The organism is Methylomarinum sp. Ch1-1 (genome assembly GCF_030717995.2).
Taxonomy (GTDB): Bacteria; Pseudomonadota; Gammaproteobacteria; order Methylococcales; family Methylomonadaceae; genus Methylomarinum; species Methylomarinum roseum.
Genome location: NZ_CP157743.1, coordinates 1,670,202 through 1,727,872, shown reverse-complemented (window position 1 = coordinate 1,727,872; position 57,671 = coordinate 1,670,202). Strand labels below are relative to the sequence as shown.

The window sequence follows — 57,671 nt, the reverse complement described above, 5'->3', positions numbered from 1 at the left end:
GCCTTTGGCCGGCCCTCGCAGAAACTCATCGACTTTAGCGGTGGTACGGTTATAAACCGCGACTTTAAAGCCGTGGTCGTTCATGTTCAGCACCAGATTTTGTCCCATCACGGCAAGACCGATCAATCCAATATTTGCTTTCATAATGCGCCCTTGTTTGTAGGTGAACTTTACAATCACTCGCTTCAGCGAGCGGATACGAACAACGAACTGAAGGTCCGGACACGTTCTCATGCGTTTTCATCGGTCTCCAGTTTTAAAATGATGCTGTTCAAATGACTCCAGTCATCTTTGCCAGCTCATCGGCAAAGGCTGAGATTCGACATTCAACCCTTTCCCGACCAATCCGCCAGGCCGCCGAACAAAAGAAGCCGTCCGTCTATTCAGCTAAACCATTACATGTGACTTCTAAGCTGTCAATACACTTGTGCGCCTATGGAAAAATATTATCCGACACAACGCTTTTATGCACCAAAACAGTGTCACCGCGCTCCGTCATGTTGCCTCGCCGTGACGTTAGAACGACCCAGTGAGTTCTAACAAATAAAATGTGGATATTATCCGCCCTACGAACCAAGGGCATCCAAATTAATCACAATACCTTGGGAACGCCGCCCTCGGCGCGAGAAGCTTCATTCGACCCATGGGTTTCATCCCATGGAGACCAGGCGGCGAGAGCTCTAAATGGGATAAATTTATTGGTGGATCCGCTGCGCTTGATCCACCCGAACTTCATGCAACTCATGGCATTATGCGATTCCGGCGTCGATTAACCCTGGCAGAAATCGATATGATTTTGTTGACTGTGAACAGAACATCTATTCCCGCCACAAACTGAACCTTCATCACGTTGTAACAGTCTCTTTTTCAAACCTTTCGGGTAAATCCTAAACTTGTTATCCAGTTCACTTTTTACCTCTTTTTACCGGCGCTACAGTAAGTTTACCTTAAGATTTCGCCCATAGACTCAAATGAACAAAATCATGTCAGCTCAAGGAAAGTTTGTGGTCAAAACTTTTAAAATATTGTTATTCACTATCGCCGCGGCGCTACTGTTGATGTCAGCCGTGCGCTATCTACCATGGCATGGCGGCGTGAAAACGCCGACCCCGGCGCCCTCGAAAGTCGTCATCCTAGACGACGATGAAAAAGCTTGGCTTAAAGCCCATGAACCTGTTCGTATTGCCTTCGACGGCCACTTTCCCCCTTACAGCTTTATCGATCAAGGCGGTCACATCAAAGGCATCGCCTATGACACGATTAAATTGATCAGCGAAAAACTCGACATTGACTTCGAGATCGATCAAAGAACGCTTTGGAGCGATATTTATCCGGCCGCTCTCGATAAGGAAGTCGATGTCATCGCAACGATGGTGAACAGACCGGAGCGTAAATTCCAATTTGAGTTCACCAAGCCCTATGTATTCAAGTCTCTGGTGATCGTGACCCATAAGAACAATCAGCAGATAAAAGACCGCAGCGGCCTGGCCGGCAAGACGGTCGCGCTGGTCGAGAATTATCAATATTCGCTGCGCGTACTCGAAGAGTTTCCCAGCATCACTCCATACTATGTCGACAGTATGCGAGACGCCTTGGTCGCGATCGAAACACGTCAGGCCGACGCCGCCATCATCTTCTTCGCCACCAGCTACTATCTGCAAAATAAGCACCAATTCAGTCAAATCAAATTCACGTCCTTCTATGACCACAACAGCGCAAACGAAAGCATCGCTGTCCGCAGCGACTGGCCGATCTTGGCCGGGATTTTACAAAAAGGCTTGGACGCGATAAGTCCGGCGGAAAAACAAGCCATTAACGACAAATGGTATGCGCCGACGAAACTACCGGTTGACTATGAAACCATCGCTAAGGTCGTTATTTCGTTACTGTTGATCTCCTTGGCTTTGCTGATTTGGATCGGCCAAATGAAACGCAAGAATCGACGCATTACGTTAACTCGCAATAAATTGCAGCAAGCCAATGAAGAGCTGAACTCATTGAAACAAGATCTTGAAAACCAGGTTTCACAGCGTACGCACCAATTGCAGCATAGCGAACAAAAATACCGCAGTTTGGTGGAAAACCTGCAGGACGAATACTTTTTTTATCGACAAAACCCGGATGGCGTATTCACTTATTTGAGTCCATCGGTAACGACGATATTGGGCTACAGCATCGAACAATTTTCCAGCCATTACAGCCAATTTTTAACCGACCATCCCGATAACGCCAAGATTGGCGATTATACCGCCCGTTGCCTGAACGGCGAAAAAGTGCCTATTTATCAAATCGAACTCTACGACAATGAAGGACATAAACGCTGCCTGGAGGTTCTGGCCAACCCCCTGCTCGATGACAACGAGCAATGCATCGGGGTGGAAGGTATTGCCCATGACATCACCCTGCTGAAACAAACCTGCGCACGTCTGAATTGGCTGTCATATTACGACGACTTGACGGGGCTGGCCAATCGCCGCTTATTCACCGACCGGGCCGAACAAATGATCGCTCTCTGCCAACGTAATCAAGAGCCGATGGCCTTGTTATTTCTCGACGTGGACCGGTTTAAATTTGTCAACGACAGCCTCGGCCATGCTGCCGGTGACGAGGTCCTGAAAGAAACCGCCGCCCGACTCAAATCGGTCGTGCGTGAATCGGATATCGCGGCAAGAATGGGAGGCGATGAATTCACGTTGATTCTGCCCGGGGCCGATGCCGAAGCCGCTAAAATCGTCGCCAAAAAACTGCAGAAAAAATTTTCAAAACCCTATGAACTGAACGAACAGCAATTTCGATTGGGTTCCAGCATAGGCATCGCCATTTTCCCCCAGCATGGCAATGACATCGACACCCTACTGCAACAAGCCGATGATGCGATGTATTTTGCCAAGAAAGGCAAAAAGGGCTTCGCATTCTGTTCGAGTGATCAGCAACATAACAACAATCGCCGCTTGATCCTTGAGCGGGACCTAAGCAAGGCATTGGCGCAACAATGTTACGACGACACCTTTGAGTTAAAAGTCGTTTACCAGTCCAAGCATTGCGCGCGCAGTCATCAATTAATCGGTTATGAAGCCTTAATGCGTTGGCAACATCCGGAGTTAGGCGAGATCTCGCCTGTCGAGTTTATTCCGCTGGCCGAGGAAAGCGGATTGATCTGCGAATTGAGCCGCTGGATGATTCGTCAGGTCTGCCATCAGGCGGTCTGTTGGTCCCAGACAGGCATCGACTTTGGCAAGATCGCCATCAACATTTCCGCGCTGGAATTGATCAATCTGGAACTGGCCAAGAACATCATCGAGCAAATTAGCGCTCACCATGCCCGTTGTGATTGGATAGAATTGGAAATCAACGAAAGCGCACTGTTGAAAACCCCGGATATCGCCATCAAGACCATGGAGCAACTGACTAATGCCGGCGTTTTCATCGCCATCGATGACTTCGGCACCGGTTATTCTTCATTAGTCCATATGAAAAATCTGCCGGCCAACTATATCAAGATCGACCAATCCTTTATTCACAACATCCTGCATAGCACGACAGACCAGGCTGTGGTCCATGCAGTGATCGCCATGTCCCATGCGTTGCACAAGAAAGTGATCGCCGAAGGCGTCGAAACCGAGCAGCAATTGCAATTTCTGACCGACCATGGCTGCGACGCCGTCCAGGGCTATTGGTTCTCGAAGCCGGTTGCCGCTCAGGAGTTGAACACCAGACCCGCTATGGCCGAAACGGCTTAAGATTTGCCGCCCTCCCTTCATCGGCGGCTTTCCAGATAATGAATGCTGAATAAATTGTCCCGGTCGACCCAGACCTTGACCGCAGCAAACCCGGAGCGTAAGGCTAGCTGATGAAATCCGGCGATGCTGTACTTATAGGAATTTTCGGTATGTATCGTCTCGCCAGCTCTAAAATGAAAACGCTGACCGGCGACCTGAATAAACTGTGAGCAGATGCTCGACAAATGCATTTCGATGCGGTTCATGTCCCGATTATAAAAGGCCTGATGTTCGAAGCGTTCCAATCGGAAATCCGCATTCAATTCGCGATTGAGCCGCGTCAATAAATTCTTGTTGAATGCGGCCGTCACCTGTTGACGGTCGTTATAAGCCGCTTCCAGCAATTTGACATTCTTAATCAGATCCACGCCTATCAATAAGCCGCCGTCAACGCCGACCAGCTCGGCAATGCGTTTCAACAAGGCGTGGGCTTCATTATCGTGTAAATTGCCGATGCTCGAGCCAGGAAAATAAGCGATTCTGCGGTTTCCCTGCAGTGATCGGGGCAATTGCCAGGAATTCGAATAATCGATACAAACGGCATGAATTTCGAGCCAGTCATAGTCGTTGGCCAGACTGGAGGCAGCGCCAAACAGATGTTCTTTTGAAATATCCATCGGCACATAAATGGACGGCCTGACGGCATCGAGCAATAAGCGGATCTTGCTGCTGCTTCCGCTACCCAGCTCGAATAAGGTCGCGCCGCTGCCGATACATTCCGCGATTTCACTGCCGTATTGTTTCAACAATCCAATTTCCGTCCGGGTCAGGTAATATTCCGGCAACCGGCAAATCCGATCGAACAGCTTTGAACCATGGGCATCATAAAAATATTTCGGCGCGATGACTTTTTGTTCTGTTTGCAAGCCGCTGAGCACATCGTCTTTGATATCGCCTAGCGCAGGCTGAAAATCGTGAAAATGAAGTCGATTGGAAATCGTCATGCATCCGCCGCCAAACGTAACCCCATAAACTGCCAACGGTTATGGGGGTAAAAGAAATTGCGGTAGGATTTGCGGATATGACTTTCCGGCGTCGCACAAGACCCTCCCCGCAACACCATTTGATTGCACATGAATTTGCCATTGTATTCGCCGACCGCGCCCTCAGGTATACGATAGCCGGGATAAGCACTATAAGGACTTTGCGTCCATTCCCAAACATCGCCGAACATTTGCATCAGCCCCTGACCGGAGAGCGCCGGACGCGGATGAAACAATCCGGATTCCAGGAAATTCCCCCTTGCAATCGAGCCTTGATTTGCCGCATGTTCCCATTCCGATTCGGTGGGTAAACGCTTGCCTGCCCAGTTCGCATAGGCGTCGGCTTCGTAATAACTGATATGGCAAACCGGCTCGTCGAATTCCAGCGTCTGCAAGCCACTCAAGGTCATGACCCGCCATTCCCCATCCAACTCCTGCCAATATAATGGCGCATTCCACGACTCTTTTTGCAGGATCGCCCAGCCATCCGACAGCCACAGCAATGGATTTTGATAACCGCCATCGCGAACAAAATCAAGATATTCGGCATTGGTGATTAGACGATTGGCCAGAAAAAAATCATTCAGCAGCACTTTATGGCGGGGCGATTCGTTATCGAAATGAAAAACGTCCCCATCATAGCCTTGATTCACTTCGCCACCCGTAATTTTGATCCATTCCAAATCGACATTCAGCGCCTGCTTATCGCAATGCCGTTGTTCGCAGTAGCAGGGAAATAGTGGATTTTGCGCAAAAATATGCTTGATATCGGTCATCAGCAACTCTTGGTGCTGTTGTTCGTGATTAAGACCGAGTATCAGCAATTGCTGAATCCTTTCGCAATCCGGCTGTCGATCCAAGCCGGCGATCAATTCCTCGACAAAACGGTCGACGTGTTTTCTGTAACGGTAAACCTCGACTACCGAAGGCCTGCTCAGCAAGCCACGCCTGGGCCTCGGAAACGGCGTGCCGACACCTTGATAATAAGAATTGAAGAGATCGTGGAACTGCCGATTAAACCGGCGATAACCGGGGTGAAAAGGAATCAGAATAAATGTTTCGAAAAACCAACTGACATGAGCCAAATGCCATTTGGGCGGACTGACGTCCGGCATCGTCTGAACCACATAGTCCTCGGCAATCAGCGGCTCGCAAAGTAATTCACTCTGCCGGCGAACCCGCCTAAATAAGCCTCCAAGGTCGTTTAAGCTGAAAGTCGAGTTAGGACTGTTACTCATGGTTTACCGTGATATCAAATAACCGCATTGAAACATTGACCTGCCTCTATCCGTTACTCGGTCACTTCGACGCCCCGCCAAAACGCGATGCGATTTTTTATGTTCAGAGCTTTTGCCTTAGGTTCTGGATAATACCAAGCCGCATCCCGGTTCACGTCATTGCCGACGACGACATCGTAATAGCTAGCCTCGCCTTTCCAAGGGCACACGGTATGGCTGTTGCTTGCACGCAAAAATTGATGATTAACCGAGGCTGCAGGAAAATAACAATTACCCTCGACCTCGATAATATCATCACTTTCTGCAATAAGAGAATTCTTCCAGATCGCTTTCATTGCCTATATGCCATGCTTTAAATCCGAGCTTAGTTTAACCTTACCATAAACACTGAGTTGGCCATATATAATATTTTCAATTCATGGTTAGAGGCTCATCGTTATACACATCTTGTCTCGACATCGCGTTGAGCCTCATGCGCAATGACGTCGGAGTAAAAAAGCTTGAGCTTTTTTAAGCAAAAGCTCAAGCTTTTGCACTCCCAGGAGCATTCCGGCACAGAGCGCAGGCATGCTTGTGAGGACATCCATAAACATTCAATCCCATCAATCTCCAACGGAACGCTCACTCTTTACGCCGATCGGAATACATCTTATCAATCAATCCTGTGACAATATAGAAAGCGCATTGGTTTTTTTGACTTATGTATAACGATGAGGGTTAGAGGACATAGCTCTTTTCACCGAAATCATTCCCTTATTGTTATTAATGATTAATAAGTCTCAGAAATTTTATTATTTATCTCGATAATGAATGAACCGGCAAACTAAGAGCGCATAAATATTAATCTCGGGGTAAGTATTCACACACCCTAGCTGAAAATACAAAATAATTGACAAACCGACACAAGAACATTGTACAAATCCATTAAGAAGCCTTAGTATTTATCCCATGCAACTCAGTAACCAGGACCTAAGCCAAATCGATGAAGACGAGCTTCTCAATTTACCGGAAGAGGAATTACGTTACCTATCGATTAAGTTACTTAACGACCTAAAAGAAGCGCGTGAGCGCTTAAGCCAAAATTCGCGCAACAGCTCTCGTCCACCTAGCAGCGAAGCGCCTTGGGATAAAGCAGCTACAGATAATACAAACGATCAAGAACAAACGGAGATCGATAAGTCTGCTGAAACGGAAGACACCGTCCCCCCCCCGTCGCCTTCTAAAAAAGATCAGCAACAGTCCGCTGATCCTAACAATGAACATCAAGAACCCCGCAAACCCGGCAAACAACCAGGCGCACAAGGCTTTGGCCGAACACAAAAGCTAGCCATTACCCACTATCAAGATCATTACCCTGAAATATGTGCCTGCTGCCATCAAACATTAGAGCCGCGTCATGCTATCGCCTATGCCGCGTATGAAACAATCAATGTCGAATGGGGCGATGTTGAGTATCCAGGCATTCTAGTCACCCATACCAAGCACACTCTCTATGAAGTAGTGTGCGCCAATGGACATATCACGCGCAAAGAAGTCAGTCGTAGCAGTCATGCTCAATTGCCGGGTATTAGCCGAACTGAATGGCGTTTAGTGGGGCCTGGACTGGCAGCAATGATTGTTTGTCTTGCCTACCGTATGCGCCTATCGCGTGAGCGTATTCAGGAATTTTTATATGACTGGTTAGGTATTAAATTAAGTGTTGGCACCATCAATAATACCCTGCATGAAAGTGGCGCAGCGGCTATGCCGCTTGAAGATGAGTTTGCACAAGAAATCATTAACAGCGAATTGCTGCATGTAGACGAAACCTCCTGGATGGAGCACACGACTTTTCTTTGGTTATGGGTGTTCAGTACGAATCGCGTCACAGCCTATTGGATTGCTACGCGTAGCGCTGAATTATTGGAAAATCTTTTAGGCGACGACTTTAATGGTTGGTTAATGAGCGATGGCTACACGGTTTATCGCAAATATCTGAGTCGGTTACGTTGCTGGGCTCATCTTCTGCGTAAAGCGAAAGGGCTCAATGAAAGCTTAAACAGAGACGCCCAGCTTTTTGGTCAACAAACGCACGATTTACTGGCTGTGTTGATAGGTGCGGTACGCAAAGCGCGAATAACACCACCTGATACGCCACTTTCTGAAACTTATCGCCTGCAATTACTGCTCTATCAGCAGATGTGTATACAAATGAAAACCCATGAACATAAGAAAACAGCAGCATTAGCCACGGAAATGCTAAATGACTGGGCAGCTATTTTTCAAGTTCTGGATCAACCGCATCAGCCCTTAACGAATAATGAAGCGGAGCGAGCGTTGCGCCACTGGGTTATTTTACGCGGCATTTGCTATGGCACGCGCTCGGAAAATGGGACGCGTGTGTTCGCTATTTTAATCAGCGTCATTGAAACCTGCCGCAAAAGAAATCAGTCACCGTGGATTTATTTGGCACAAGTGATCGCAAGTCAGCGGTCAGGCTTGCCGGTACCGGCCTTGCCAATTGTTAGGGTGTCTGAATAATTACATCTCGGGAGCCCCCATTAACATGGCGATGGAACAGATAAACTTTTATTTAAAAAAATTCTGCAGTGATACGCCAGACGTCATCGGAAGCGCCGTGATTGATATCGAAGGCGTAATCACCGCCTCAGTTTTAACCCATAAAGTTGACGAAGACTTAATTGGCGGCATGAGTTCGACGATGCTGGGTGTTGGAGAAAGAATCTCTTCGGAGTTAATGGACTCAGAGTTAGACCAGGTCTATGTGCGTTCTCCCAACGGCTATGTCATGCTCAATGCAATCGGTCATCAGGCTTTATTGTTAGTACTGGCGACTAAACAGGCTAAACTCGGACTCCTCTTTCTGGAAATACAAAGAACCGCCGAGCAATTACAAGATGTCTATGACTCCCTGAGCTCGTTAAACAATGATTTGCCCTCGGCACGACCGTGAACTTTTAAACTCAATAATTCAAGCCACCGCGATATGGCTCGCTAAAAAAACAGGTAATTAACCATGACCACTGAAGAACGGCTTATCAAAGAATATAAGAACATCGATGTGGGAAACGCCCTGAATGTGGTCCGCCCGACATTGGGCGATAACGCCGGCGTGGCCTTGTACCGCTTGTTACGACTGGTCGCGCTGGAAGACATCATCGGTAGAGGCGCGTCCGGGGCGGCTTACCTGGCCGGAAAAAAACTCGGCATATCATTGGGACTGACGGAACTAGAAGATTTTTTGCAATTGTGCAAAGACCTCAATATCGGCATTATTGAAGTGCCTGTCGCCACAGAAACGCAAATACATGTCGATGTCTACGAATGCGTCACCTGTAGCGGCTTGGAAACCGTTGGTCGCCCTATTTGCCATTTTGAGGGCGGATTAATTGCCGGCGCAGTCCAAACCATCAGTGGCCGCAAAGCTCGCGCAAGAGAAATCACCTGCATCGGCGGACTCGGCGATGAAACATGCGGCTTTGATATCGCGCTGGAATAATCCTCCCTGAGTCAGATTTGATCTGACAATACCTATTTTTAAGGGTGTCTGTCAGATTAGATTTGGGCTAGCCTTTTTTCCAACCCATTCGTTAAAAATCACTTTCAAATAACGACGCTGTCATTCATTTCATGAAGCGGGAACTTATCGTGCTATTGATGTACTAATCGATTTGTATAGTAAGCACAGATAGCGCCTCGATCGTCTCCTCTGACCACATTGATATCAACGCCTTTCCTGAGCCACATTCTCCAATTTCCATGTCCTATATCCACATGCGGGTATAGCTTTTTTTTATTCCATTTATTTATTAATTTTAAATAATATGCCGATTTGGCAATTTATTTTTTCTGCGAAAGCAGAAATCCGATATTAGTTTTATAAAGTTACCTATATGTCTCTACAGTTTTCAAGTCCTGAAAAATCAGCGAAACAAAATCCCCCCCATACCCAACGTCAAGATTTGATCCAACGCCTATCGCAATATGCACAGGCCAATACCAACAAGGCTTTCTGGCAAATCGCCAATACCTTTATCCCTTATATAATACTTTGGGGCTTGATGATTTATTTCATGCTGCAGGGTTTTTCTTATTGGCTGACCCTGTTATTAGCGATACCTGCTGCCGGCCTCTTGGTGCGCATCTTCATTTTTTTCCACGATTGCACCCACAGCGCGTTCTTTCCCACGCTCAGGGCGAATCGGATATTCGGCTATATCGCGGGTATCATGACGTTCACCCCGTTTGAAGATTGGCAACGCACTCATGTGATCCATCATTCGGCGGCCGGAAACCTGGATCGCCGCGGTATCGGTGATATCTGGACCATGACGGTGGATGAATATCAGGCGGCTTCGAAAGGAAAGCGCTTGGCCTATCGACTTTTCCGCAATCCTTTGGTGTTATTTGGCCTGATTCCGATCGCGCTGTTCCTGGTTGTCCAGCGATTTACAAGCGCCGGCGCCGGGAAACGCGAACGCTTCAGCGTCGTCGTTACAAATCTAGCGATAGTGGCCGTCATTGCTTTGATGAGTTTCACGATAGGGCTTCAAACCTATTTGATGATTCAACTGCCAATCATTTTCATAGCCGCCGGCACCGGCATGTGGCTGTTTTATGTTCAACATCAGTACGAAGATGTCTACTGGAGCCGTCAACCGACCTGGGATATGACTCAGGCCGGGCTGGATGGAAGCTCTTATTACCAAATGCCAAAAATATTGCAATGGATCGTCGGCAACATCGGCCTGCACCATATTCATCACCTCAGAGCGAATATACCCAACTACAACCTGCAACGCTGTTATGACGACATCCCGACCTTGCAGACAGTGCAGCCTCTGACTATCAGAAAAAGCCTGAACTCGCTATGGCTGAATCTATGGCACGAAGAAGGACAAAAGTTGGTCAGCTTTGGCTGGCTTAAAATGCCCCAAACCCAATAAATGGCCGTATCATGTTATTGAAGGTGTGGGGTTTGCCTTTCCAGGCCCATACCAATTTAATATCTAAATGTTGGCCAAGTTGATGTGTGAGCGTTTCAATCGGCGGTATCCATGCCGCCGACATCCTCGCCAAATACCCCCAAGCCCTCTATCCTAATTGGGAATTTCTGGGTTTTTAGCCTGATGGCTATGGATTATCAAGCCCGCCCTGTTCAGAACCAAACTACTGCAAATTAAATGGCATGACCTCATGCCAAAGCGCCTGAATCGACAACCTTGCTAACCAGGTAAAACGTCTTATCGTCGCCCATAGACAATTCCTCACGTGAGCCGCACACCCACTATTTTCCCATACGGTGATAGAGCTCAAAAAAATCATCTTGATTTTAGCGTAACCTGAACGCCAATTATTTCGTCTCCTTTGCTATCGACACTATGCTATGAGTTACCTAAATGTTTATTTTAACGATGAACTCAGGTCCAAACACGAACTCAATCCTTTGATTACGAGAATTGGCCGCAATAAGGGCAATGACGTGATCATCGACAATCCAGGGGTTTCCGGCAACCATGCCGAAATCATCAAAAACGGCGACAAATACACCGTTTATGACCTCAATAGCACAAATGGCGTTTATGTCAACGGCGAGCGTATAGCGGATAAAGAATTAAGGTTCGGCGACGAAATAGGGATTTTCAAACATAAATTAAAATTCCTCGCCGTTGATTTGCCAGACGCGGTGAAAACGAGCGCGACAAACGCCTCGGCCGAAACTGGAAACAACTCAAATTCGGCTACCGTCGAGGTCGACATTTCGAAACTGAACGGTCTATTGAAAAAAAGCATGGAAAGACAGGCTGCTCTTGAAATTTCCAGCGGAAAATTCAGCGGCCGTCAATTCAAATTAACAAGCCCCCGCTTTACTCTCGGAAAATCGGCGGAGTGCGATTTCCAAGTCGGCGGTTGGTTTGCGCCGAAAATTGCCGCAAGCATTGTCCGACAAAGCAATGGTTATTACCTGGTTCCAGAGAAAAGAGGCAAACCCCGGCTTAATGGCAAACCGGTTAAGATCAGGAGCAAACTTAAAGATGACAGCATTATTGAAATCGGGGGAACGATATTCCATTTCAGCTACCATCTCCAAGACATGGATAGGACTTAGAAGGGATTGATTTCTTTTACGCAACAGAGCATAGCGAACATTGACTATCCAAGTCCCCGGCTACACAATCCAACGACAGCTAGGCGAAGGCGGCATGGCGGCCGTTTACTTGGCGATACAAAACTCTCTCGACCGGCTGGTCGCGTTAAAAATCTTAAAAAGATTTGACACCGAGGAGCAAGTCCAACGTTTTTTCAATGAAGGCAAAATCATCGCGTCATTGAATCAACGTAATATCATCACCATTCACGACCTGGGCGAGATCGATCGGCAATGCTTCCTGGCTATGGAGTATCTCGAAGGCGGTGATCTGAAGCAACGCATCGAAACCGGATTGACGCCTGACGCGGCCCTCAAACAGATTAAGCTGATCGCCCGTTGTCTTGACTTCGTCCATCAAAAAGGCATCATTCACCGGGATATCAAACCCGAAAATATTCTCTTCAGAACAGACGACTCGCTCGTGTTAACCGATTTTGGCGTCGCCAAACTATTACAAACCGATACCTCGTTAACGATGGACGGCTCGACTATCGGCAGCCCTCATTACATCAGTCCAGAACAGGCTCAACAAAGACCTCTGGACCCGAGAACCGATATCTATAGCCTGGGCATTATGTTTTACGAAATGCTAACCGGTCAAAAACCGTTCCAAGGCGATACCCCGATCGAAACCATCATCGCCCATTTAACGACCGAAGCCGCGCCTCTTCCCGACCACCTTACCCGTTATCAGCAGTTAGTGGATTTAATGATCGCCACCGATGCCGATAACCGCTTTGCCTCGACGGCCGATTTAATCGACTATATAGAAAGTTTCCAAAACACCGGCAGCAAGCATGCGATAACGCATAAATTCAATAAAATCGTTGCCGCGAAAAAAACAGCCGCCAACACATCGCTCCATAAACTCTCTAGCGCCCCGCAAAGCCAACGCCGCCTGCACGCGTTCATAGGCTTAGGGCTGGCCATCACTCTCGCCGGGGCGACCGCTCTTTATTATTTTCACCCTAAAGAGCCTACCGAACCAGCCGATAATGTTTTGGCTGCCGACGTCGCAGAGAATGCCGTTGCATACGAATCTGAACACAACGAGATTCAACACCTATTGGACGAGGCGGACGCCATATTGACGCAAGCCAATTTATCCCTGCCGGCTCTGCGACAAGCTCTCGCTATTTACAATCAAGCGCTGACCATCGCGCCTGATGATGCCAGGACATTGACAGGGATCAGGCGCGTTGCCGTATTGGACAGAAATATTCGCGATGAAATCGACCTCAATCTTAGCGAGGCCGACAAGGCTATAAGAGCCTTCAGGTTGACAACACCGGCAAACGATAACGCCATGTTTTATTACCACCGAGCCCTGACCCTAGCTCCCGCTCACCCCGAAGCACAGCAAGGTAAATTCAAGATTGCAGACGCCTACGCAGACCTGGTCGAATCCAATTTATCGGATTTTAGATACGCCAAAGCGAAAGCAAATCTCGACAAAGGGCTTGCCATAGACCCGACATCGGCAAGATTGCTGGCGCTAAAAAATAAAACCAATGCATTTACCGATGCTCCCAAGCGCCTATTCGGCAAAGTCACGTCGATCTTTGACTAACCTCAGTTCGGGATGAAAGAATCATATATTGCAAAAGGTTAAGACAGTATCAGGTAGCTCAGGAGGAAGTGTGCGCGGCATGGAGGCCGCGCTCAAGCCTACGCCGCACAAGGACGTGTAAGTGCAGCGGTAAGCAGGAGCTGTTAGCTGCCATGGACGTATTCACCCAGCACCTAAATTCCATAGGCTAATGGCTGCGATAAATCATCTTCGTTTATTTAGGTGCTGGGTGAACGGCGTCTTCTGGAAGAGCTGCCTGATACAGGCTGGTTTGTTAACCCGAACTCAGGTTTGATTAAACAATGGATGGCAACCTATCAACGAGAGGAATCACCGATGCCCTGGAAATTTGGACAAGCACTGAATATAGGTAAACGTAGTCAACAGCAAGACCGTGTGGGTATATTTCACAATGGCGACAAACATTTGATGGTGGTCGCCGACGGCATGGGAGGCATTCCCAAAGGAGATCTAGCCGCGCAAATCGTCGTGGACACCGCTGAACAGGCCTTCAATAACAACAAAACGGATATTCCCGAATCATTACTGGAAGACATCTGTGTTCAGGCCCATGAAAAAATTAATCAGCTGGAAACAGATGGCGGATCGGCGCCCGGGACGACTTGCGCTCTCTTATACCTCGACAAACGGCACGCCCACTGGGCGCATATCGGCGACTCGCGCCTGTATCATTACCGACAAAACCGCCTGATCAACCGAACTTTGGATCATTCCTTACGACAATTGATGATTGAGCAAGGCGTGCTTGAACGAACGAGCGAAGAGGCTGATGCGGTACAAAATCAACTCTATAAACGTTTGGGCGGTTGCAAAGACCCGCAACCCGATATTCATGCAAGCATGTTGGAAAACGGCGACCTGTTTCTGCTCTGCAGCGATGGTTTCTGGCAATCGATAGAAACACAACGCATCCCGGCTATTCTTGACAACCATCCTCTCGAAGACGACGGTCCCGAACGACTGGTCGGCATCGCATTAGAGAATGGCGGCCAGCATTGCGATAATATCAGTGTCGCATTGGCTCAATGGCAAAAAACACCGCCCCGTTTTCTACCGGGAATTTCCACCTTCTTTACAGGAAAACGTTAGTACAACCCAATCGGTATCTCCCAGCGTTCAGCCATCCGGCAACATAGGCATCGCCTTAATGGCTATGCTCCCGGGAACTGCGGGGCTTCGAAACTCTCCAAGACCTTGATGTAGTTGACGCGTTCGAAAGCGCCCGGGTTGGCCGCGTTAAGCCGGCTCATCACCCCCTTGACTTCATCCAGCGATTGGTAATCGCGCGCTTCCAACCATTGTTCCAGACCCTCGAACAGCACCTGTAGATGATTCGGTCCGTGTTTCATCAGCGCCGAGGCGACCATCACGACATCGGCTCCGGCCAGCAGATACTTGATCACTTCGGTGGCGCTGTGCACGCCGCGACTGCCCGCCAACGAGGTATTGATGCGTCCATACAAGACCGCAATCCATAACAGCGGCAAGCGGATTTCCTCCGCTGTGCTGAGGCTTGCCCGCGGGTCGACTTGCAGGCGTTCCAAATCGAAATCCGGTTGATAGAAGCGGTTGAACAATACCAGACCGTCGGCGCCGGCCTCGGCCAGGCGTTTGGCCATGTTGCCGATCGCGCTGAAGAACGGACTCAATTTAATCGCCACCGGAATCGACACCGAGGCCTTGACCGCCTGCAGAATATCGAAATAGCGTTGTTCAACCTCGGCCGGCGATAATTCAAGGTCGGTCGGGATGAAATAGACATTCAGTTCCAAGGCATGGGCGCCGGCGTCCTGTATCTGTTTCGCGTAATCGATCCAGCCTTCGTTGGTGACACCATTGAGGCTGCCGATGATCGGGATCTCGGTCGCCGCGACGGCCTTGCTGATCAGATTCAGATAATGCTCCGGTCCTTTCGGGGAACGGTCGACATGGGGAAAGTAGTTCAACGATTCGGCGAAGCTTTCGGTGCCGGACTCCAGCAAAAAATCGAAGGCCTCGTTTTCCCGCCGGATCTGTTCCTCGAACAGCGAAAACATCACGATCGCCGATGCCCCCGAATCCTCCAGTAACCTGATGCCGTCCAGCGTTTCCGACAACGGCGTCGACGAAGCGATGATCGGGTGCTTCAAGTCCAGCCCCAGGTAGCGGGTTGATAAATCCATCGCGGCTCTCCTCTATTCGGTGACGGCGGCGTCGGGATGAAAATGACTGCCCGGGCGGGTCGCCATCTGCTCATAATCATCCCATTTTTGATTGACGACCTGTTGCGCCAGTTGCAACAGGTATTCGGCTTCGTCCGGATTGGTACGCTGCAGCATCTTGTAGCGCAATTCATTATAAGCGTAGTCTTTGAAAGAGACCCGCGGCCGCGGCGAATCCAGCACGAAGGGATTCTTGTCGGACTGACGCAGCATCGGGTTATAGCGAACCAACGGCCAATAACCACTGGCCGTCGCCAGCGCCTGCTGTTTCAGGCCGTTCTGCATCGGAATGCCGTGCGCGATGCAGTGACTGTAGGCCAGGATCAGCGACGGTCCCGGATAGGCTTCCGCCTCGCGCATCGCCAGCAGGGTCTGCTGCGGATTAGCCCCCATCGCGATCCGGGCTACATAGACATTGCCGTACGAGATCGCTTGCAGGGCGAGATCCTTCTTCGCCACGGTCTTGCCGCCGGCGGCGAACTTGGCCACCGCGCCCAGCGGCGTCGACTTGGACATCTGCCCGCCGGTGTTGGAATAGACCTCGGTGTCCATGACCAGCACATTGACATCGCGGCCGCTGGCCAGGATATGGTCGAGACCGCCGGAACCGATATCGTAGGCCCAGCCGTCGCCGCCGATGATCCAGATGCTGCGCCGAACCAGATGATCGACGACGGACAACAGGTCGCGGGCCGGTTCCGAATCGGTCTGCAACAACAAGGCTTTCAACTCGGCGACCCGTTCCCGCTGCCTGCGGATTTGCGATTCCGTCTGCTGCGGCGCGGCTAATATCTCGTTGATGAAATCGATGCCGAAGTCTGCGAGGAAACCGCGCGCCAACTGCCGCGCCAGCGCCCGGTGCTTGTCGGCGGTCAGCCTAAAGCCGAGGCCGAATTCGGCGTTATCCTCGAACAAGGAGTTAGACCAGGCAGGTCCCCGCCCTTCGGCGTTTTTGGCCCACGGCGTCGTCGGCAGGTTGCCGCCATAAATCGACGAGCAGCCGGTGGCGTTGGCGACGATCAGGCGATCGCCGAACAACTGCGAAACCAGTTTGACGTAAGGCGTTTCGCCGCAGCCGGCGCAGGCGCCGGAAAATTCGAACAACGGCTCCAGAAACTGGGCGCCGCGCACCGAAGAAAAATCCACCCGCGCCCGATCGTTGACCGGCAATGTCTCGAAAAAACGGATGTTTTCCTTTTCCCGCTCCAGCAACGGCGCCTTAGGCTGCATATTGATGGCCTTGACGCCGCTCTCTTTCAGGCTCAGCGCCGGACAGACATTGACGCAAAGATTACAGCCGGTGCAGTCCTCGAGATAGATTTGCAGCGTATAACGGGTTTCCGGAAAACCGCGCGCGCTGATTTGGGCGGATTTGAAACCGTCCGGCGCCGATTCCAATTGGTTTTGATGATAAAACTTGGCCCTAATCACCGAATGCGGGCAGACGAAGCTGCAATTGCCGCATTGTATACACAATTCCGGCTTCCATTCCGGGACGTAGGTGGACACATTGCGTTTTTCCCAGGCGGTGGTGCCGGAAGGATAAGTGCCGTCCGGCGGCAGCTGGCTGACCGGCAGGCTGTCACCCAAGCCGGCCATCATCTTAGCGGTCACCTGCTGGACGAAGGCCGGCGCCTCCGCCGGCACGATCGGCGGCATCGCTAGCGTCCCATTCGCCTGCAGCGGCACTTTAACTTGATGCAAATGGGCCAGAGCCTGATCGACCGCGGCATAGTTCTTCTGCACGATTTCCGCGCCTTTCTTACCGTAGGTTTTCTGAATCGCTTCCTTGATCTTGGCGATGGCCTGCTCTTTCGGCAGTACGCCGGACAGGGCGAAGAAACAGGTTTGCAAGATCGTGTTGACGCGGCTGCCCATACCGGTATCGCGGGCCACAGTGGAGGCATCGATGACATAAAAAGACAGGCGTTTGGCGATGATCTGTTCTTGCACGTGACGGGGCAGCCTGTCCCAGACTTCGATGGGACCATAAGGGCTGTTCAGCAGGAACACCGCTTCCGGGGCGGCTGACGCCAGGATGTCGGTCTTGAACAGGAAATTGAACTGATGGCAGCCGATGAACTTGGCGGTCTGCACCAAATACGGCGCATGGATCGGTTCGGGACCGAAACGCAGATGCGAAACGGTTTGCGAACCGGATTTTTTCGAATCGTAAACGAAATAGCCTTGGGCGTAACAATCGGGCAAATCGCCAATGATCTTGATCGTGTTCTTATTCGCCCCGACCGTGCCGTCGGCGCCCAAGCCATAAAATAACGCCGAGATGACATTATCGGCTTCGATGTTGAAGGCGGGATCGTAATCCAGACTACTGTGTGAAACGTCATCGTGTATGCCGATCGTGAAGCGACTTTTCGGTTGCGCCTTACTCAATTCGTCGAAGACACCTTTGACCATCGCCGGGGTAAATTCCTTCGAAGACAGGCCATAACGCCCGCCTATCGCCTTCGGCAGCGTCTTCAGTTGACCGTTGCTATAGGCTTCGGACAGCGTCATCACGACATCGTGCAGCAGCGGCTCGCCGGTCGAACCGGGCGATTTACAGCGATCCAGCACGGCAATGCCGCAGACGCCGGCGGGCAGCGCTTCGACAAAGGCATCCTGGGCGAAAGGCAGATAAAGACGCACATGCACGACACCGACCTTTTCGCCTCTCCGCACTAAAGCCGCCACCGTCTGTTTCACTGTTTCGGCGGCCGAGCCCATGATCACGATCACCCTGTCAGCCTGTTCGGCTCCTTCATATTCGAACAGCCGGTAACTTCGGCCGGTGATATCGGCGAAGCGCGCCATCGCCTTCTGCACGATAGCCGGCGTTTGCGCATAGAATGGATTGACGGTCTCCCGGGCTTGGAAATAAACGTCGGGGTTTTGCGCCGTGCCGCGAATGAACGGCCGGTCCGGGTTCAAGGCGCGCTCTCGATGCGCCCTAACCCTGTCGTTGTCGATCATCGCCTTGATTTGTGCGTCGGACAGCACTTCGATCTTATTCACCTCGTGCGAGGTGCGGAAGCCGTCGAAGAAATGCAGGAACGGCACTCGCGCTTCCAGCGTCGCGGCCTGGGCAATCAAGGCCATATCGTGGGCTTCCTGCACCGAACTGGAAGCGAGCAAAGCGAAGCCGGTGTCGCGCACCGCCATCACATCTGAATGATCGCCAAAAATCGACAGGCCCTGCGCCGCCAACGAACGGGCCGCGACATGGAAAACCGTCGACGTCAGTTCACCGGCGATTTTGTACATATTCGGGATCATCAGCAACAAACCCTGAGACGCGGTAAAAGTCGTCGTCAGCGCGCCGCTTTGCAACGCACCGTGCACCGCGCCGGCAGCGCCGCCCTCGCTCTGCATCTCGGCGATCAACGGCACGTTGTCCCAGATATTGGTTTTTCCTTCGGCCGCCCATTGGTCGGCCCATTCCGCCATCGCCGACGACGGCGTAATCGGATAGATCGCGCAAACTTCATTGATCCGGTAGGCCACATAGGCCACCGCTTCGTTACCGTCTAGGGTGGTCATCTGATTTTCGCTCATCGTTTAAACTTCCTTTTCCGGCACCATGTCTATGGCGTGACAGGGACATTGTTCATAACAGACGGCGCAACCGGTGCATAACTCGTAATCATAACGGTAACGCTTACCCGGTCCTAGTTTGATGATGGCGTTTTCGGGACAGGCGCCGTAACAGCCGTCGCATTCAAAGCAATTGCCGCAGGAGAAGCAGCGTTGCGCCTCGAAAGTCGCATCGGCCGGACTCAGGCCGGCGACGATTTCATCGAAACTTTCGCTGCGCAGTGGCAAGGGTAAGTGGCCTTGAGCTTTTTGTTCGGCGTCGGTGTGATACCAAATGTGCAACTGCCGATAGTCGATCAAATCGTGTTTCGGCGGCGGACAATAGCGTTCGCCTCTCAGCCAGGCGTCGATGTGACGGGCGGCTTTCTTGCCGTGGCCGACCGCGACGGTGACGGTGCGTTCGCTAGGCACCATGTCGCCGCCGGCGAAGATGCCGGCCACGCCGGTCTGCATGCCGGAATCGACGATCACGGTGCCGTCGCTTTTGAATTCGATGCCCGGCACGTCTCGCAAAAAGGAGGTATCGGTGTCCTGGCCGACCGCCATGATCAGCGCATCGGCCTCCAGTGTTTCATAGCGACCGGTCGGCTGCGGCCGGCCATGTTGATCCAGCTCCATCACCTCGACTTTCAACGAGCCTTCATCGATTTCCTTGATGGTGCGCAACCAGTTGATCTTGACCCCTTCCTCGATCGCCTCGTCGGCTTCGAAGCTATGGGCCGGCATGTGTTCACGGTCTCGCCGGTAAATGATCAAGGCTTCTTCGGCGCCCAAGCGTTTGGCGGTGCGGGCCGCGTCCATCGCGGTATTTCCGCCGCCGTATATCGCCACCCGGCGGCCCAATTTAGGGGCGTTCCCGGACGAGGCCTGGCGCAAAAAGGCCACGGCGTCCAGCATTTTCGAGGCGTCTCTGGCCGGGATGTCGATACGCTTACTCAAGTGGGCGCCTACCGCGACGAACACCGCATCGAAGCGTCCCTCTTGCTTGTCGGCCAGCAGATTGTCGACCTTGCGGTTCAATACGATATCGACGCCCAGCGCTTCGATGCGTTCGATTTCCCGTTCCAGTTCCCGGCGCGGCAGACGATAGGCCGGAATACCGAAATGCATCATACCGCCGGCAACCGGGCCCGCTTCATGAATCACGACTTTATGACCGAGGCGGGCCAGATGATAGGCGGCCGACAAGCCGCTGGGGCCGGCGCCGATGATCAACACGCGCTTACCGCTTTCGGGCGCGTCTGGTTCGATCCTCCAGTCCTCGCTCAAGGCCAGGTCGCCGAGAAAACGCTCGACCGCATGAATGCTGACTGCACCATCGAGCTGTTCTCGATTGCATTGGGATTCGCAGGGGTGATAACAAACCCGACCATGCACGGCCGGCAACGGGTTGTCTTTCATCAAAACCTGCCAAGCCTGTTGATAGCGACCCGCCTGCACCAAATCCAGCCAAGCCTGAATATTTTCCCCGGCCGGACAAGCGTTATTGCAAGGTGGCAGGAAATCTTGATAGACGGGGCGTTGACTACGAACCGGCCCCGTTCCTCGATCGTGCCGTTGTAAATCCGCCGGGCGGGTAATATCAGCAGTTTTCTTGCTCATCATGAATCCTTTGGCATTTGCATGATTTGGAAGCGGCTCTTTACGAAGCGCCGAATCGATTCATCCTGAATTTATCTGGGCCGGTAAAAAATGCAATGTGAAATATCCGACTTGGCTATCGGTTTATGTGCTGTCCTGGATCAACTATATAAACTATCCCTTCCACTGTAAAGCAGTACCACAGATCTTCAGCATCGAGCGCTTCAGTCTTCGACGCAAAGCCCCCTTCGCGCTTAAGAATCATTGACTCATGAGTGCACAGCTGGCCGCTTATTCCCAGGCCGGCTGTAACGCTCCACAACGCCGCCTTGTTAAACTGACGTTCGATAATCGCAACGGTCAATGCCGCCACTATCATCGCGGTCAGGATGATGCCCTGCTCTAACGCAAATGCTCCGCCTATCCTGCTATCGACCTGCTGAAAACGTGTCAGCAAAGTCTCTGAAAAAACAGGCGTCTGCCCGTCGCCGTAGTCAATTATCTGGCCTGGTGTAATCAGGGCTACCTCATTAAATGAATGAGTGGCAAAACAGAAAATTAGCAACAAATACCAGCAATTCCCATATTTGAGTATTTTTGCGAGGTTTAGGGCATGGGGTGTGTCTGTCGAGGAGCGCCGTTCACCCAGCACCTAAATTATCCTGGTATGTAAAATATAGTCCAGTAGCCATGGAATTTAGGTGCTGGGTAAACCCATCCATGGGGGCTTGACGGCAGCATCCTTGCTGCCGACATCCTCGCCAAACACACCCCATGCCCTTTTTGAACGCCAAAGTGGGAATTGCTGAACAAATACGCCTAAAGTAAGTTAAGTTAAACGTTTAGGGTGTGTTAAATAACCCGCCCCGCGCGCATTGAGAATGCTTTTAGCCGATCCGCTGCGCGTGATCCATCTCACGGATGTGGGTAGGGTGTGCTGAACAGCGTGAAGCGCACCATTTTTGATGCGCTTCACACAGTTCAGCACATCCGAAGGCAAGACGGTGCTTTGCGTAGGAGCGCCGCCCTCGGCGTGAAAAGCAAGGAGTCCGCATCGCTATGTGAAATACAGGTCAACGAGGTCCTGAATGATTCAACCGTGAATAGAGTAAGTTAACGTTCGGGGCGGGTTAAATAACTCGCCCCTCCCAGAAGGTATTTTTTAATGAGGGAGCCCTGGCGCCATTGTCTAAGTACATGGTCGATATTATTCTGTCGGCAATTGTGTATGTTGCTTCGGATTTAGCCGCGCTGTGCGTATAAATTCGCCCCTACCTCAGAATTTCCCTTATATGGCGTTCAAAAAGGATTGATCATGCGAACGCGTTCATCGGCAAAATACAAAGCCCCGTCCTGTTCGACAATACGCAATGATTGCAGTTTTTTTCCTGCGCGAGGTGGAATCATACATTCGCCGGTAGTCGGTTCAAACACATAGCCATGCATGGAGCAACTGAGCAATTGACCGTTGGCATCGAACACGGTGTCGGCCTCGCAATCCAATCTTCGTTGCCTATGCCTGCAATTATTCAGGTAGGCGTATGCTTGACCGTCATAATAGAAAATGACGGCGGTCGATTTATTCTCGCGGTATTCGATATGGCAGATCAAATAATCAAGATTGAGCAGCTTTTCAGTGCTGCAAATAAACTGGAGATTCGCATTATCCATAGGTGTAACAAATAGCGTTATTTAATCCGAGCGCGGGGCGGAAATCAAGTTAATATCGATTAAAAACAAATTGAGAAAAGTCGCTTTTTAACGGTTCGATTTCACTATTATTTAGCCAATGATTTCACTTTCCCGATAAAATCAATGCACTATGAATCGAAATATGCAGGAAAAAATCGAACTGGAGCATCAGGCAGCGCGTCTGTTCATGAGGCTATATGAGCAGAAATTCGGCATTCCGATGCGGCATATATGGCATAACGAGCCGAAAAAACCGGATGTGTCATGCTATCTAGACGATCAACGACTAGACCTTGAAATTGCTCATCTTTACGGTAGCGAGGCAGAAGCCAAGCTGATTTTAGGGCGCGAGGCCAATATTCGCACGTTGGAAGCGCTGCATCGCCTGATTGAGGTGCCAGTCGATCAGCGGCTGTTGAACGCGTTGAATGCAATCTTGGCCAGTAAGGCTGAAAAATCTTATCACAGCGACCGCGTTTGGCTGGTATTGCGTAACGCCAATCCGCTGTGGAGCCGGCAGGATTTTGCAACCAATCTTCATCAAGTCACGCTTCCGGTAGCGCATCCGTTTGAACAGATTTGGGTTATCGGCGACATGAAAGGCCTATCCGGGATTTTACGACTTTTTCCTTAAGGAAGTGCTGAAGCAAGCATTAATCGTTGCTTATGGGAATATCCATTATCTTTGACTGATTAGGAGTTTTAATCTGGCGATTCATATTGAAACAGGCAGCATGGCTACGCCTCAACAAGAAGCCTATCACAGCCGAGTCATTCATCATCTCGGTTTGGTTTCGGGGATGATCGATGAACTGGGTTTGGTCGAACGGATTGATGCCCTGATGCCGAAAAAAGAGCAACAGATCGTATCGTATGGCCAGGCGGTTAAAGCCATAATTTTAAATGGTTTGGGCTTTACTCAGAGAGCGCTGTATCTGACCCCGCATTTTTTCCGGGACAAACCGGTTGAACATTTAATTGGCGAAGGCATCACGGCGGCCCAACTGAATGACGATTTGCTGGGGCGGACGTTGGACGCCATCCATGCGTATGGCTGCAGTTCTTTGTACGGTCAACTGGCGGTTCACAGTGTCCAAAAGCTGGGTTTGCTCTGTCAAACCGGCCATCTGGATTCGACCGGCTTTCATGTCGACGGCGTCTATAACGGCGAGTTGCCGGCCGATGAAGACAGCCAATTGATTCACATTACCCAAGGTTATAGCCGTGATCATCGACCGGATTTGAATCAGGTGGTTTTGCAATTGCCGGTCGAAAGACAAGCCGGGATTCCGTTGCTCATGGAGCCGTTGAGCGGCAATAATGCCGATAAAACCAGCTTTAAACAGATGCTTGAGCGGCATATGGCCCAGTTGCAACAAGACGTTGGCCTGCGCGCTTGGAAAACCGATTAGTTCAGCTTTTTCTCAACTAACGCCACGGTATTACCGGTACCGCAGCAACGCTATTTTTCGGCGAACCTTCGACGACTCGGTCGCTGTAAACCAAATAAACCAAGGTATGGCGTTTTTGGTCATAAAAACGCACCACCTGCATCGATTTAAAAACCAGCGACGTTCTTTTCTTGAAGACATGCTCCCCTTCACGCTCGCCGCTTTTTATTTCCGGGTCCAGGTCGATGGGCCCGGTTTGATGGCAAGAGATCGAGGCATCCGAGGTATCTTCGGCCATACCGACCGCGCCGGAGAGCCCGCCGGTTTTAGCCCGACTCAAGTAGCAAGTGACGCCTGGCACTCCGGGATCGTCAAAAGCCTCGACCACAATCTTATCGTCGGGACCAATCAGCTTAAAATGGGTGTCGACATGGCCTACGGTTTCCGCGCCAGCCGCTGCGCAGACCAGCGATAACCCAGCTATAGAGATAATTTGTTTGACGTTGCGCATTTAAACTTCCGAGCGATATTATTGGCAATAGCCCATTGTCAATGATTTAGCTGATGGGATCAATCCCATACCGAGCGGTAAAGCCAACGACTAATCCGCTCAACCGACTCTGTCTAGAAAGCTAGATTCCGGCCAACAACATCGCGCCAGTCAAAGTACAACTCAGTGCGAAACCGGCTCTTGCCACCCGCCGTACAGCCGGCCCGGAAAGACCGGCCGCAATGCCGACGCCGTGCAATAATGCCGTTGCCAACAAAAAGCCCAACGCATAACTGAATGCATTTGACTCGACGCCGATCTCGGCGGCATGCAGATAACCGTGTCCCAGCGCGAACAAGCCGACCAAAGCACTCGCAAAAGGCGTGGATAGGCGGCGATTAATAAATAAAATCAAACCCAGCGCCAATAGCGAAAACGCCACCCAGGCTTCCGCACCCTGATGCTCGATACCGGCAAAACTCAGGCCGACTCCTGCGGCCATCGCCGTCAAAAAAGCGACCGGCAATTGCCATAAACTGCGCCCGCCCATCAGGGCTGCCCACAAGCCGACCGCAGACATCGCCAACAGATGGTCGATGCCTAACCAGGGATGGATGAAACCATCGGCAAAGCCGTGCATCGAACCGGCTCCGCTATGGGCGTGAGCCGAAAACGACAACGCAAACAGAAACAGGAAATAAAAATAGCGGCTGATTTTTTGCTTATTCATGATGACCTCGAAAGTCTATGCCATTAAAAATCGTTTCGTCACGTCCTCGAACATAATTCCATGATTGCCTGGACGGACAAGAGACTGGGCCGGAGAACGGCTCAAATTCTTTTCCCTACAACATCTCGCTCAACCAATAAAATCCGAAGCCCGGAACTACCAGGGTATTATTAAAAATATCGGGATATTGACCGCTGTATAAATCAATGATCTGACCAAAGCTAGGACTATTCCAGTTTCCGATCGCCTCCAAATTGAGCGATTGCGGCTTGCTGTCGAAATTGGCGATCACCAAGACGTTTTCGCTTTGTTGGTTCAGATTATAACGCTCGAATACAAACAAATGTGGATTGTCGACGTCTATCAGCTCGCGATTATTGAAATCGGCGAAGGTGTCGATTTCCTTGCGAACCGCAATCATCCTCTTCAGGGCGCTGAAGATCTGATACTCCACCGTTCCACTGGTATTTCTGAGCTCCGCCTTTTCCCAATCTACCGTCGGACGATGCACCCAACGCGTATCCCCCTGCTTATGCGGATCATCCAAATAGGACGGATCATTCAAGGTGCCTATTTCATCGCCATAATACAGCAGCGGTATGCCGCCAAATGAGAGTATCATGCTGTGCAACAGCAAGATGATGTTGATGGCGTTTTCAACCGCTACGTCATCGCCTATTTCCAAGGCGTATTGCAACCCGACCAACGAGGCGAGGGAACCGGAAATACGCGCATCGCCGGTTTTTTCATTATGCCCGAACGGCAGTCCGCGGGCGTGTGAGTCATCGAACTGTCCGGTATAGTAGTCGATCAAGAATTTGCGGTGATTGAAGGGCTCATAGCCCGCCAATACGATATCCCTATCATCGAAACCCAAACCGATATCATCATGACAACGAACGTAGTTGAGCCAAGTCGCGCGTTCCAATTTGACGGGCAGGCTCTTGATGCCCTGCTTCAGCAACTTGGAGTTCTTAGTCGCGACCGCATCCCATAATAACGCCATGAAGGTGGCGTTGTAGGCTATTTCGCACTCCTTGGCGATGACCGCATCCTCGCCGAAATACTTGATCACTTCGACCGGCGCCACGATCGCCTCGGCAATGAATAGAACGCCCGGCGCCGTCACCTGACAACAATCCTTCATTAATTGCAGAATGAGATGAGCCTCGCGTTCATTTTGACAGGTGCTGCCGATTTTCTTCCACAGGAACGCAACGGCATCGAGACGCAAAATATCGGCGCCTTGATTGGCCCAATATAGCAGAATATCCAGCATTTCGATGAAGACCGCAGGATTGCTATAGTTCAAATCCCACTGGTAATCATTGAACACCGTCATCACCCAGCGCCCCATTTCCTCATCCCAGGTAAAGTTTCCCGGCGAGGTTTCAGGAAAAATTTCCGGCATGCTTTGCTCAAACATATCCGGTACGTTACGATTTTTAAACGTATAGTAATAATTTTGGTAAACCGAATCTCCGGCCCGCGCCCGCTGCGCCCATTCGTGTTCGTCGGATGTGTGATTCACGACCACATCCAGCACCAGTAAAATTTCTCGTTCCTGCATGTCCTTAGAAAGATCCCTCAAGTCCTGCAGCGAACCGACGCGTTCGTCGATCTGACGAAAATCACTGATCGCATAACCGCCATCGCTACGTCCTTCCGGACAGCGCAGTATCGGCATGATATGAACCAGGTTCACCCCCAGTTCCTGGAAGTAGCCCAGGTGCTCACGCATGCCTTTCAGATCGCCGGCAAAGCCGTTGCTATAAAGCGCCATGCCAACCCATTGCTGATGCAGGAACCAGTTGTGATCCTTTTCCCTGTCGATATCGAGCTGTCGGAGTTTTTCCGGCCGGTTGATATATTTGCGCGCCATCGTTTCCACCAGACGCTGGGCCTGTTCCTCAAAATCGGGCCGATCGCCATATAAACGATAAAATAAGGAGTGGATGGCATAAAAATTCGCCCCCAAGCGGGTATAAAAATAACGTAAGTCCTGCTTGGAAATCTCGGTCTCTAACTTATTGAGAACATCATTCAGCAGTGAATGGGAAACCTGTTCGTACATCTAGCTTTTCCAATTTTGTAAAATTTATAAACGGCAATCAATCATCCCTGCCGTAACAAAAACAATGGCATTCATTGACTATCGTTAACGTAAACGCCATGTTGAGCTAAAATCAATCGTAACTGCTCGCCCCACTTATCGAACGCGGCAGGGCATGTAGGGTGGATAAGCCTGAAGAGCGCATCCACCCTACGAATGGGGGTGAGTAGTTACGATCAATTAAGGATATCATTGACAGGGAAACGCCCAATATCGACTGTTTATAGGCGCATTAGTCAATAAAATGCCGATAGAAATCAGGATCGGTGGTGATCGCGCCGCGCAGCCCGATTACTTCACTGGCAAACTGTTGCGCCATCGTCAAGCTATCGGCCACCGACCAATCAGACATCAGTCCATGAATATAGATCGCGGTAAAGGCATCGCCGGCGCCGACCGTATCGACGATGTGTTTAACCGACTTCGGTTTGACGCTATCAAACCCGCCGCCCTCGCTCAAGACCAAAGCGCCTTCCCCGCCCCGCGTCACGATCAGCTGTTGCAACTGGAACTGGGATTGCATTTTGCTCATTTCCTCTCTGATATCGGCGGAGCAAAAGCCTAATTGCTGCAATTCATCTTCATTCAATTTGACCCATTGCGCCCGTTCCAGACACCGATAAACCTCGTCTTTGCTCCACCAGGGAGAACGCAAATTCACATCTAAAAAGATCGATAACTCCGGCTGTTTGGCAAGCCTCTGAAATGCCGCGCGGGAAACAGGATTTCGCAAGCCTAACGTGCCATGATAGAGAATTCCGTTGGATGGCAGGCCGGCAACGCCCTCGGCATCGATGAAGTCATAGGCGCAATCCGGAATGATCGTATAATGTGGCTCGTCCTCGATGACCTCGATCTCCACGCGTCCGGTCGAGTGCACTGGGTCTAGCTGAACAGTCGACGCATCCATGCCCCAGTCATTCATCGCACTGAGGATTTTCCCGCCGAGCTCATCGTCTCCGACTCGGGAAATAAAATGCGGTTGCTCGCCTAAGGCCTGCAAATGCCAAGCGACATTGAACGGCGCGCCGCCTAAAACCTGCTCTCCGCCGGGAAAACAGTCAAACAACACTTCGCCGAACACCAATACTTGCGCTTTATCCGTCATCATCAACCTCGTCTTGTTGCAGTTTGTCACGAAAGTCAGGAGCGAAATGCCAAACGCCTTCCAATACCCCGGCCGCATAATTGCCATTCATGTGCAAGCCTCTAGCGGCAGCGATGTAAAGCGCATCACCATGACCGTTACGCCGCGCCAATTGTTGGGCCGCCTGTTTTATTTCATCAGTGGCATTGGCCACCAATACTGACCGAATGGCGCTACCCAAGACGGGTAAATCATTGCCACTGTCGCCAGCAAAAACCACGTCAGTCGGATGATAACCCAACTGTTGTTGTAGGAACTCGATCGCATGCAATTTGGTCGCATTACGCGGCAACACATCCAGCAACCCGATGCCCTTAGGCTCATCGATGCTCCACACCAAGCTGGCATCGATGTTTTCCTTCTCCAAACGATCCTTGATCGCGGCGATCACGCCGTCTTTGTCCACATGCAGTGGCAAATAATAACTGAGCTTATGGGTATTTTGTTTACTGGGCTCCTGTAGATGGAGATTGGAAATATCGCCAAGCAACTGCTTGATCTGTTGATGCGATTTCCCATGCCAATCTTTATCGATTTCCATTTCCCAGGCGCTCAATTCACGCCATTGATCGTCAATGACCCGATAAATTTTGCTGCCGACATCGGTAATGACAAAGTCGGGGTCAGGCAAGGCATAGTTTTTGATGGCCTGCTTGACCAACGCCTGATGACGCCCCGTCACGTAAACCAATTTAACTCCCGGTTGCCGACAAAAAGCCGCAAAGCGTTTGCGCGCATTGGGGTGTTCCGATTGTACGCCATTGGGAATCACCGTTCTATCCATGTCGGTGCACAGCAATAATCTTCGTTCACTCATGAGATTGCTCGATCTCCTTCGGATCTTGGCATTGATTAAAAAAATCGTAATAGTCCAGCGCTTCCAATATACCGGCGGCAAAAGGCTGGCTGGCGAAATAGATACGCTCCACATCGACCAATTGAGAGAGTTCTTCGTGATGACGATTGGCCGCAACAGCGGCGAGGGTATTGCCGCGCATCATGTCTTCATCGGCGCCGGAACCTCCGGCCACAAAAATACGCTCCAACGGAATTTGTAGCCTATCGGCGACATAACGCAACGCCAAGCCCTTGGAGGCGCGCATCGGCATGATATCCAGATATTGACCGAAAGCCAGTTGCACATGCACCGATTGCTCTTCCTTATGCAGCACGCTCTTAACTTCTTCGATATCGGCGACTTCCGGATCGATATAATAGCTGAGTTTATAGCGACTCTGCTCCGATTTAGGCTGTCTCTTCAGACCAGGAAATGTTTCTATTAACTGCCTCACCTTATGCGGTGTCCAGTGATAATCGATGTGCTTGGCCCAGGCGACATCGGCCGTTAATTTAGGCGCATAGTAAATCTCGGTGCCGCCGCTGGTGATTAAGATATCCGGCTCCGGGATGCTGTGTCTTTTCATCAGTTTCAAGGCCGAATCTAGGCGGCGACCGGTTGCGATGACGAATTTGGAACTCTTGCGATGCTGACGCAGAACATCGATCAATTGCTGCAATGATTGATCATCACCGATTAGGTTTTGATCCAGATCGCTGACGATGACGCGGTCTGCATACAGTCCTGGGCGACGCCAAACAGGATCGCGCTGCAAACGCTCCGAGGATTTTGCGATCGGCAGGATCAAGCGCAAATAGCGTTTGGCGTGAGCATCCCATGAATAGTGCTCGCGCACCCCTTGCAAACCTTGATCCACATTGCGCTGCCATAATGCCTTATCGAGCAGCAATTTTTCCAAGGCTTCGCTAATGCTATCGGCTTCCAACGGATCGATTAAAAAGCCGTTATGACAATTGCCGACAATATCCTGCGGCCCGCCGTCTTCGGTGGCGACGAGGGGTAAACCGGAAGCCGCCGCCTCGATCAAGGTCAGGCCGAAGGGTTCGGTCAGCGCTGGATTGACGAAAACGCCGCCTGAAGCGGCCGCGATTCGGTAAATAAACGGCACCTGATCCCGATTATGGTGCTTAGGCATCGACACCTTACCGTAGAGCTCATAACGATCGATGGCGACCAACAGCTCATGAAAAACCTCCTGGGCGCCCTCTTCCAAATCGTCGATATCGTCACGATTGCCGGCGACGATAAGCAAATTGGCCAGCTCCTGCAGCCTGGCCGACTGGCCAAAGGCTTCGACTAACATCGTGATATTTTTGCGTTTATCCGGCCTAGACAAGGCCATGATGACCGGTTTGTCCGGCGCCTTTAAATGCCGGGTGATTTCTGCGAACAGCGGCGAATTCAATTCATCCCCGCTAGGCGGCATGAACTTAGTCAGATCGGTCCCCGGCGGCACGACACACATCTGTTTCGGCTGATAGAAGTCATAAAGCTCATATTGCTCCTCGACTTCCTGATGAGTGCTGGTAATCACCCGCTCGGCCGTCGCCAGCACCAGTTCTTCCGCCTCGATGCGTCGCGCCATGTTATAGCGTTCTTCGATGTCGGCATTGGAAAGCCCGCTGGCCAACAATCGCAAACGCTTGACCCGTCCCAGAGAATGCCCGGTATGGATCAGGGGTATCCCCAACAGATTGGCTAAATGCGCGCCAACCCAGCCGGCATCGGCATAATGGCTATGGATGATATCGGGGAATTCGCCATTCAGCCTGAAAAAACAATCGACGTTATCGGCAAAACCATCCAGGTGATCCCATAGCTGCTCCTTGTAGATATATTCATCGGGACCGGCATTAATGCGAACAATACGTAAGCTTTCCGAAAGCATTTCAACGGGCTCGGCATAATCATCGGCAACCGATTCATCTATCACGCGCCGGGTGATCAAGTCCACCCGCGCCACTTCCGGCTGCAGCGACAATGCCTGAGCCAATTCGAGCACATACAAGGTTTGTCCGCCCGTATCGGCATCACGACCCAACTCAAGATTCTTACCGCGAATCAAACCATGAATACTGAGTAAGGCGATATAGAGTTTGCCTGTTTCTTTGCCCATAACCAAGTTTTCCTTTAAATAATTGACGAGTCAGCGAGGGAGTCCACAATCAGACTAGCAAGGCTTAGCAAAAAATTCCACGCCTAATCACCTATGTTCAAAGGTAACGGCAAAATGGTCAACCGCAAAGAGCGCCGTCGCACTCCTTAGCGGCAACAGATAGCGCTCAATGATCAAGGCAAATGCTTGGCGTCTCCGAGCCAAAATCATTTATTCACATCATGCTTATCAACAGTCAAGCATCGGCAGATCCGGATTAACGACACCAGCTTTGCCTTTTGCCTCCCTGGTAAGGCCGGGCGAGACCTTTGGCGATCAAACTGAACGCCAAGCTGTTTCCAGCAATATAGACGTCGGCCAAAATCCGGAAATATTTGCCTCGTTGCATGTTTCTCAATTCTATCATTTTACCGGCGCGCAATAACGCAACCGTGTGCTGTTTAGCTTTGCGGGCGGCAATTTTTTCCGCCTTGCATTTCCCTCTAATTTCCGGCGCATCGACGCCGTTGACGCGTATGGGAACATGATTGCCGATAATTTCCGGCCAACCGTCAATATCGACGCGAAAGGTATCGGCGTCGTAAATACTGGTCACCTGTTTCACCCTGGCATCGCCATAGGTTGAGGCCTGAACGGAGAAACTCATTAATAATAGCGCGACAATGTTTAAATGCATGGTGTTTTTAAAAGAATTTTTTCGTTCAATATCGTTATGATCCAGTCCGGGCCTTTAAAAACGGCGGGCATAAAAAAAGGGCTTAGGTAAAAATACCTAAGCCCTTATTTGATTTGGCTCCCCCGGACGGGCTCGAACCGCCGACCTAGTGATTAACAGTCACCCGCTCTACCAACTGAGCTACAGGGGATTAAAACTTTTTGTTCAATGGCGCGCCCGGAGAGATTCGAACTCCCGACCGCTCGGTTCGTAGCCGAGTACTCTATCCAGCTGAGCTACGGGCGCCTATTGAGCCGACTATTATCCATTTTATCTTTTTTAATGTCAAGACTTTTCCTTAAAATTTTGACCTTTAAAATGTGGCGGAGAGTGAGGGATTCGAACCCTCGATGGGCGATAAAACCCATACTCCCTTAGCAGGGGAGCGCCTTCAGCCTCTCGGCCAACTCTCCTAGTAAAACATTTTAGCTATTCGTCAGAGCTCGAAGAATCGGCCTGCTCTTTCTTGATTCTTTCGTAGATCTCTTCTCTATGCACTGACACTTCTTTCGGCGCATTAACACCGATACGAACTTGATTACCTTTAACACCTAGAACGGTAACAGTCACATCATCACCGATCATCAAGGTCTCTCCTACCCGCCGAGTTAAGATAAGCATACTCTCTCCCTACGTTTCCTAAAATTTCTGCCGCTCGTGCAGTGCTCAACCAAGCTGTGTATTATATCTTTTTTTTTCACGAAAAGAAAGACCGATTATTCTTCCTTCTCTTCCAGCCCAAATGCCTTATGCAAAGAACGAACAGCAAGCTCTAAATATTTCTCATCAACCACAACAGAAATCTTAATCTCTGATGTCGAGATCATTCTAATATTAATTCCCTCTTCTGCCAATGTTTTAAACATCGTACTGGCAATTCCGGCATGTGAGCGCATACCGACGCCAACGATGGAAACCTTTACGATACGATCATCGCCAGTGACCTGTCTGGCGCCCATCTCCCGGCAGACGCTTTCCAAGATGCTCATGGCGCGCTGATAATCGTTACGATGCACGGTAAAGGTAAAGTCAGTCGTTGCGTCATCGGCGATATTCTGCACGATCATATCGACTTCGATGTTCTGCTCGGCAATCGGCCCCAGAATCTTCGACGCCACCCCCGGCAAATCCGGCACACCGGTCACCGTTAGTTTGGCTTCGTCCTTGTTAAACGCAATTCCCGAAACTAATGCTTTTTCCATTTCCGATTCCTCATAGGTAATCAGCGTACCCTGACCTTGTTCAAATGATGATAACACTCTTAACGCGACATTATATTTTCCGGCAAATTCCACCGAACGAATCTGTAACACCTTAGAACCCAAGCTAGCCATTTCCAGCATCTCTTCGAAGGTGATCTTATTCAGCCGGCGAGCCTTAGGCACCACTCTTGGGTCGGTGGTGTAAACACCGTCGACATCGGTGTAAATATGGCACTCTTTTGCCTTAATCGCCGCCGCCAACGCCACAGCCGTGGTGTCGGAACCGCCGCGCCCCAACGTGGTGATATTGCCATGCTCATCGACCCCCTGAAAACCGGCTACAACGACAACTTTGCCGGCATTCAGATCCGCATGAATCTTGCGATCGTCGATTTCCTGTATACGCGCCTTGGTATGACTGCTGTCGGTCAAAATTCTGACCTGCGCACCGGTATAGGAACAAGCCTGACAACCGATTTCATGCAACGCCATACACAGCAGCGATATCGTGACCTGCTCGCCTGTCGACAACAGCACGTCCATTTCCCTTTCGACGGGTTGCGACTGTATTTCCTTCGCCAAGGCAACCAGGCGATTGGTCTCTCCACTCATCGCCGAAACGACAGCGATAATCTGATCCCCCTGATCACGAGCCTTTTTTATTTTCTCGGCGACCGCCTTGATGCGCTCCACCGAACCGACGGATGTGCCGCCGAACTTATAAACATAAACCGCCATTCTAATCGTCTTTTAAAAACCAAAAATCAATCGTCATCGCCGGCCAACTCCCCTGCCGACGCAGCCAGGCCGCATCACAGGTTAATGGGCGCATATATACAGCAAGCAGTCGTTAACGAATTCAAGCCCCAAACTGCTGTTTGACCCACTCCGGCACCTGTTTTAAGGCCTCCTCCAAGCCGGACGGATCATTGCCTCCGGCCTGCGCCATATCCGGCCGGCCGCCGCCTTTGCCGCCTACCTTGGAGGCGACCGAGTTCACTAGGTCGCCGGCTTTCAGACGGGGCGTTTGATCCTTGGACACCCCAGCAATCAGGCTGACCTTGTCGTCTTTGACGGTCGCCAACACAATCGCGGCACTGCCCAGTTTGTTTTTGAGCTGATCGACCATATCGCGCATGGCCTTGGGATCGACATCGTCCAATTTCACCGCCAACACCTTAACGCCATCGACATCGATCGCCCGACTGCTCAACTCTCCACCGGCCGTACTAGCCAGTTTTGCCTTGAATTTTTCCAGCTCTTTTTCCAATGTGCGGTTTTTTTCCAGCAATTGCTGAACCTTGTCCAAAGCTTTTTCCGGCGAGCTCTTCAGCAATCCGGCGATGTTGCCCAAGGCCTGATCGCGATTCGCCACCCAATCCAATGCCGCCTGACCGGTCACCGCCTCCAGCCTTCTGACGCCGGCCGCAACACCGGTTTCGGCGATGATCTTGAACATACCGATATCGCCGGCCCTGTCGACATGGGTGCCGCCGCATAATTCGGTCGAGAAATCGCCGATCTTCAGCACCCGCACTTCGTCGCCGTATTTTTCGCCAAACAAGGCCATCGCCCCCGCCTTGACGGCCTCGTCCTTAGCCATGATTTCGGCGGAAACTGGATTATTCAGCCGAATTTGCTCGTTCACCCGGTGCTCGATCGTGGCGATTTCATCGGCGGTCAGCGGCTCGAAGTGCGAGAAGTCGAAACGCAGGCGTTCCGAATTCACCAATGAGCCTTTCTGCGCGACATGATCGCCCAGCGTTTTTCTAAGCGCCGCATGCAACAAATGGGTGGCCGAATGATTCAGCTCCGTTGCCTTCCGTTTCTCGGCATCGACATGAACCCGGCAAGCCCCATCCCGTTTGATTTCACCCTGCAGCACCCTGCCTTTGTGCAGGAACAAATCACCGCCCTGTTTTTGCGTATCGTTTACCTGAAAAACCGCCTCACCGGCTTCGATGCGGCCGCTGTCGCCAGCCTGACCACCGGATTCGGCATAAAACGGCGTCCGGTCCAATACGACGATGCCGTCTTCGCCTTGCTTTAGGCTGTCGACCGCTTGTCCCTTGTGGAACAGACCGATAATCTTCGCGCCATCCTCGATGTGCTGATAACCGGTAAACTCGGTCTGACCGTCCAGTTTGATGTCTTGGTCGTAATCGGCGGAAAAGTGGCCTCCGGCGCGCGCTCTCTCCCGCTGAGCCGCCATTTCCACCTCGAAACCGGCATGGTCGACACTCAGCTCGTGTTCACGGGCAAAATCGGCCGTCAAGTCCACCGGAAAACCGTAAGTATCATAAAGCAGGAAAACCACATCGCCGGGAATGACTCGACCTTCCAATTTGGCGACACAGGCTTCCAGCACCTTCATGCCCTGCTGCAGAGTTTCGGCAAAACGTTCCTCTTCTTTTTTCAGGACCCGCTCCACCTGTTCTTGCGCCTGTTTCAATTCAGGGTAGGCCTCGCCCATTTCCGCAACCAACGGCGCCACCAGCTTATGAAAGAAGACCTCATGAATACCTAGACGGTAACCGTGACGTATCGCACGGCGTATGATCCGGCGCAACACATAACCACGCCCTTCATTCGACGGCAACACACCATCGGTCACCAAGAACGCACAGGAACGGATGTGATCGGCGATGACTCGCAGCGAACTATTGTCCAGATCAGAGCTATCGGCGAGTCGCGCCGCCGATTTCAGGATGTTCTGGAACAGATCTATTTCATAGTTGCTATGCACCCCCTGCAACACCGCGGCAATCCGCTCCAAGCCCATGCCGGTATCGACAGAAGGCGCCGGCAACGGCGTCAGATTACCGTCCTTATCCCGGTCATACTGCATGAACACTAGATTCCAGATCTCGATGTAACGGTCGCCTTCCTCATCGGGGCTGCCCGGTGGTCCGCCGGCCACCTCTGCGCCATGGTCGTAAAAAATTTCAGTGCATGGACCGCAAGGACCGACATCGCCCATCGACCAGAAGTTATCCTTGGCGCCGATACGGGAAAAACGCGCCGGATCGACCTTAACCTCCTCCAGCCAGATCGCTTCCGCTTCGGAGTCTTCTTCGAACACCGTCACCCACAGTTTTTCCGTCGGAATGCCCAACTCCTTGGTCAGGAAGTCCCAGGCAAAGTGAATGGCGTCTTTTTTGAAATAATCGCCGAAACTGAAATTGCCCAGCATTTCAAAAAAGGTATGATGTCTGGCGGTATAGCCTACATTTTCCAGGTCATTATGTTTGCCGCCGGCGCGAACACAACGCTGACTGGTCGCGGCGCGGTTGTAATCACGCTTTTCCCGCCCCAGAAAAACATCCTTGAATTGCACCATGCCGGCATTGGTAAACAACAAGGTCGGGTCATTGCCCGGCACTAGCGAACTCGACGGCTGGATGGAATGTCCTCTGGCTCGAAAAAACTCCAGAAATGCACTGCGCAATTCTGCGCTGGTCATATATTTCATAATGTTTAGGTGTAATAACTACGCTATATTTATATCTTTGTAACTATTCAGTATAAAAATGTTTTTACTATCAGTTACTTGCTACAGAAGACGCCGTGAATATATCCCTATAGGCTTGGATGCGACATCCCTGTCGCATACACTTCTTCCGCAAGCAATTGATAGTAAAAGAAATATTTTCTCGGTATCAAGCTGAATAGTTACATATCTTTTTAGAAACGCCTGAGCATCAGCGCTCCAGACTAATATCCAATTGCACAAAAAGCGCCTTGATCATATCGCCGCTGAATCCTCGCTGTTGCAAAAACCGGCTGCGTTTAAGCCACTCTTTCGCGGGCATGCGCTTATCGTTTGCATATTTGCCCAAATAAACTCGTTGCAAGGCCTCCATCCAGCTACCGGCCAGTTCGGTCACGATCGCATCGAGGTCGGCGTCGCCTCCCCCGCGCAGCTTCAACTCATGGGCGATACGCACAGGACCGCACCCCTTCTCGATGCGTTGGCGGGCATAACTTTCCGCATAACGGTCGTCGCTTTGCCAGCCCTGCTCCGCCAGCTCTGCGATCACTTCCTGTGAACTAATGCGATCGAACCCTCTCAGCACCAGCTTGTCTTGCAACTCCTTCTGGCTATGCTCGCGCCGAGCCAACAATCTTAGGCAGATGTCCTTAATTTGCTGATATTGTTCTGTCACGATTTAGTTATCGGTCTTTTCCCGTCGTCAAGATTCATGACTAAAAACAAAAGTAACTATTCAGGTAACTATTCAGTATCTTTCAGGGTTTAGGGCGTATCCACCAAAGATGCCGACCCGGTGGATGCGCTCCGCTTATCCACCCTACGAATGGGGGTGAGCAGTTACCTATTCAGTATAAAAATGCTTTTTCTATCCGTTACTTGCTCCAGAAGACGCCATTCACCCAGCACCTAAATCATCGAAGATGATTAATCATAGCCAATAGCCTAGAGTATTTAGGACTGGGAAATCCCCGACAACTCACCGCTCCTGCTTGACGTGCATGGATATCCCTGTGTGTCGGCGGCTGAACCTGTCCCAAGTAAACATGAAGTAAAAAAGGAAGTTATTTTCGGCCATATCCCAAAAACAAAATTCAATTTGCTTTTTATCTGCTTCCACAGGATTTTTCAAGGCTAGGACTTGGGGCTTCCCTTTTCCTTAGTCGCTTCAGCCTTTTTTTCCTTAGCCGCCTCAGCCTTTTTCTTTAAATCGCCCAACGCCTCGCCTCTGATAGCCGCTTCCAATTCTTCCGCCTTGTCGGGATTGTCTTTCAAAAACTGCTTGGCGTTTTCCTTGCCTTGGCCAATTTTTTCATTGCCGTAGCTATACCAGGAGCCGGCCTTTTGCACAAAACCGTATTGCACCCCCAAATCAACCAGCTCGCCCAGGAAAGAGACGCCCTCTCCATAGAGAATTTCGAATTCAGCCTGTTTGAACGGCGGGGCCACTTTATTTTTAACGACTTTCACTCGGGTATCGTTGCCGATCACTTCTTCGCCTTTCTTGATCGCGCCGATACGGCGAATATCCAACCGTACGGAAGAATAAAACTTCAGGGCATTCCCGCCGGTAGTGGTCTCTGGATTACCGAACATCACCCCAATTTTCATCCGCAATTGATTGATAAAAATGACCAAGGTGTTGGAACGCTTGATATTGGCGGTCAGCTTCCTTAACGCCTGGGACATCAAGCGAGCCTGCAGGCCCATATGAGAATCGCCCATTTCGCCTTCGATTTCGGCCTTGGGCGTCAGCGCCGCCACTGAATCTACAACCACAATGTCGACGGCGCCGGAACGCACTAGCATATCGGTAATTTCCAGTGCCTGTTCGCCGGTGTCCGGCTGCGAAACCAGCAAGTCATCGACATTGACGCCGATTTTTTCTGCATAAACCGGGTCCAACGCATGTTCGGCATCGACAAATGCCGCGGTTCCGCCAAGTTTCTGCATCTGAGCGATGGTCTGTAACGACAGCGTCGTTTTACCGGACGATTCCGGCCCGTATATCTCGACTACGCGTCCACGCGGCAAGCCCCCGCACCCCAAGGCAATATCCAGCGATAAAGATCCGGTAGACACCACATCGATATCGCGGCTTGCCGCCACATCGCCCATGCGCATCACAGAACCTTTGCCAAACTGCTTATCTATCTGCATCAGCGCCGCACCGAGCGCTTTTTTCTTGTTCTCGTCCATTGTTCTGCCTGGCCGTATCTGAATAGTTGGAAAATAAACACGTTATTATCACATAGAGCAGCGCAAGGAAACAGCCTTGCAGCAATAAATATTACCCGGCCATAAGCAAATCAATTAAACCCGATGAGCCCGCGGAAATTTCAATAGTCCGTCATTGGTCAATGAGTCGATATCAATTACACTGAAGCCACCCTGCTAGATTAGGAATGGTGTCATGATTCATAAGCACGCCCAATATTACCTAAAGCATCTTAAAGACGACTTTCCGGCCGGCATCGTCGTATTTCTGGTTGCACTCCCTCTCTGCCTGGGCATAGCCCTGGCCTCCGGCGCACCGCTTTTTTCCGGCGTCATCACAGGCATCATTGGCGGCCTCATTGTCACCTGGCTGAGCGGCTCACAATTAAGCGTATCGGGGCCAGCGGCCGGCCTGACGGTCATTGTGCTGAACGCCATCGAGACATTGGGCAGTTTTCAGGGCCTGCTCACCGCCGTGGTCATCGCCGGCCTCGTACAAATCTTGCTCGGCCATTTTCGAGCCGGAATTATCGGCGCCTTTTTTCCGCTTAGCGTCATCAAGGGCATGCTGGCGGCGATCGGCCTGATTTTGATCATCAAACAGCTTCCTCACGCGCTGGGCTATCATGTCAGCTATGAGGGCGATGAGAGTTATATGCAGGAGACCGCGCAGAGCAGTTTCAAGGAATTGCTGGACACCTTTTACAATATCTCGCCCGGCGCCGCGATCATCAGCATGATCGGCCTGCTGATCATGCTGATCTGGGAGACTCGATTTTTTAACAAACTGACGCTGACGAAGCTGATCCCCGGCCCGTTGATCGCGGTCGGTTGGGGAGTGTTATACAACATCACGGCCCTAGAAGTGGACCCGCAATGGGCCGTCACCGAAAAACATCTGGTGCATCTGCCGGAAACGACAAGAGTCGACGACTTTTTTCATCAATTGAGCTTCCCGGACTTCAGTTATTTAGCGTACGCCGAAACCTATAAAATCGCCTTGACCCTGGCCATTATCGCCAGTTTGGAAACGCTATTGAGCATCGAGGCGGTGGACAAGCTCGATCCGTTAAAACGCATCGCCCCGACCAATCGCGAACTGAAGGCCCAGGGCGTCGGCAACATTCTCAGCGGCCTGCTCGGCGGCCTGCCGATGACTGCGGTGATCGTACGCAGTTCGGCCAACATCAATGCCGGCGGCAAAACCAGCATTTCTTCGTTTATACATGGCATTTGTTTGCTGCTCAGCGTGTTGTTTTTTTCCGCTTATCTGAATCAGATTCCTCTCGCCTGCCTAGCCGCCATATTGCTGCACACCGGTTATAAACTGGCCCGCCCCAGCCTGTTCAAGGATTTTTACAACCGCGGCCGCGGACAATTTTTGCCTTTCAGCATCACCGTCATCGCCATCTTATGGAGCGACCTGCTGATCGGCATCGGCATCGGCCTCGCGGTCGGCCTTTATTACGTCATCAAGGCTAACTACCAAGCCACCATCAGTATGGTGCAGGATGATACCCATTATGTGTTATCGCTGCATAAAGACGTGTCGTTCCTGAACAAAGCCTTGCTGCGTAAGTTCATCTTGCATATCGAACCGAACAGCAGCGTGACCATAGACGCCAGCAATGCGCAATTCATCGATCACGATATCCTGGAAACGATCGAGGATTTCCTCACCACGGCCAAGGATGAAAATATTAAAGTCGAGGTGAAAAACCTCCATGGCAAACAACACGTCAAGCGACGCCACCACATGCCTGAGGTCATTAAGGAACGCAGCGACAAGTAAAACCTCTGAACGGCTTGCCGCCGGTCGATAACATCCAATGACTTGCCGCCACCGACTTTGGCGGCGCCGATTTAATCAACGCATAATTACTCAACGTCCTTTTAAGGGAAGTGCAAGCGGCGCGTGAAGCAGCTGCAATTCCCATGCCATCAGTTTGGCGTTCAAAAAGGGCACGGGATGTGTTTGGCGAGGATGTCGGCAGCAAGGATGCTGCCGTCAAGCCCCCCAGCACCTAAATTATCCTGGAATGTAAAATGTAGTCCAAAAGCCATGGTATTTAGGTGCTGGGTGAACGCGTCCCGAGAAATCAATGACCTGCCGCCTAAATCCTGAAAGGCACTGAAAATCACATCAGCACTTCCTAAAAGCATTGTCACTTTTACGGTTAGCCTGCCTTCGGGACTGAATCAAAGAGGCGCTGACGACAAAGATCAGAATCGCCAGGGAGAGCTCCAGCAACAAGAAAGAGCCGATTTTGAAATAAGCGAAGTTTGGATGAACAAATCGCACCAACCAACCGGCCAGTTCGTCAGCAATGGCCGAAACATAAACCAGGGCGCTGACCCAAATCTTCAGCAATGTCGGCAAACTGGTCATCAGCATCAAATGGGTCAAGGTCAAAATCAGCATCCCCATCGCAAACAAATGAAAATGACTGACTTCCAGCAGGCTCTGGTAACTCTTCGGTTGGGTAAATTCCTCCTCGGAGCCCAAATAGTAGGCAATCACCGAATCTGCGGTCAGCCCCATTTTATGGAAATACATCATGCCGTTGCTGAGCCATAATAAGGCGACATAGCCCAGAAACATTAGGATCAAGGCATTCAGCATCATTTGACGATTTTGTTCGCCGGTTACAAAAAAACGCATCAGTTCTGTTTATTCTTGACTAATATTTGATAAATCGCCATCACCTTGCGGGAAATGTTCAATGCCGAACGCGTACTCAACGTAGCCCCGGTCATGCCTTGTATATCGGCGCTGAAGCTGAGTCGCTCCAGCTCCTTCTGATATAGCTGTTGATACCAACGCTGTGGCGGCTGATACTCCGGCGGCTCATGGAAGGCCAGCGTATGGACGGCGCTGATCTTGCCTTCCGGCGTCAACACCACCAGCAACGTTTCAGGCTTGGTGCGAACGGTATGGCTCTCTATCGCCGCATAAGCGATAACCTGATCGCCTTTTTTGCCGACATAGAAGGTATACAGAGAAGACTCCATTTTTACCCGCGCCATCTTTTCGATCTGGGCAAGCTCATCAGCCGTTGGGAACAACGACAACATTTCAACCGTCGCATCCTTGCCGAAAGCCAATTCCATGGCCTCGTTTTTGCTGTAATAAATTTTGCCGACGCAAGGAAGAGCCGACAATAGCAAGCACACGGCAACGATTAACTTGACAGATTTTAATCTAAACATGATTAACAAAAGAAGCGCCAAAAAGCGTATTATAATAAATCAATATGGCAAATAAACGCCAATCTAGCAGCAATTCCCACTTTGGAGTTCAAAAAGGGCATGGGGTGTGTTTGGCGAGGATGTCGGCAGCAAGGATGCTGCCGTCAAGCCCCCAGGGATGGGTTTACGGCGCTCCTCGACAGACACACCCCATGCCCTAAACCCCGCAAAAATACTCAAACTGATGCTGTCAATCTAGCGCTAAATACCTCATATGCCAAAATAAGCGTAAGGTTGAAGAAAAAAGCGCAATCGATGACTGCGGCAATTCCCTCTCAACCTTTACTTCTTTCGTTTTTAAAAGATAAAGCCCAAGCCCAGGTTGAAATCATCCGGCAAGTCGCCGCCTTCGGAATCCCAGTTACGGTAATCGGCTTTAATAACGACATTTGGAATCGGCTTATAATTCACGCCGACCTGGAAGATTTGTCTGTCCATAGTCGGATCATCGCCGAATGCATTGCCCGCCGCGACACTGGCCACGGTGTCCAGCCTTTCATAACGGAAGAATGGCGCCAAATATTGCGTCGTTTCCGGAAACAGGTGAGGCATGACGTCGTAACCGACTTCGGCATACCAACCAAAGCTCTCCTCGCCGATGACCTCGCCTTTCGCAGCACTCAGCGTCGCCGTATCATCGATATGTCCCCAAGACCCCAAGGCTCGGAATTCCAAGCCGCGATACTTCACCTGCACATGACCTTCATACAGTTGCGTAAATGCATCGACCTGCTGCCCGGCAAACTTCTGATTCTGGCCGGAGTTACCCAAATAAGCCGAGCCGCCTAAGGTCACGCCCGGTACTTGCGGCAACTCATAATCGACGCGACCGACGAACGCCAAGTCCTCCGCCCTCGCCTCGCTGCCTTTTTGACGACCGCCGCGTATGCCGGAAGAACCAAAACCGTCTGCATCCAAGCCATTGACGACATAAGTGGTATAGGTCAGGCCAGGCAACAGCTCGCCGAACAGGCCGGCGCCGATTTCCCGCCAGGTGCTGGGAATGATCCTACGCTCAACCTCGGGACGATTGTTGCCGAAATAAAACGGCGGCTCATGGATCTGGTTGATGAACCCCATAGGCATCAATACCATACCCGCCCTGACGTTGGCCATCGGGTCGATAAAGAAATCCAGCGCGGCGAATTCGACCGACACGGAACCATTTTTATCGGTCGAACCGTGCTCGAATTCGATTTCACTGTTGAACAGAATGTTATCGGTGAATTTATAACCGGCATACAGCACCAAGCGTTCGAAATCGGCATTATCGTTCTTGCCTGTCTCGTCGTTGACGATCGCCTGGTAATTGGCTTCGCCATAACCGCCGATCGACAAGCCCTTGCCGACCTGATAGACCTTCGACGCCGCCGGCCCCAGACCGTATTGACTTTTGTACTCGATATCTTCAGGAATGAACATCTCGGTGCGAATTTTTTCCACCTCCTCGGCCAGCACATTGGTCTTGCGATCCAATGCCTGTACTTCCTGGTTTTTCGCCGTTTCCGAAACGGCTTCCAGCTTTTGCGTCATCTGATTGATTTGCTGTTGTTGCGCCTGGATGATTTTCCACATCTCTTCCATCGTCTGCGGCTTGCTCAACTCGCCTTCCGCGGCATAGGCGCTACTGCCGAGAGCAGCCAACGCCAGCGCGGAACAAAACTGTCGGTTGCTGATTTTCATTATGCACTCCAAAAAAAATAAAGCTTAATTTTAAACCAACAACTAAACTTAATGCAAATCATTCTCAACTGTATTATTTAACAATCGAAATCAACCAGCCTTCCACCTGCCCACACCTTCATGTTGCCTGATTACAACATTATGACAAAGCCCTATCAGACCAAAAAAAAATGCCGCCGATCCCGGCCCGTCATAATTTTGTAATAAACATCCCCTATCCTGTGTCGAGTTTTTACAACAAATTGCTTTTTTCACACAACATATAGGGTACGACTGATGGCGATTAACAAAACAGCCAAAATGTTAGCACTGGGCGCTGCAACAACACTGGGCAGCATGACGGCGCAAGCGGCGGACAAAGAATTATTGGACATGCTGCTGCAAAATGGCGCAATCAACCAATCCCAATACAACAAACTGATCCAACAGGAAACACTCAGCAAAAGCGATGTTGATAACATCAAAATCAAGCTGGGCAAAAAAGGCCTGCAGGTTGAATCCGGCGACGGCGACTTCAAATTCGGCTTTGGCGGCCGTATCCATGCCGACGCCACATTCCACAGCAACGATAAAGCTGCCGGTGACAAAGGTGTCGGTGGCGCAACCGACGGCACCGAGATCCGCCGCGGCCGCCTGGCTTTCAAAGGCTTATTTTGGGATGATTTCAAATTCGTCTCAGAAGTCGACTTCGCCGACAACAAGACGGCCGTCAAAGATATGTTCATCACCTATCAGGGCCTCGATTGGCTGGAATTGACCGTCGGTCACCAAAAACAACCGATCAGCATGGAGTTGCAGGAAAGCTCGAACGACATCATGTTCACCGAGCGTTCGCTGGTCAACTCGCTGACCGCCAGCCTGTTCGACCGGGCCATCGGTATCCATTTGAAATCATCCGGCGACGACTGGTCGGCGCAGATCGGCGCTTACGGCGATGCCATGTCGCCGGAAAAAGACCATACCGTCGATGAAGGCTGGGGCGCGGCTTCCCGTTTGACTTACGCGCCGATCAACAAAAAAGATCAAGTTCTGCACTTGGGCGCCTATGGCGGTTATCGTGCTCCGGACACCCAAGGTGGCGCAATGTCCAACGGCAAGGATCATGTCGAGTTCTCCTATGAAACCACGCATATGTCGAACGTAAAGACCTCGAAACTTAAAGTTTTCGATGCGAAAGACTTCAAAATGGCCGGTTTCGAGGCGGCCTATATGCAAGGCCCGTTCTCGGTACAGGGTGAGTACGGTCGTGTCTGGGCGGACCTTGAAAACGGCGAAACTTTGGACTTAGATGCTTTCTATGTTCAAACCGCTTGGACTTTGACCGGCGAATCGCGTTCATACAAAGGCTCAGACGGCGAATTCAAACGTCTGAAACCTTCGCAAAACTTCAGCCTGAAAAACGGCGGCTGGGGCGCGGTTGAATTGGCCGCTCGTTACGACCAAAACGACCTTAACTCGGACGGTCACGACGGTGGCAGCGAAAAAGCGGTGACCGTCGCGTTGAACTGGTATCTGAACGAAAACCTGCGCCTGATGGCGGATTATCGTCACGCCTTCGATCTGAGCAGCTCACCAGCGGAAGTCGCCGGCGAAGACATCGAAGACGTCCATGCCTTCACCTTCAGAACCCAATTGGCGTTCTAAGCAGCCGAAACTCTCGGATAAAGTTCAAGAAAGGCCGGCACTCGCCGGCCTTTTTTATGGCTGTCGTAAACTTGCCTTTGTTGAATGGGACTAAACCGGATGACCGTTTAAATCGGCAACCATTCTGTCGGCAATGCCATGCACCTTGATGCCGGCCCTAATCGTCGCGGTATAATGCTCATGCAAATGCCCATGAAAAACCTTGCTGACCTTCAACGCGGCTGCCAATTCATCGATGACGATAAAACCGTGTCGATGACTACGCGGCGCTTCATGGGAAACCAGGATATCGGCATCCAATTGTTTCAGGCGCTGCACTTCATCATGCCAGATGGCCGCTTGGTACTTTAAAGACAATCCCGCCGTCCTGACATGGGAGGGTTGTTGACTGAGAAAATGGCTTTTGCTTTTCCATCTAGGTCGATTCGGCGGATACCAAACCCGCCCCAGGAAAATCCCGCCCAACCCAGCTATTCTGAGCCCGGCGACGTCCTTGACCTGCAAATGCAGTCCGTTGTCGGCAAGTGACGAATCAAACAAATAGCGGTGCTTATCCGGGTGCTCAAATTCGTGATTGCCGGCGATCCACCAGATCTCGGTTACATCGACAATGGGACGCAAATAGTCTTGCAGCGGTTTTTCCAGGTCATAATCACCCAACAACACCACTGCCTCAGGCTTTTGGGTGAGCACGGCTCGGATTAGCGGTGCAAAGTCGCCATGCGGATCGCCTGCAAATAATATTCTGCACTCGTTTGTCATCGCTGTTCCCTTATAGCAAATAAAGCGCTGTTAGCTCGGCAATCCCCATCAATTTGGATAACGAAGAGGGCTCTTGGGGGCGAGGATGGGTTCCTCGACAGACACACCCCAGGCCCTAAACACCGTTAAAACGATCAAACCGGGAATTGCGGCGATACCTACTTCATTTGCAATTCATTATCTGCCGAACCGATCAGCCGCCACTTTTCCGCCCGCGTTAACTTCTTGATCACGCTTTCCCGCTTGCTGGCGGAGCTGCGATCATGCCCGCCCTCGAGATAGATCACATGTTTGGGTCGGCGCCCCCGAAAATATTTAGCGCCCTGACCCTTAAGATGCTGATTGAACCGGCTTTCCACATCGTTGCTGATACCGGTGTACAGACTGTCATCACTGCACAATATGATATAAACGAACCAAGCCATCGCCGTTCAAACCGAAGTCAATCCCGCTCTTTGCTGCCGGCGAATTTCAGATTAAAAAATACCGCACAGGCCAAGCCCACCATTATATAGGCGTAACGGGTCAGAAAAATCAAAAATCCGTTCTGGCTGTGCGAGGCCGCATCCTTGATCGGTGGGGTGACGAAATTAGTCCACATCAGCGCCACCATAAAATAAACAACGATACCGGCCACCGCCCAGGAAATAGGCTGGCGCCCGGTCTGTTTAGCGGTGTGATAAAACCATATTGCGACAAAGGCAGCGACAACCGAACCAATCATAACTCTTACCTCTAATGTTCTATTGATATCCCGTATTATTCGGCGAAATCTTCTGCAGCCGATAACTGGCTCAGTATAACCAGTTAAGCCGGCGCAACCAAATGCAAAGCCTCCGTCGTTCTCACCGCCAAGACATCGCAGCGCGCATGATGAATGACGGCATTGGCGGTAGAACCCAATAACAACGCCAGGCCATGACGACCGTGCGAGCCTACGACAATCAAATCGACCTGCTGCTTGCCCGCCAATTCGACTATCTCCCGTTGCGGATTGCCCCAAACCAACCAACGATTAGCTGGCCCAACCCCTAACCGTTCGGCCAGTATCTTAAATCGTTGTTTTTCTGCATCTAGCGGTTCATTGTCGCCATCAGCCTGCAGAGAAATCACCGAGCCATAGCCGGTATCGGGCATCGCGATGTTATCCAGCACATGCACGATACTGAGCCGGGCGCGATGCTGCTCGGCCAACGCCGACGCCTTTTCAGCGACCTGTCGATGCTGTTCGGAATAATCCAACGCCATTAAGATATGGTGATAACGCGCCATACTGAAATCCTTTTACGCCGCCTGCAGTGAATCGATGCCTTTATTGGCGAGACTATCCGCTTTTTCATTGCCATGATTGCCGGAATGACCTTTTATCCAAATCCATTCGACCTCATGCTGTAACAAAGCCTTATCCAGGCGTCGCCATAAATCCACGTTTTTAACCGGTTGTTTACTGGCGGTTTTCCAACCGCGTTTTTTCCAATTCGCCATCCACTCGGTAATCCCCTGCAAGACGTATTTTGAATCGGTGTTCAATTTCACCCTGCAAGGCCGTTTCAAGGCTTCCAGCCCCTGGATTGCCGCCATCAATTCCATGCGGTTATTGGTCGTTTCGGCTTCGCCGCCATAGAGTTCTTTTTCCGTGCCTTTATAAGATAAATAAACTCCCCAGCCTCCCGGCCCCGGGTTGCCTCTACAGGCGCCATCGGTATAGATGATGACGGTTTCAGTCATGTTTTTTCTTCCTTTGCAGATTTGATTCCAGACCGTTGCCAACGCCGGCAAAACGCGGTCTTTGTTTGCCAGTCTCACCGACCGGGATGAGTCGGTAACGTCGTTTGACCGCCTTGACTCCATAGGCCATGGCGAAAATCGAACGCCCGCTAAACTGAAATTTACCCGGTCTAATGGTAAAGGTATCCAGATTGAACTCGACGGTATTCAGCATTTCAAAATTCATTAATTTCAGCCAATCTCTGATTCTACCGCGGGTTATAAAATGACTACGCCAGGAATTGGCCAATTTCACATCCCATAAATATAGATAACGCACCGAAAAACTGAGCGGATTGAAGTTTATAATAATCACCTCCCCACCCGGTTTTAACACCCGTTCGATTTCCCTCATCGTCTGAAACCGGTATTCATCAAATTCCAACAAATGCGGCAAAATAATCAAATCGATCGATTCGCTCTGCACCGGCAGGGTATAGGCTTTTCCTTGAACTCGTTGCGCGCCTTCGCAACCGAGCGCATCGACATCGAGTATACAATAACGCTGATACAGCGAGCAGTCTATAAAACTGTCTTCCCAACTCAGGCCGCCGATTTGCAATAGCTGCTGTTTACAACTGACGGTGATAGAACGCTTTAAGTACTGCCCTTCCATCGTTTGCAACAACTTTCCCCGTGGCGTCTGATACAGGTCAAACAGAAATATTCTTTTCATCAGTAATCATTTAGAAATAGCGGCAACTTAGGAAAATCAAGGAAAAACAGGCTATAATTAAAGCTTTTCCGAATTAGTAATGTGTATCAATAATGACACGTTCCACCCCTCTGACCCATCATTTTATTTATCTATCCATTATATTGGCGACAGGATGCGCGCAACAATCCCCTTCGCATTTCACCATCAGTGAAATACCGCCGGATACTATGGCGTCTCTCAACCGCCCTCCGCAAGCTCGCTCGCCTGTAGCCAGCACGGCCCGGAAAAACATGGCCGCCGCAAAAAATAACGCCGAACACGCCACCGTCTGGGAACGTTTATTATCGCTTTACGCGCTGCCGGAGATCGATAATGAACGCATAAACCAACAATTACAGTGGTATCTGCGACACCCCGAATATATCGAGCGAATTCAACAACGCGCGGAACCTTATCTATACTTCATCCTCGAGGAAGTGGAAGCGAAAAAGATTCCCGGCGAGCTGGCCCTATTGCCAGCGATTGAGAGCGCCTTCAAACCCCAAGCCTATTCGTCTAGCCGGGCCGCCGGACTATGGCAGTTCATACCCTCTACCGGCCGTTTTTTCGGGCTTAAACAAAACTGGTGGTATGATGGCCGCCGTGACGTCTTCGCTTCAACACAGGCCGCCACCCGCTATTTGAAGGAGCTCAGCGAAGAATTCGATGATGACTGGTTATTGGCGCTGGCTTCGTATAATGCCGGGAAAGGCAATATACGCAAAGCCATCAAAAGAAACCTCGACCTCGACCTAGAAAGCGATTACTGGGCGCTGCAGTTACGCCAAGAAACGATGGACTATGTGCCGCGCCTGCTGGCCATCGCCAAGATCTTCGCCGATCCACAACAATATAACATCAAGCTGCACGACATCCCTAACCAACCTTATTTCGAGGTTGTTAACATTCAATCGCAACTCGATCTGAGCAAGGCCGTAGAAATGGCGCAGACGCCTACTGACGCCTTCTTCAAACTCAATCCCGGATTCAACCGCTGGAGCACCGATCCGGACGGCCCGCATCGTTTATTGATTCCAATTGACAAGGCCGACCAGTTTAAACACAAACTGGCCCGCTTACCGGAAAAAGAACGCATGAAATGGATTCGCCATAAAATTCAACCCGGCGAAAATTTGGGCATCATCGCCCATAAATACCAATCAAGCGTCATCGCTATCAAGCGGAGCAACCGCTTAAGCGGAAACATGATCCGCGCCGGTAAATATCTGCTGATTCCGGTTTCCCAGCGCCCTCTGAACATGGCGGCGAGCCGCGACCACCCGCAGACGAGTCAAGTCTACACGGTCAAAAAAGGCGACACTTTCTGGCAAATTGCCCGCAAATTTTCCGTCAACAGCCGGGACATAGCCCGCTGGAACCAACTGTCATTGACAACGCCTCTGCAGCCGGGACAAAAACTGTTAATCAAGCAAGGCGGCAACGCCGCAGTCGCTTCGGGTCAACCGCTGCCATTACGCGGTGGTTGAACGCAGCCTTCGCGCTCATGTGAGTCCACAGCGCAAGGCAAACAGCGATATATCATCATTTTCCCCGCCGCCCTGTAGATAGACTTGAACGCGATTCTTGACAACATTGACACGCTGTCCCGGACCATGCTGGCATAGCATGCCAACCAATGCTTGCCTATCAAAACTATTTCCCTGTTGATCGCGGACATCTGCTAAGCCGTCGGTATAGCCAATCAGCTCACAGGGTTTTTCCCAATGCAATAAGCGAGTCGTCGTATTGAAACGCGGCCGGTCGAGTAAACCGATTGTCTGATGGCTCGAAGGCAACGCCTGCATCACCCGACCTTCATCATCGATCAACAAGGCATCGGGCAAACCGCCATTCCAATATTCTATGGTCTGGTGATCGAAGTCGATGGCAAACAGCGCGGCCGCGATAGCATGTCCCTTGGTCAGATATTTTTTTGCGTTGCGATTCATTTCAACGAGCATGCTGGGCAACGTAAACCCCTTGTCCGACATCGCATGAAAGGTCCTGGCGATCAACAATGTGGGCAGCGCTGCGGTGAGCCCATGGCCGGTGGCGTCGGCCAACATCAGATACAACTTGCCGCCAATGGTGCGAGTGGCCGCGATCAAGTCGCCGCTGAATCGAGTGCTCGGGCATAGCCAATATTGCAGACCAGGATAATCCAAATCGCCGAGATCCAGCATTTTATCGAGCAGACTCTTAGCCAGCCGTTGCTCGTTTTCCAATGCCCGATGAGCCTCGCTCAAAGACAAGGCGGTTTGCTGATTAATTCTTTGCAAATATACGAAATGCCGTATCGACTGGATCTTGGCGCTCAGGATATTGAGGTTCACCGGTTTGGTCATGTAATCATCGGCGCCGGCTTTTAAGCCATTGATGATATCCTCTTCCTGAATATAAGCGCTGAGTATGATAATCGGAACCCAGGTATCGGCATGCCATCGCCGCATTTGCTCGATAACCTCCAGACCATTGACGATCGGCATGTTGATATCGGTCAACACCACATCCGGCTGTTCAAGACGGTATAAATCCAGCGCCTGTCGGCCATCTTTAGCCAATAACAGTGTATGCCCCTGCCTCTGAAGAAACTTGACCAGCAAGGCGATAGTGGCGCGATTATCTTCGGCAATCAGAATTTTCAGCGAGTTGTCGAGTTTCGTTTTCATTGTTGAGATGTCGAAAAAAAATCGAGAGGTGACATGAGCGTCGAATTTATTCAGCACCCAACAATCGACACCGAATAAAAGCGATTATCTTACTTTATTTATCGGAAATTCTGCCGAATGCAAGTCGAATGGGGCTGCGCTAAACCCGGATATTTCACAGCGCCTATCCCCAATCAATCGTTATTGAGCAATTTGTCTATAGTTCCCAAAAACGCCTGAATTTGAATCGGCTTGCTGACATAAGCGGTAAAACCGGCCGCTATCGCTTGTTCGATCTCTTTTTTCATCGCATTGGCCGTCACCGCGACCACCGGTGTATTTTTTATCGCCGGGTCAGATTGTAAGATTTTCAGCACCTCATAGCCATTCATGCCGGGCATATGGATATCCAGCAGAATCAAATCGGGGCGATGGGCTAAGGCGAGCTCGATGCCAAGCTTAGGCGTATGAGCGATTAGAATCTTCAAATTATCGCGCCCCCCCAGTATTTGTCTCATCAACTTAATATTGACCGGATTATCGTCAATACATAATACCTGCTGCACGACATTGACCGACGCATCGGCGTTCCCGCCTGTTATCCGTTTGTTAAAACCGCTTGCAGGCTTTTGCGCACTTGCAACAGGCATTTCGACCCAGAAGACCGAGCCCTCTCCAGGCTTACTGTCAACCCCAATTTTCCCTCCCATCAGTTCGATCAGGCGCTTGGTGATCGGCAGGCCTATCCCCGTTCCTTCGATGCCACTTTCCTCGGCATCGAGACGGTTGAAAGGTTGAAATAGCTCTTCCCGTCGCTGCTCCGAAACGCCAATCCCGTTGTCACAGACCATGATGCGCAAATAGCCATTAGCAAGCGTTTGACTATCGATCCTTATCCAGCCGTTTGGACGGTTATATTTGACCGCGTTGGAAAGCAAGTTGAGCAAGACCTGCTTGAGCCGGACCGCGTCCGCTTTAACGTTGATCGCGGCATCAATGGCGTTAGCGATGCTGATTGAACGGGCTGACGCCAAAGGCTCAATCAAACTGACGCTTTCCTGCACCGCCGAATGCAGCGCCACCGCTTCCAACGAAAGATCGATATGGCCGGCTTCGATCTTGGCTAAGTCCAAGATCTCGTTGATCAATTGCAACAGGTGGTCGCCAGCCTTGATAATCTCATGCAGACTTTCCTGTTGCTCCATGCTCATATCGTCATCGAACTGCAGAATCTGCGCAAATCCCAAGATCGCATTCAACGGCGTGCGCAATTCATGACTCATACGCGATAAAAATTCCGATTTTGCCTGATTGGCCTGCTCGGCTGCATCCTTGGCTCTCGCCAGCTCACTACGGCGTTTCAACTCATCGCCAAAATCACTAAATATATTGAAAATGCTTTTTATGTTGCCCTGCTGATCGGTGATTGAGCCGATATTGCTGGAAGAAATGAATTGACTGCCGTTTCTGCACAAGATGGGCAGCTCACCGGTCCAGGATTTATTCGTTTCCATCGAGACCATGATGTTTTTCGCATCCTGGTCCCGTCTGTGCTTAGGCAACAGACAACGAAAATGACGACCGACGATGTCGCTCGAACGATAGCCTACCCGCTTGCATAAGGCCGGATTAACATAAGTTAGAAAGCCTTGATGATCGGCAATGCCGATGAATTGCTCGGAAACTTCGAAGATATGGCTAAATAACAACAGCTTTTCTTCCAGTTTTTTCCGTTGGCTAATATCGGTTTGTATCGCCGTCATCCGAACCGGTTTATTGTTACGGCCACGACTGACTACCTTGCCACGACATAGCATCCATTTCCAACTATGATCTTTGCAGCGCTGACGCATCTCGATTTCGAACTTCGGAATCTTGCCATTCAAATAATCCAACAGGGTTCGATTGACCCGGTCGCGATCGCCCGGATAGATAGTGTTGATCCAGGTGTCGGCGCGCGGCTTCAATTCCGATTGCTGATAACCCAGCATTTGCGCGTATAACGTGGAAAATTCCATTTGATTGGTCCGCATATTCCAGTCCCAGATGCCGTCGCCGGCGCCTTCGATCGCGACACTGAGACGCTCCTCGCTTTCCTTCAGTTGTTGTTCGGTCAGTTTGCGGGCATTAATATCCTGAATGACCCCCAACATTTTGATCGGCTTCCCCGCCGCATCACGGACGACGTCGCCATGTTCCGAAACCCAGCGAATTTGGCCGTCCGGCCAAACCACACGGTGTTCGATAAAATAAGGCGCGTTGTTTTCGAAGCAATGCCCTATGGCCCGTTCCAACGGCTCCCGGTCATCAGGATGAACGGCCTTGATAAAATTCTCATAACAAGTTTCGAGTTCATGCTCGGGATAACCGAATAAAGGCGCAATGCGTTCGGACCAGTACAAATCATCGGTTTCGATATTCCATTCCCAAGTACCGATATTGGCGTAATTTTGGGCGCGACGAAAGCGTTCTTCACTGCCGGATAATGCTCGCTCCATTTGTTTGCGTACGCTGATATCTCGAAAGACCACCTGCGCGCCTTCGCAATGCCCATGGTACATTTTCGGCGTCACCGTCAAATCAACCGGAAACGAGCTTCCGTCGTTGCGGCGAAACAAGCGCTCTTGACGTCGGGTTTTACCGTCCGCAACTGTCTGCGCTATCGGGTTTTCCACCAACTCACAATCCTGTTGATCGCTCTCAGACAAACTAAAAAAGGATTGTATAGCCTGCCCCAGAACAGTATCTTTTCGGCAGCCCAGCATGTCGGCCGCGGCGGAATTGATGAAGGTGCAGTCCAAGTGGAGATCGACCCCGAAAACGCCCTCGCCTAACGACTCCAACAGCAGTCGTGTCTTTTCCTCGGCTCGTTTGATATGGGAAATATCGGTCCGGTAGGAAATATACTTGTAGGGTTTGCCGCATTCATCGAGAAAAGGAATAATACTGGCCTTGACCCAATAAAAAACACCGTCTTTTCGCCTGTTGCAGATCTCCCCCTGCCATATTTTCCCTGCCAAGATCGTATGCCACATCTGCTGGTAGAAGGCTGGTGGATGCTGGCCGGACTTCAGTAGGCGATGATTATTGCCGATTAATTGCTCGCAGCTATAACCGCTGATGCGGCAAAACTTGTCGTTGACATGGATGATATCGCCTTGAGCGTTGGTAATGCTGACGATGGCATGACTATCGATCGCTTGTTGTTCGCGCTCATGCTCATAATTGAAGCGTTGCAAAGATTGGATCTGCTTTTTTTTAAGCCGTGATTGCCGAATCAGCCGGGCGCCGATCTCTACGAGTTGATCGGCAGACAATGGGGCCTGCACAACGGTGACATTGTCAAGGCCGGCCAAGGCCTGCTGTAAAGGCTGCTGTTCGGGGTAAGTCAACAGCAATAGCGGAAGTTGATAATATTTGGCGCGCTCCCTGAGACGATCGATCAGTTGCCGACAGTTCTCGACGGGCATCGAACAACATTGCATAAACAACAGTTCGGATTCGGTCTTAGCCATTTCCGCCAACAAGCGATCCGCCTTGTCGACCAGTGCTATGCTAAAGCCAGCCGCCTGAAAAACAAGCGCGTGCCTGGAAGCCGCCAATGGATGTTGATCCAACAGAAAAATACGCAGCGGCTGTTCCGTCGACGATGCATCATCAGCGGTCGATGCAGTGGGTAAAGAGAGCGGAATAGCTTGGCTTACCAGGGTCTCGAGTTGACCCAACTGTTGCTCGATCCGCCGGGCGATAGTCTGGTCGACAGGAAGGGCGTTTTCCGATACGACCAGCAACAGTTGTTGCAGCTTGCAGGCCTGCTTGAATAACGAAGCATCACCCAGTGGCGCAATAAACTCGATAAAGCCATGAATCAAATCCGATAATAATTTTGGATCGCGAATTTGCCAGGCTTCCGCATCGAGTGTCTGACGGACTCGTCCCAGTTGCCGGAGGAGCGCGGCTGTCACTTCTTTATTGAGGTTGGCAAAATCAGCCGACATAATCTTTTAAAAATAGAGCGAAGGATTTGTTTAACTATTCAGTCAGTGTCTTGCAAGATTTAGGTAGCAGGTCATTGATTTTTCGGGCTGACTGCAACGCCTGACCGCCAGGGAGGGTGGGAGTGCCACACCAGTCCGAAACCGGTGAGGTAGACCTCCAGGGAGGGTGGGAATGCCACACCGGTCGGGAACCGGTGAGGTAGACCTCCAGGGAGGGTGGGAATGCCACACCGGTCGGGAACCGGTGAGGTAGACCGTCAGGGACGATGCCGCCGTCAAGCCTACGCCTCACACCGTAGGGTGGATTCGCCGACAGGCAATCCGCCTGGATACGCACAACGGCTAATTTCGCCCCCGGTGCAGGTTTTGGTGGCTTGCTTCGCGAAGCCACCCTACGATGCGGTAGGGTGTGCTGACGATAGGAAGCGCACCGGTTTTTGATGCGCTTCACGCTGTTCAACATCCGAAGGCAAGACGGTGCTTTGCGTAGGAGCGCCGCCCTCGGCGCGAAAAGAGCCATTCGGCCCGAGGGCGGGCCTCCTACGGGCAGACTTTGGTGGATCCGCGGCACAAGTAGTCCGCATGTCGCTATGCGAAATGCAGGTCAACGAGGTCATGAACGATTCAACCGTGGCTAGAGTAAGCTAAACGTTTGGGGCGGGTTAAATAACCCGCCCCGACCAGAGGGATGACGCGATATTAACCAATGTGTTTGTTCAAGTATTTTTTAATGAGGGAGCCCTGACCCTGCACCTAAACCCCATGGCTTTTGGGCAGCAATTCCCACTTTGGCGTTCAAAAAGGGCATGGGGTGTGTTTGGCGAGGATGTCGGCAGCAAGGATGCTGCCGTCAAGCCCCCAGGGATGGGTTTACGGCGCTCCTCGACAGACACACCCCATGCCCTAAACACCGCAAAAATACTCAAACTGATGACATGGGAATTGCTGGCTTTTGGGCTACATTGTACATTCCAGGATAATTTAGTGCTAGGTGAACGGCGTCTTTTGAAGCAAGTAACGAATAGAAAAAGCATTTTTATACTGAATAGTTACATCCGACCTTACATTCCCTGCTCAAGAGCCAGTTAAGGCCAGCTGCAACAGATTTGCCAATTGCGGACCGCCTTGTTGCTTGACGTAATCGACGACGATAGGCGTGAACTGGCTGACCATGCCTTGCGACATATCCAATTGCTGAAAAGCCGAAATCAGCGAAGCGGTTTGACTGACCGCGCTGTCTTTTCCCAATAAACCTTCGGCCAAACCGCCGACCGTACCGGATTGTTTCGGCGCCGCCGCCAACAACCCATCCATGCCTGGCACCGCTTGGCTCAGCTGATTGAAGGCGTTCTCGGTCATGCGTTGTTTGGCGACCTGAAACAAGGCTCCCGCCCCGCCTGTGGCCTGAGTTTCGCTGACGCCCAACTGCTGCATCAGGACGCCGGTCAATCCTTGTTGAGCTGTCGGCAAGGATTGCGCCGTCTCCGCGCCGGTTTGCACCGCCTGATTGACTTTGTTAACCGTTTCCGCGCCTTGCTGAACCTTTTCCGCCGCTTCTTCGCTGCTGCCGGTTAAAAAATCCAACCAACCGGCCTGAACCGGTGTAACCATCGCCAAGGCGAGAGTCAAAGAAGAACAAAATAATAACGACTGCTTGATTTTCATGATTCACTCCTGATTAGGCGCGGAATCGCGCTCAATAATTGTTGCGTGTAAACATGGGCCGGGCGAGTCAGCACCTGCTCTACCTCCCCCTGCTCGACTATCTTGCCTTGATACATCACCGCGACTTCATCGGCTAATTCGGCGACCACCGCCAGATCATGGGTAATGAACAGATAACTCAAGCCCTGTTCCCGTTGCAGTTGTTTCAGCAGTTCGATGATCTGAGCCTGCACCGAAACATCCAAGGCGCTGGTCGGTTCATCGCAGATAATCAATTG

General features: G+C 51.0%; 47 protein-coding genes and 3 tRNA genes (2 of these 50 cut by a window edge). 13 read left to right on the top strand and 37 right to left on the bottom strand.

Going from position 1 to position 57,671, the window contains the following annotated elements:
- Window positions 1–144, bottom strand: the 5' portion of a protein-coding gene (gene gnd / locus Q9L42_RS08260; RefSeq protein WP_305908917.1) for a decarboxylating NADP(+)-dependent phosphogluconate dehydrogenase. 1,302 nt of this gene lie to the left of the window's left edge; 144 of the gene's 1,446 nt are visible here — the first part of the coding sequence; the start codon lies at window positions 142–144; its stop codon lies beyond the left edge, outside the window.
- An 839-nt stretch (window positions 145–983) separates the two neighbouring features.
- On the opposite strand from gnd, the gene Q9L42_RS08255 reads away from it, so the two are divergent.
- The gene (locus Q9L42_RS08255; RefSeq protein ID WP_349432601.1) at window positions 984–3,740 is read left to right on the top strand and encodes a bifunctional diguanylate cyclase/phosphodiesterase; all 2,757 of its coding nucleotides are present in this window, start codon (window positions 984–986) and stop codon (window positions 3,738–3,740) included.
- Window positions 3,741–3,757: 17 nt separating this feature from the next.
- On the opposite strand, the gene egtD is transcribed toward Q9L42_RS08255, so the two are convergent.
- Genes egtD through Q9L42_RS08240 form a run of 3 tightly spaced genes read right to left on the bottom strand, consistent with a single transcriptional unit; the run spans window position 3,758 to window position 6,335 of the window.
- Window positions 3,758–4,723 carry an L-histidine N(alpha)-methyltransferase gene (gene egtD / locus Q9L42_RS08250; RefSeq protein ID WP_305908920.1) on the bottom strand — a complete coding sequence of 322 codons (966 nt, stop codon included), beginning with the start codon at window positions 4,721–4,723 and terminating at the stop codon, window positions 3,758–3,760.
- Window positions 4,720–6,000, bottom strand: a complete 1,281-nt coding sequence (egtB, locus tag Q9L42_RS08245) for an ergothioneine biosynthesis protein EgtB (RefSeq protein WP_349432599.1) — start codon at window positions 5,998–6,000, stop codon at window positions 4,720–4,722. Before egtB ends, egtD begins: the two co-directional genes overlap by 4 nt.
- 53 nt (window positions 6,001–6,053) lie before the next feature.
- Window positions 6,054–6,335 (bottom strand): DUF427 domain-containing protein, encoded by a 282-nt coding sequence (locus tag Q9L42_RS08240; protein ID WP_305908922.1) that lies wholly within the window; start codon window positions 6,333–6,335, stop codon window positions 6,054–6,056.
- A 613-nt stretch (window positions 6,336–6,948) separates the two neighbouring features.
- Here Q9L42_RS08240 and tnpC point away from each other — a divergent pair.
- The 7 genes from tnpC (at window position 6,949) to Q9L42_RS08205 (ending at window position 14,831) form a co-directional block, all read left to right on the top strand.
- Window positions 6,949–8,520, top strand: a complete 1,572-nt coding sequence (gene tnpC / locus Q9L42_RS08235) for an IS66 family transposase (RefSeq protein ID WP_349432597.1) — start codon at window positions 6,949–6,951, stop codon at window positions 8,518–8,520.
- Between the two features lie 25 nt (window positions 8,521–8,545).
- Entirely contained in the window at window positions 8,546–8,953 is a 408-nt protein-coding gene (locus Q9L42_RS08230; RefSeq protein ID WP_349432596.1) for a roadblock/LC7 domain-containing protein, read from the top strand.
- Window positions 8,954–9,016: 63 nt separating this feature from the next.
- Entirely contained in the window at window positions 9,017–9,499 is a 483-nt protein-coding gene (locus Q9L42_RS08225) for a DUF2507 domain-containing protein (protein WP_349432595.1), read from the top strand.
- 394 nt (window positions 9,500–9,893) lie between these two features.
- Complete coding sequence (locus tag Q9L42_RS08220; protein ID WP_349432593.1) at window positions 9,894–10,946, top strand: fatty acid desaturase; 1,053 nt, start codon at window positions 9,894–9,896, stop codon at window positions 10,944–10,946.
- A 440-nt stretch (window positions 10,947–11,386) separates the two neighbouring features.
- Entirely contained in the window at window positions 11,387–12,109 is a 723-nt protein-coding gene (locus Q9L42_RS08215; RefSeq protein WP_349432591.1) for an FHA domain-containing protein, read from the top strand.
- A 40-nt stretch (window positions 12,110–12,149) separates the two neighbouring features.
- On the top strand, window positions 12,150–13,721 hold the full coding sequence (locus tag Q9L42_RS08210) for a serine/threonine-protein kinase (protein ID WP_349432589.1): 1,572 nt from the start codon (window positions 12,150–12,152) through the stop codon (window positions 13,719–13,721).
- Between the two features lie 336 nt (window positions 13,722–14,057).
- The gene (locus Q9L42_RS08205; RefSeq protein ID WP_305908932.1) at window positions 14,058–14,831 is read left to right on the top strand and encodes a PP2C family protein-serine/threonine phosphatase; all 774 of its coding nucleotides are present in this window, start codon (window positions 14,058–14,060) and stop codon (window positions 14,829–14,831) included.
- Between the two features lie 62 nt (window positions 14,832–14,893).
- On the opposite strand, the gene Q9L42_RS08200 is transcribed toward Q9L42_RS08205, so the two are convergent.
- The 5 genes from Q9L42_RS08200 to Q9L42_RS08180 all read right to left on the bottom strand — a co-directional run bounded on the left by Q9L42_RS08200 (window position 14,894) and on the right by Q9L42_RS08180 (window position 22,789).
- Window positions 14,894–15,904: a dihydroorotate dehydrogenase-like protein gene (locus Q9L42_RS08200; protein WP_305908933.1), complete on the bottom strand. Its 1,011-nt coding sequence runs from the start codon at window positions 15,902–15,904 to the stop codon at window positions 14,894–14,896.
- A gap of 12 nt (window positions 15,905–15,916) precedes the next feature.
- Entirely contained in the window at window positions 15,917–19,498 is a 3,582-nt protein-coding gene (nifJ, locus tag Q9L42_RS08195) for a pyruvate:ferredoxin (flavodoxin) oxidoreductase (RefSeq protein WP_305908934.1), read from the bottom strand.
- Between the two features lie 3 nt (window positions 19,499–19,501).
- Entirely contained in the window at window positions 19,502–21,139 is a 1,638-nt protein-coding gene (locus Q9L42_RS08190; RefSeq protein WP_349432587.1) for an NAD(P)-binding protein, read from the bottom strand.
- A gap of 115 nt (window positions 21,140–21,254) precedes the next feature.
- Window positions 21,255–21,770, bottom strand: a complete 516-nt coding sequence (locus Q9L42_RS08185) for a hypothetical protein (RefSeq protein WP_305908936.1) — start codon at window positions 21,768–21,770, stop codon at window positions 21,255–21,257.
- 647 nt (window positions 21,771–22,417) lie between these two features.
- A complete protein-coding gene (locus Q9L42_RS08180) occupies window positions 22,418–22,789 on the bottom strand; it encodes a Rieske (2Fe-2S) protein (protein WP_305908937.1) in 372 nt (123 codons plus the stop codon).
- A 151-nt stretch (window positions 22,790–22,940) separates the two neighbouring features.
- Between Q9L42_RS08180 and Q9L42_RS08175 the strand changes: the two genes are divergently transcribed.
- Complete coding sequence (locus Q9L42_RS08175) at window positions 22,941–23,444, top strand: hypothetical protein (RefSeq protein WP_305908938.1); 504 nt, start codon at window positions 22,941–22,943, stop codon at window positions 23,442–23,444.
- Between the two features lie 100 nt (window positions 23,445–23,544).
- A complete protein-coding gene (locus Q9L42_RS08170) occupies window positions 23,545–24,222 on the top strand; it encodes an IS1634 family transposase (protein WP_305908939.1) in 678 nt (225 codons plus the stop codon).
- A 16-nt stretch (window positions 24,223–24,238) separates the two neighbouring features.
- Here Q9L42_RS08170 and creA read toward each other — a convergent pair whose 3' ends face one another.
- From creA to recA, 15 genes are all read right to left on the bottom strand, one after another.
- Complete coding sequence (creA, locus tag Q9L42_RS08165; RefSeq protein ID WP_305908940.1) at window positions 24,239–24,712, bottom strand: protein CreA; 474 nt, start codon at window positions 24,710–24,712, stop codon at window positions 24,239–24,241.
- A gap of 121 nt (window positions 24,713–24,833) precedes the next feature.
- On the bottom strand, window positions 24,834–25,421 hold the full coding sequence (locus Q9L42_RS08160) for a HupE/UreJ family protein (protein ID WP_305908941.1): 588 nt from the start codon (window positions 25,419–25,421) through the stop codon (window positions 24,834–24,836).
- Between the two features lie 115 nt (window positions 25,422–25,536).
- Window positions 25,537–27,495 (bottom strand): alpha-amylase family glycosyl hydrolase, encoded by a 1,959-nt coding sequence (locus Q9L42_RS08155; RefSeq protein WP_305908942.1) that lies wholly within the window; start codon window positions 27,493–27,495, stop codon window positions 25,537–25,539.
- A 271-nt stretch (window positions 27,496–27,766) separates the two neighbouring features.
- Window positions 27,767–28,642 carry a carbohydrate kinase family protein gene (locus Q9L42_RS08150; protein ID WP_305908943.1) on the bottom strand — a complete coding sequence of 292 codons (876 nt, stop codon included), beginning with the start codon at window positions 28,640–28,642 and terminating at the stop codon, window positions 27,767–27,769.
- Window positions 28,632–29,498, bottom strand: a complete 867-nt coding sequence (locus Q9L42_RS08145) for an HAD-IIB family hydrolase (protein ID WP_305908944.1) — start codon at window positions 29,496–29,498, stop codon at window positions 28,632–28,634. The genes Q9L42_RS08150 and Q9L42_RS08145 overlap by 11 nt, the downstream gene beginning before the upstream one ends.
- Window positions 29,491–31,656, bottom strand: coding sequence for an HAD-IIB family hydrolase (locus tag Q9L42_RS08140; RefSeq protein ID WP_305908945.1), 2,166 nt, complete (start codon window positions 31,654–31,656; stop codon window positions 29,491–29,493). The genes Q9L42_RS08145 and Q9L42_RS08140 overlap by 8 nt, the downstream gene beginning before the upstream one ends.
- Before the next feature lie 256 nt (window positions 31,657–31,912).
- A complete protein-coding gene (locus Q9L42_RS08135; protein ID WP_305908946.1) occupies window positions 31,913–32,332 on the bottom strand; it encodes a thermonuclease family protein in 420 nt (139 codons plus the stop codon).
- A 114-nt stretch (window positions 32,333–32,446) separates the two neighbouring features.
- A tRNA-Asn gene (locus Q9L42_RS08130) sits at window positions 32,447–32,522 on the bottom strand.
- Window positions 32,523–32,540: 18 nt separating this feature from the next.
- A tRNA-Arg gene (locus tag Q9L42_RS08125) sits at window positions 32,541–32,617 on the bottom strand.
- 75 nt (window positions 32,618–32,692) lie between these two features.
- Window positions 32,693–32,784, bottom strand: a tRNA-Ser gene (locus Q9L42_RS08120).
- Between the two features lie 16 nt (window positions 32,785–32,800).
- Complete coding sequence (gene csrA, locus Q9L42_RS08115) at window positions 32,801–32,992, bottom strand: carbon storage regulator CsrA (RefSeq protein WP_031435406.1); 192 nt, start codon at window positions 32,990–32,992, stop codon at window positions 32,801–32,803.
- A 95-nt stretch (window positions 32,993–33,087) separates the two neighbouring features.
- Entirely contained in the window at window positions 33,088–34,311 is a 1,224-nt protein-coding gene (locus Q9L42_RS08110; RefSeq protein ID WP_305908947.1) for an aspartate kinase, read from the bottom strand.
- Window positions 34,312–34,432: 121 nt separating this feature from the next.
- Window positions 34,433–37,045: an alanine--tRNA ligase gene (gene alaS / locus Q9L42_RS08105; protein ID WP_349432582.1), complete on the bottom strand. Its 2,613-nt coding sequence runs from the start codon at window positions 37,043–37,045 to the stop codon at window positions 34,433–34,435.
- A 229-nt stretch (window positions 37,046–37,274) separates the two neighbouring features.
- Window positions 37,275–37,739: a regulatory protein RecX gene (locus tag Q9L42_RS08100; RefSeq protein ID WP_305908948.1), complete on the bottom strand. Its 465-nt coding sequence runs from the start codon at window positions 37,737–37,739 to the stop codon at window positions 37,275–37,277.
- Between the two features lie 458 nt (window positions 37,740–38,197).
- On the bottom strand, window positions 38,198–39,262 hold the full coding sequence (gene recA / locus Q9L42_RS08095; RefSeq protein ID WP_349432580.1) for a recombinase RecA: 1,065 nt from the start codon (window positions 39,260–39,262) through the stop codon (window positions 38,198–38,200).
- Window positions 39,263–39,476: 214 nt separating this feature from the next.
- Between recA and Q9L42_RS08090 the strand changes: the two genes are divergently transcribed.
- A complete protein-coding gene (locus Q9L42_RS08090) occupies window positions 39,477–41,072 on the top strand; it encodes a SulP family inorganic anion transporter (RefSeq protein ID WP_305908950.1) in 1,596 nt (531 codons plus the stop codon).
- A gap of 351 nt (window positions 41,073–41,423) precedes the next feature.
- Here the strand turns inward: Q9L42_RS08090 and Q9L42_RS08085 are convergent, their stop codons facing one another.
- The 3 genes from Q9L42_RS08085 to Q9L42_RS08075 form a co-directional block, all read right to left on the bottom strand.
- Window positions 41,424–41,942, bottom strand: a complete 519-nt coding sequence (locus tag Q9L42_RS08085) for a hypothetical protein (protein WP_305908951.1) — start codon at window positions 41,940–41,942, stop codon at window positions 41,424–41,426.
- Complete coding sequence (locus Q9L42_RS08080) at window positions 41,942–42,490, bottom strand: FMN-binding protein (RefSeq protein ID WP_305908952.1); 549 nt, start codon at window positions 42,488–42,490, stop codon at window positions 41,942–41,944. The genes Q9L42_RS08085 and Q9L42_RS08080 overlap by 1 nt, the downstream gene beginning before the upstream one ends.
- A gap of 336 nt (window positions 42,491–42,826) precedes the next feature.
- Window positions 42,827–44,212 (bottom strand): hypothetical protein, encoded by a 1,386-nt coding sequence (locus Q9L42_RS08075; RefSeq protein ID WP_305908953.1) that lies wholly within the window; start codon window positions 44,210–44,212, stop codon window positions 42,827–42,829.
- Between the two features lie 276 nt (window positions 44,213–44,488).
- Here Q9L42_RS08075 and Q9L42_RS08070 point away from each other — a divergent pair, with 276 nt between their 5' ends.
- Window positions 44,489–45,856 (top strand): OprO/OprP family phosphate-selective porin, encoded by a 1,368-nt coding sequence (locus tag Q9L42_RS08070; RefSeq protein WP_305908954.1) that lies wholly within the window; start codon window positions 44,489–44,491, stop codon window positions 45,854–45,856.
- A gap of 90 nt (window positions 45,857–45,946) precedes the next feature.
- Here Q9L42_RS08070 and Q9L42_RS08065 read toward each other — a convergent pair whose 3' ends face one another.
- The 6 genes from Q9L42_RS08065 to Q9L42_RS08040 form a co-directional block, all read right to left on the bottom strand.
- Entirely contained in the window at window positions 45,947–46,618 is a 672-nt protein-coding gene (locus Q9L42_RS08065; protein WP_305908955.1) for a metallophosphoesterase family protein, read from the bottom strand.
- A 158-nt stretch (window positions 46,619–46,776) separates the two neighbouring features.
- Entirely contained in the window at window positions 46,777–47,043 is a 267-nt protein-coding gene (locus Q9L42_RS08060; protein ID WP_305908956.1) for a GIY-YIG nuclease family protein, read from the bottom strand.
- 17 nt (window positions 47,044–47,060) lie between these two features.
- The gene (locus Q9L42_RS08055) at window positions 47,061–47,342 is read right to left on the bottom strand and encodes a hypothetical protein (protein ID WP_305908957.1); all 282 of its coding nucleotides are present in this window, start codon (window positions 47,340–47,342) and stop codon (window positions 47,061–47,063) included.
- 83 nt (window positions 47,343–47,425) lie between these two features.
- Complete coding sequence (locus tag Q9L42_RS08050) at window positions 47,426–47,890, bottom strand: universal stress protein (protein WP_305908958.1); 465 nt, start codon at window positions 47,888–47,890, stop codon at window positions 47,426–47,428.
- Between the two features lie 12 nt (window positions 47,891–47,902).
- The gene (rnhA, locus tag Q9L42_RS08045; protein WP_305908959.1) at window positions 47,903–48,346 is read right to left on the bottom strand and encodes a ribonuclease HI; all 444 of its coding nucleotides are present in this window, start codon (window positions 48,344–48,346) and stop codon (window positions 47,903–47,905) included.
- Complete coding sequence (locus tag Q9L42_RS08040) at window positions 48,339–49,061, bottom strand: class I SAM-dependent methyltransferase (RefSeq protein ID WP_305908960.1); 723 nt, start codon at window positions 49,059–49,061, stop codon at window positions 48,339–48,341. The genes rnhA and Q9L42_RS08040 overlap by 8 nt, the downstream gene beginning before the upstream one ends.
- A 92-nt stretch (window positions 49,062–49,153) precedes the next feature.
- Here Q9L42_RS08040 and Q9L42_RS08035 point away from each other — a divergent pair, with 92 nt between their 5' ends.
- Complete coding sequence (locus Q9L42_RS08035) at window positions 49,154–50,569, top strand: transglycosylase SLT domain-containing protein (protein WP_349432577.1); 1,416 nt, start codon at window positions 49,154–49,156, stop codon at window positions 50,567–50,569.
- Between the two features lie 15 nt (window positions 50,570–50,584).
- Here the strand turns inward: Q9L42_RS08035 and Q9L42_RS08030 are convergent, their stop codons facing one another.
- The 4 genes from Q9L42_RS08030 to Q9L42_RS08015 all read right to left on the bottom strand — a co-directional run.
- A complete protein-coding gene (locus tag Q9L42_RS08030; RefSeq protein WP_349432575.1) occupies window positions 50,585–51,751 on the bottom strand; it encodes a PP2C family protein-serine/threonine phosphatase in 1,167 nt (388 codons plus the stop codon).
- A 173-nt stretch (window positions 51,752–51,924) separates the two neighbouring features.
- Entirely contained in the window at window positions 51,925–55,728 is a 3,804-nt protein-coding gene (locus Q9L42_RS08025) for a PAS domain S-box protein (protein WP_349432573.1), read from the bottom strand.
- Between the two features lie 1,074 nt (window positions 55,729–56,802).
- Window positions 56,803–57,393, bottom strand: coding sequence for a DUF2780 domain-containing protein (locus Q9L42_RS08020; protein ID WP_305908967.1), 591 nt, complete (start codon window positions 57,391–57,393; stop codon window positions 56,803–56,805).
- Window positions 57,390–57,671 carry the end of an ABC transporter ATP-binding protein gene (locus Q9L42_RS08015; protein WP_349432571.1) on the bottom strand. It continues 1,326 nt past the right edge of the window, so 282 of the gene's 1,608 nt are visible here — the last part of the coding sequence; the start codon falls outside the window, past its right edge — the gene reads right to left on this strand; its stop codon occupies window positions 57,390–57,392. Before Q9L42_RS08015 ends, Q9L42_RS08020 begins: the two co-directional genes overlap by 4 nt.

Excerpts from the sequence above, each read along its gene's own strand:
- Q9L42_RS08255 (WP_349432601.1), top strand. The coding sequence starts at position 984 with ATGTCAGCTCAAGGAAAGTTTGTGGTCAAAACTTTTAAAATATTGTTA.
- egtD (WP_305908920.1), bottom strand. The coding sequence starts at position 4,723 with ATGACGATTTCCAATCGACTTCATTTTCACGATTTTCAGCCTGCGCTA.
- egtB (WP_349432599.1), bottom strand. The coding sequence starts at position 6,000 with ATGAGTAACAGTCCTAACTCGACTTTCAGCTTAAACGACCTTGGAGGC.
- Q9L42_RS08240 (WP_305908922.1), bottom strand. The coding sequence starts at position 6,335 with ATGAAAGCGATCTGGAAGAATTCTCTTATTGCAGAAAGTGATGATATT.
- tnpC (WP_349432597.1), top strand. The coding sequence starts at position 6,949 with ATGCAACTCAGTAACCAGGACCTAAGCCAAATCGATGAAGACGAGCTT.
- Q9L42_RS08230 (WP_349432596.1), top strand. The coding sequence starts at position 8,546 with ATGGCGATGGAACAGATAAACTTTTATTTAAAAAAATTCTGCAGTGAT.
- Q9L42_RS08225 (WP_349432595.1), top strand. The coding sequence starts at position 9,017 with ATGACCACTGAAGAACGGCTTATCAAAGAATATAAGAACATCGATGTG.
- Q9L42_RS08220 (WP_349432593.1), top strand. The coding sequence starts at position 9,894 with ATGTCTCTACAGTTTTCAAGTCCTGAAAAATCAGCGAAACAAAATCCC.
- Q9L42_RS08215 (WP_349432591.1), top strand. The coding sequence starts at position 11,387 with ATGAGTTACCTAAATGTTTATTTTAACGATGAACTCAGGTCCAAACAC.
- Q9L42_RS08205 (WP_305908932.1), top strand. The coding sequence starts at position 14,058 with ATGCCCTGGAAATTTGGACAAGCACTGAATATAGGTAAACGTAGTCAA.
- Q9L42_RS08200 (WP_305908933.1), bottom strand. The coding sequence starts at position 15,904 with ATGGATTTATCAACCCGCTACCTGGGGCTGGACTTGAAGCACCCGATC.
- nifJ (WP_305908934.1), bottom strand. The coding sequence starts at position 19,498 with ATGAGCGAAAATCAGATGACCACCCTAGACGGTAACGAAGCGGTGGCC.
- Q9L42_RS08190 (WP_349432587.1), bottom strand. The coding sequence starts at position 21,139 with ATGAGCAAGAAAACTGCTGATATTACCCGCCCGGCGGATTTACAACGG.
- Q9L42_RS08180 (WP_305908937.1), bottom strand. The coding sequence starts at position 22,789 with ATGGATAATGCGAATCTCCAGTTTATTTGCAGCACTGAAAAGCTGCTC.
- Q9L42_RS08175 (WP_305908938.1), top strand. The coding sequence starts at position 22,941 with ATGAATCGAAATATGCAGGAAAAAATCGAACTGGAGCATCAGGCAGCG.
- Q9L42_RS08170 (WP_305908939.1), top strand. The coding sequence starts at position 23,545 with ATGGCTACGCCTCAACAAGAAGCCTATCACAGCCGAGTCATTCATCAT.
- creA (WP_305908940.1), bottom strand. The coding sequence starts at position 24,712 with ATGCGCAACGTCAAACAAATTATCTCTATAGCTGGGTTATCGCTGGTC.
- Q9L42_RS08160 (WP_305908941.1), bottom strand. The coding sequence starts at position 25,421 with ATGAATAAGCAAAAAATCAGCCGCTATTTTTATTTCCTGTTTCTGTTT.
- Q9L42_RS08155 (WP_305908942.1), bottom strand. The coding sequence starts at position 27,495 with ATGTACGAACAGGTTTCCCATTCACTGCTGAATGATGTTCTCAATAAG.
- Q9L42_RS08150 (WP_305908943.1), bottom strand. The coding sequence starts at position 28,642 with ATGACGGATAAAGCGCAAGTATTGGTGTTCGGCGAAGTGTTGTTTGAC.
- Q9L42_RS08145 (WP_305908944.1), bottom strand. The coding sequence starts at position 29,498 with ATGAGTGAACGAAGATTATTGCTGTGCACCGACATGGATAGAACGGTG.
- Q9L42_RS08140 (WP_305908945.1), bottom strand. The coding sequence starts at position 31,656 with ATGGGCAAAGAAACAGGCAAACTCTATATCGCCTTACTCAGTATTCAT.
- Q9L42_RS08135 (WP_305908946.1), bottom strand. The coding sequence starts at position 32,332 with ATGCATTTAAACATTGTCGCGCTATTATTAATGAGTTTCTCCGTTCAG.
- csrA (WP_031435406.1), bottom strand. The coding sequence starts at position 32,992 with ATGCTTATCTTAACTCGGCGGGTAGGAGAGACCTTGATGATCGGTGAT.
- Q9L42_RS08110 (WP_305908947.1), bottom strand. The coding sequence starts at position 34,311 with ATGGCGGTTTATGTTTATAAGTTCGGCGGCACATCCGTCGGTTCGGTG.
- alaS (WP_349432582.1), bottom strand. The coding sequence starts at position 37,045 with ATGAAATATATGACCAGCGCAGAATTGCGCAGTGCATTTCTGGAGTTT.
- recA (WP_349432580.1), bottom strand. The coding sequence starts at position 39,262 with ATGGACGAGAACAAGAAAAAAGCGCTCGGTGCGGCGCTGATGCAGATA.
- Q9L42_RS08090 (WP_305908950.1), top strand. The coding sequence starts at position 39,477 with ATGATTCATAAGCACGCCCAATATTACCTAAAGCATCTTAAAGACGAC.
- Q9L42_RS08085 (WP_305908951.1), bottom strand. The coding sequence starts at position 41,942 with ATGCGTTTTTTTGTAACCGGCGAACAAAATCGTCAAATGATGCTGAAT.
- Q9L42_RS08080 (WP_305908952.1), bottom strand. The coding sequence starts at position 42,490 with ATGTTTAGATTAAAATCTGTCAAGTTAATCGTTGCCGTGTGCTTGCTA.
- Q9L42_RS08075 (WP_305908953.1), bottom strand. The coding sequence starts at position 44,212 with ATGAAAATCAGCAACCGACAGTTTTGTTCCGCGCTGGCGTTGGCTGCT.
- Q9L42_RS08070 (WP_305908954.1), top strand. The coding sequence starts at position 44,489 with ATGGCGATTAACAAAACAGCCAAAATGTTAGCACTGGGCGCTGCAACA.
- Q9L42_RS08065 (WP_305908955.1), bottom strand. The coding sequence starts at position 46,618 with ATGACAAACGAGTGCAGAATATTATTTGCAGGCGATCCGCATGGCGAC.
- Q9L42_RS08060 (WP_305908956.1), bottom strand. The coding sequence starts at position 47,043 with ATGGCTTGGTTCGTTTATATCATATTGTGCAGTGATGACAGTCTGTAC.
- Q9L42_RS08055 (WP_305908957.1), bottom strand. The coding sequence starts at position 47,342 with ATGATTGGTTCGGTTGTCGCTGCCTTTGTCGCAATATGGTTTTATCAC.
- Q9L42_RS08050 (WP_305908958.1), bottom strand. The coding sequence starts at position 47,890 with ATGGCGCGTTATCACCATATCTTAATGGCGTTGGATTATTCCGAACAG.
- rnhA (WP_305908959.1), bottom strand. The coding sequence starts at position 48,346 with ATGACTGAAACCGTCATCATCTATACCGATGGCGCCTGTAGAGGCAAC.
- Q9L42_RS08040 (WP_305908960.1), bottom strand. The coding sequence starts at position 49,061 with ATGAAAAGAATATTTCTGTTTGACCTGTATCAGACGCCACGGGGAAAG.
- Q9L42_RS08035 (WP_349432577.1), top strand. The coding sequence starts at position 49,154 with ATGACACGTTCCACCCCTCTGACCCATCATTTTATTTATCTATCCATT.
- Q9L42_RS08030 (WP_349432575.1), bottom strand. The coding sequence starts at position 51,751 with ATGAAAACGAAACTCGACAACTCGCTGAAAATTCTGATTGCCGAAGAT.
- Q9L42_RS08025 (WP_349432573.1), bottom strand. The coding sequence starts at position 55,728 with ATGTCGGCTGATTTTGCCAACCTCAATAAAGAAGTGACAGCCGCGCTC.
- Q9L42_RS08020 (WP_305908967.1), bottom strand. The coding sequence starts at position 57,393 with ATGAAAATCAAGCAGTCGTTATTATTTTGTTCTTCTTTGACTCTCGCC.